Source organism: Rhizobium ruizarguesonis (assembly GCF_012349115.1).
GTDB classification, from domain to species: Bacteria; Pseudomonadota; Alphaproteobacteria; order Rhizobiales; family Rhizobiaceae; genus Rhizobium; species Rhizobium ruizarguesonis.
Map to the genome: position 1 here is coordinate 225,955 of NZ_PQIG01000100.1, position 42,959 is coordinate 268,913.

Below are 42,959 nucleotides of genomic sequence, written 5' to 3' on the forward strand. Positions count from 1 at the left end.
CGATCCTGGTGTGCTCGGCTGCTGACGGCCCGATGCCGCAGACGCGCGAACACATCCTGCTGGCCCGCCAGGTCGGCGTTCCGGCGATCGTTGTGTTCCTGAACAAGGTCGACCAGGTTGACGACGCCGAGCTTCTCGAACTGGTCGAGCTCGAAGTTCGCGAACTGCTGTCGTCCTACGACTTCCCGGGCGACGAAATCCCGATCGTCAAGGGTTCGGCGCTTGCTGCTCTTGAAGATTCCGACAAGAAGATCGGCGAAGATTCGATCCGCGAGCTGATGGCTGCTGTCGACGCCTACATCCCGACGCCTGAGCGTCCGATCAACCTGCCGTTCTTGCTGCCGATCGAAGACGTGTTCTCGATCTCGGGCCGCGGTACGGTTGTGACTGGCCGCGTCGAGCGTGGCATCGTCAAGGTTGGCGAAGAAGTCGAGATCGTCGGCATCCGCCCGACGACGAAGACGACGGTGACCGGCGTTGAAATGTTCCGCAAGCTGCTCGATCAGGGCCAGGCTGGCGACAACATCGGTGCGCTGATCCGCGGCGTCACCCGTGACGGCGTTGAGCGTGGCCAGATTCTGTGCAAGCCGGGTTCGGTCAAGCCGCACAAGAAGTTCATGGCAGAAGCCTACATCCTGACGAAGGAAGAGGGTGGCCGTCATACGCCGTTCTTCACCAACTACCGTCCGCAGTTCTATTTCCGCACGACCGACGTGACGGGCATTGTGACGCTGCCGGAAGGCACGGAGATGGTGATGCCAGGCGACAACGTCACGGTATCGGTCGAGCTGATCGTTCCGATCGCGATGGAAGAAAAGCTGCGCTTCGCTATCCGCGAAGGCGGCCGCACCGTCGGCGCCGGTATCGTCGCGAGCATCGTCGAGTAATTAGCGGCTGGGCCACCTGGCCCAAGGAAAGGATAGGGACGCCGATCTCGGTGTCCTTCTCGATCTTTGAAACCGGTGGCCCGCTAACGTAACTGAAGGTAAGTCGTGTCCCCAAGTGGTGACACGCGGATAACAGACACAAGGATAAAGTCGAATGAACGGCCAGAATATCCGCATCCGCCTGAAGGCGTTCGATCACCGGATTCTCGACGCCTCCACGCGTGAGATCGTATCGACGGCTAAGCGCACCGGTGCAAGCGTCCGGGGCCCCGTTCCGCTTCCGACCCGCATCGAGAAGTTTACGGTCAACCGGTCCCCGCACATCGACAAGAAGAGCCGCGAACAGTTCGAGATGCGCACGCATAAGCGCCTTCTCGATATCGTTGACCCGACCCCGCAGACGGTAGACGCGCTGATGAAGCTCGATCTCGCCGCCGGTGTCGATGTTGAGATCAAGCTCTGAGACCTCGGGTCTTCGGGCTGAGTGAGAAGGATTGAACCGATGCGTTCAGGTGTGATTGCACAGAAGGTGGGAATGACCCGCGTCTATAACGACGCCGGCGAGCATGTCCCGGTAACGGTACTGCGTATGGAAGGCTGCCAGGTCGTCGCTACGCGCACTGTCGAAAAGAATGGCTATACCGCAGTTCAGCTCGGTGCCGGCCAGGCGAAGGTAAAGAACACGTCGAAGGCGATGCGCGGCAACTTTGCCATCGCCAACGTCGAGCCGAAGGCCAAGCTCACTGAATTCCGCGTGTCGGAAGATCAGCTGCTCGAGATCGGCACTGAGATCAAGGCGGGTCACTTTGCAGCCGGTCAGCTCGTCGACGTGACGGGTACGACGATCGGTAAGGGCTTTGCCGGCGCCATGAAGCGCCACGGTTTCGGCGGTCTGCGTGCCACGCACGGTGTGTCGGTTTCGCACCGCTCGCACGGTTCGACCGGCTCGCGCCAGGATCCGGGCAAGGTTTTCAAGAACAAGAAGATGGCTGGTCACATGGGCCAGACGCGCGTCACGACGCAGAACCTTGAAGTGGTTTCGACCGACGAAGATCGTGGTCTGATCCTGATCAAGGGTGCTGTTCCTGGTTCCAAGGGTGCTTGGATCATCGTGCGCGACGCCGTCAAGTCGGCCGCGAAGTAAGGGAGCCAGATCAATGGAATTCAACGTCAAGACCCTCGAGGGAAAAGACGCCGGGAAGGTTTCCCTTTCGGACGCGATTTTCGGCCTCGAGCCCCGCGAAGACATTCTCGCCCGCGTCATCCGCTGGCAGCTTGCCAAGAAGCAGCAGGGCACTCACAAGGCAAAAGGCCGCGCTGAAATTTCGCGCACCGGCGCCAAGATGTACAAGCAGAAGGGTACGGGCCGCGCCCGCCACCATTCGGCTCGCGCTCCGCAGTTCCGCGGCGGCGGCAAGGCTCACGGCCCGGTCGTGCGCAGCCATGAGCATGACCTTCCCAAGAAGGTTCGCGCGCTCGGCCTTCGCCACGCCCTTTCGGCCAAGATCAAGGCCGATGACGTCATTGTCATCGACAACCTGGTTGCAGCTGAAGCCAAGACCAAGTCGCTCGCGTCCGTTTTCGAGACGCTCGGCCTGACCAACGCCCTCTTCATCGGCGGCGCAGAGCTTGACGGCAACTTCAAGCTCGCAGCTCAGAACATCCCCAACATCGATGTTCTGCCGATCCAGGGCATCAACGTTTACGACATCGTGCGCCGCGGCAAGCTCGTGCTTTCCAAGGCTGCGGTTGAAGCGCTAGAGGAGCGATTCAAGTGACCGATCTTCGCCACTACGATGTGATCGTCTCTCCGGCGATCACCGAAAAGTCCACGCTGGTATCCGAAAACAACCAGGTTGTTTTCAATGTCGCCAAGCAGGCGACGAAGCCGGAAATCAAGGCTGCGGTCGAGGCGCTGTTCGGCGTCAAGGTCACGGCTGTCAACACTCTGCTGCGCAAGGGCAAGACCAAGCGGTTCCGCGGTTTCGTCGGCAAGCAGAAGGACGTGAAGAAGGCTGTTGTGACGCTGGCTGAAGGCCAGACGATCGACGTCTCCACCGGTCTCTGAGGTATAAGAAAATGGCATTGAAAACATTCAATCCGATCACCCCGAGCCAGCGCCAGCTGGTCATCGTCGACCGTTCGGCCCTCTACAAGGGCAAGCCGGTCAAGGCGCTGACGGAAGGTCTGACCAAGAGCGGCGGTCGTAACAACCTCGGCCGCATCACTGCCCGCTTCATCGGCGGTGGTCACAAGCGCACCTATCGTCTGATCGACTTCAAGCGTCGCAAGTTCGACGTCGAAGGCACGGTCGAGCGTATCGAATACGATCCGAACCGCACGGCTTTCATCGCGCTGGTGAACTATGCCGACGGCGAAAAGGCTTATATCCTCGCTCCTCAGCGCCTCGCTGCCGGTGACAAGGTTATCGCTTCCGAGAAGGCTGTCGACGTCAAGCCCGGCAACACCATGCCGCTGCAGTTCATCCCGGTCGGCTCCATCATCCACAACGTGGAAATGAAGCCGGGCAAGGGTGGGCAGATCGCTCGCTCCGCCGGTGGCTACGCACAGCTCGTCGGCCGCGACCAGGGCATGGCGATCCTTCGCCTGAACTCCGGTGAACAGCGTCTCGTTCATGGCTCCTGCCTTGCTTCGATCGGCGCCGTCTCCAACCCTGACCACGCCAACATCAACGACGGCAAAGCCGGTCGTACCGTTTGGCGCGGCAAGCGTCCGCATAACCGCGGTGTTGTCATGAACCCGGTCGACCATCCGCACGGCGGTGGTGAAGGCCGCACCTCCGGTGGTCGCCATCCGGTGTCGCCGTGGGGCAAGCCGACCAAGGGCAAGCGCACCCGGTCGAACAAGTCGACCGACAAGATGATCATGCGCTCGCGTCATCAGCGTAAGAAGTAAGAGAGGAAGTCTCCAATGGCTCGTTCAGTATGGAAAGGTCCGTTCGTTGACGGCTATCTTCTCAAGAAGGCTGAGAAGGTTCGTGAAGGCGGTCGTAGTGAAGTGATCAAGATCTGGAGCCGTCGCTCCACGATCCTGCCGCAGTTCGTCGGTCTCACCTTCGGCGTCTACAACGGCAGCAAGCATATCCCGGTCAGCGTCAATGAAGACATGGTCGGTCACAAGTTCGGTGAATTCTCTCCGACCCGCACCTACTACGGTCACGGCGCGGACAAGAAGGCGAAGAGGAAGTAACAATGGGCAAGGCAAAAGCCGAACGCCGGCTGAAGGACAACGAGGCGCAAGCAGTCGCCCGCACGCTCCGCGTCAGCCCCCAGAAGCTCAACCTGGTTGCTGCGGCTATCCGCGGCAAGAAGGTCGAGCGCGCACTCGCTGAGCTGGAGTTCTCCCGCAAGCGCATCGCAGGCGCCGTCAAGAAGACGCTCGAATCTGCGATCGCCAACGCTGAGAACAACCACGATCTCGACGTCGACTCGCTGGTCGTCGCCGAGGCCTATGTCGGCAAGTCGATCGTCATGAAGCGTTTTCACGCTCGTGGCCGCGGTCGCGCGTCGCGCATTGAAAAGCCCTTCGCGCATTTGACGATCGTCGTTCGTGAAGTGCAGGCAGCAGAGGAGGCCGCATAATGGGTCAGAAAATCAATCCAATCGGTTTCCGCCTCGGCATCAACCGTACCTGGGATAGCCGCTGGTTTGCGGACAATGCCGAGTACGGCCAGCTGCTGCACGAAGACCTGAAGATGCGCAAGTTCGTCATGAGCGAACTGAAGCAGGCCGGGATCTCCAAGGTGGTCATCGAGCGTCCGCACAAGAAGTGCCGCGTCACGATCCACTCGGCACGTCCGGGCCTGATCATCGGCCGCAAGGGCGCAGACATCGACAAGCTCCGCAAGAAGCTGTCGGAGATGACGAATTCGGAAACGCACCTCAACATCGTCGAAGTGCGCAAGCCCGAAGTCGATGCGACGCTGGTCGCTCAGTCGATCGCCCAGCAGCTCGAGCGTCGCGTGGCTTTCCGCCGCGCCATGAAGCGCGCCGTCCAGTCTGCGATGCGTCTTGGCGCCGAAGGCATCAAGATCACCTGCGCTGGCCGTCTCGGCGGCGCTGAAATCGCCCGTACGGAATGGTACCGCGAAGGTCGTGTGCCGTTGCACACGCTGCGCGCCGACATCGACTACGGCACGGCTGAAGCAGAAACCGCGTTCGGCATCTGCGGCATCAAGGTCTGGATTTTCAAGGGCGAAATCCTTGAGCATGATCCGATGGCTTCCGAGCGCCGCGCGATGGAAGGTGACGCCCAGGGGCCGGCAAGCCGTGATCGTGACCGCGACAGAGACCGTCGCCGCGACAACGCTTGATAGCGCGCGTGGCAGAGAAGTTCGGAGAATAAGAAAATGTTGCAGCCAAAGCGTACCAAGTACCGCAAGCAGTTCAAGGGCCGCATCAAGGGCGTCGCCAAGGGCGGTTCTGACCTGGCATTCGGCGAATTCGGCCTGAAGGCACAGGAACCCAACCGCGTCAACGCGCGCGAGATCGAAGCGGCCCGCCGCGCGATCACGCGTTATATGAAGCGCGCCGGCCGTGTATGGATCCGCGTGTTCCCGGACGTTCCGGTAACCAAAAAGCCGACCGAAGTCCGTATGGGTAAGGGTAAGGGCTCCGTTGAATACTGGGCATGCAAGGTCAAGCCCGGCCGTATGATGTTCGAGATCGACGGTGTCAGCGAAGAAATCGCCCGTGAGGCGCTTCGCCTCGGCTCTGCCAAGCTCTCGGTCAAGACGCGCTTCGTTCAGCGCATTGCAGAGTAAGGGATTGAGCTCATGAAAGCCTCAGACGTTCGCGCGTTCACCGCCGACCAACTCAAGGACGAGCTTGCCAAGCTGAAGAAGGAGCAGTTCAACCTGCGCTTCCAGAAGGCGACCGGCCAGCTCGAAAAATCCTCGCGCATCAACGAAGTCCGCAAGGACATCGCCCGCGTGAAAACCATTGCCCGCCAGAAGGCGGCAGAAGTTAAGGCCTAAAGGAAGAAAAATATGCCGAAGCGCATCCTGCAGGGCGTCGTCGTTGGCGACAAGAACGAGAAGACGGTAGTGGTTCGTGTCGAGCGTCGTTTCGCTCACCCGCTGCTCCAGAAGACCGTTCGTCGTTCCAAGAAGTACAAGGCCCACGACGAGAACAACCAGTACAAGATTGGCGATACCGTATCCATCGAGGAATGCGCGCCGATCTCCAAGGACAAGCGCTGGACGGTGATTTCCGCCCAGGGCAAGTAACAGAATTTTGCGCGAGGCCTTGCGTCTCGCCGAAATATCTGTATGAAGCAGCGTCAGAACGCTCGAAAGCCGGGCGTTCTTTTGCTTTGAGCGCACGGAAGGTCCCGTTCGGGAAACCACCCTGGCACGATCGATCCCGCGCTATTCAGCTATTGCCGCGTCTGTGCTGCCGTCATGGCAGCTCGGCCGGCGAAAATTTTCATAAGCCGGAGTAGGGGGCTAGCCCAACCATTCCGGTAAACCAAGAAGGCGACCTGATATGATTCAGATGCAAACAAACCTCGACGTCGCGGATAATTCCGGCGCACGTCGTGTCATGTGCATCAAGGTGCTGGGCGGCTCGAAGCGCAAGTATGCCTCGATCGGCGACGTCATCGTCGTTTCGATCAAGGAAGCGATCCCGCGCGGCCGTGTGAAGAAGGGTGACGTGATGAAGGCGGTTGTCGTTCGCACCGCCAAGGACATCCGTCGTCCGGATGGCTCCGTCATCCGCTTCGACACCAACGCAGCAGTCCTCATCGACAACAAGAAAGAGCCGATCGGCACCCGTATCTTCGGACCGGTTCCGCGCGAACTTCGCGCCAAGAACCACATGAAGATCATCTCGCTGGCTCCCGAAGTACTGTAAGGAGCGAAGCGATGCAGAAGATTCGTAAGGGCGACAAGGTCGTCATGCTCGCTGGCAAGGACAAGGGCCGTACCGGCGAAGTTGTCCAGGTCATGCCGAAGGAAGATCGTGCCGTTGTTCGTGGCGTCAACGTCGTCAAGCGCCACCAGCGCCAGACGCAGACCCAGGAAGCCGGCATCATCAACAAGGAAGCCCCGGTTCACCTGTCCAACGTTGCAATCATCGACAAGGACGGCAAGCCGACCCGCGTCGGTTTCAAGGTTGTTGACGGTAAGAAGGTCCGTGTGGCCAAGCGTTCTGGAGAAGTGATCGATGGCTGAGGCAAAATATGAGCCGCGGCTCAAGAAGGAATATGTCGAGCGCATCCGCAAGGCGATGCAGGAGCAGTTCTCCTACGCCAACGAGATGATGATCCCGAAGCTCGACAAGATCGTGATCAACATGGGTGTCGGCGAAGCGACCGCTGACTCGAAGAAGCCGACGGTAGCTGCCGCCGACCTCGCAGCGATCGCCGGCCAGAAGCCGGTCATCACCCGCGCACGTAACTCTATCGCAGGCTTCAAGGTCCGCGAACAGATGCCGATCGGCGCGAAGGTCACCCTGCGCGGCGCCCGCATGTACGAGTTCATGGACCGTCTCGTGAACATCGCGCTCCCGCGCGTTCGCGACTTCCGCGGCCTGAACCCGAAGAGCTTTGACGGCCGTGGCAACTTCGCCATGGGCATCAAGGAGCACATTGTGTTCCCTGAGATCAACTACGACAAGGTTGATCAGATGTGGGGCATGGACATCATCGTTTGCACGACGGCGACGACCGACGACGAAGCACGGGCTCTTCTGAAAGAGTTCAGCTTCCCGTTCCGTCAATAACCGTAACGACGAGCGTAGAAAAGGAACCTGACATGGCGAAGACAAGCGCAGTTGAAAAGAACAAGCGCCGCCGTACTACGGTCGCCAACCAGGCCGCTAAGCGGGCTGGTTTGAAGGCGATCATCATGAACCAGGCTCTTCCGATCGAAGAGCGGTTCAAGGCCTCGATCAAGCTGGCATCCCTGCCGCGTGATGGATCGAAGACCCGTATTCGCAACCGTTGCGAAGTTTCGGGGCGTCCGCGCGCATATTACCGCAAACTGCGCATGTCGCGTATTGCGCTGCGTGAACTCGGCAATCTCGGCAAGGTGCCGGGTATCGTCAAGTCGAGCTGGTAAGGAGCAGGTTACATGACAATGACTGATCCGTTGGGCGATATGCTCACTCGCATCCGTAACGGCGCTTCCCGCCGCAAGTCGTCGGTCTCGACGCCTGCTTCGAAGCTCCGTGCACGTGTTCTCGATGTTCTGCAGTCCGAAGGCTACATCCGTGGCTATTCCCTTGTCGATTTCGGCAATGGCAAGTCGGAACTCAGCATCGAGCTGAAATATTATGAAGGCGCATCGGTGATCCGTGAGATCGGCCGTGTGTCCAAGCCGGGCCGCCGGGTCTATGTCTCGGTCAAGTCCATTCCGCAGGTTGCGAACGGTCTCGGCATCACCATCCTTTCGACTCCGAAGGGTGTGATGGCCGATCACCAGGCTCGCGAACAGAACGTTGGTGGCGAGGTTCTTTGCTCGGTCTTCTAAGATCGGGCATGGATCTCCATAGCGAACAGACAGGATTGAAACATGTCTCGTATCGGTAAAAAGCCCGTTCAGGTGCCTGCTGGGATCACGGCTACGGTCGATGGCCAGAAGGTGACTGCAAAGGGCCCGAAGGGCGAGCTGTTTTTCGTTGCTAACGACGAAATCAGCCTCAAGCTTGAAAATAACGCCGTCGTCGTGACGCCGGTGAACCAGACCAAGGATGCGCGCTCAAAGTGGGGCATGTCCCGCACGATGATCGAAGGCATCTTCAAGGGCGTCAAGGACGGTTTCGAGCGCAAGCTTGAAATCAACGGCGTCGGTTACCGCGCCGCCATGCAGGGCAAGAACCTGCAGCTGGCCCTCGGTTTCAGCCACGACGTGATCTACGAGCCGCCGGTCGGTATCTCGATCGTTGTTCCGAAGCCGACGGAAATCGTCGTCAGCGGCATCAACAAGCAGCAGGTCGGTCAGGTTGCCGCCGAAATCCGCGAATATCGCGGTCCCGAGCCCTACAAGGGCAAGGGCGTCAAGTACGCTGACGAGCGGATCGTCCGCAAAGAAGGCAAGAAGAAGTAAGGATCACGCGAAATGGCTAGCAGGAAAGAAGCACTTGCACGTCGTGCCAACCGCGTGCGCCGTCATCTCAAGTCGGTGGCCAATGGCCGTCCGCGCCTGTCGGTTCATCGCTCCTCGAAGAACATCTACGCCCAGGTCATCGATGATGTGGCCGGCAAGACGCTTGCGTCTGCCTCCACCCTCGAGAAGGATCTGCGCGGTTCTCTGAAGACCGGTGCCGATACCGCCGCCGCTACCGTTGTGGGCAAGCTCCTCGCAGAGCGCGCCTCCAAGGCCGGTGTTACGGAAGTCGTGTTCGACCGTGGCGCCTTCATCTATCACGGCCGCATCAAGGCTCTCGCCGAAGCGGCCCGCGAAGGCGGTCTCACCTTCTGATCAGTTTCCGGCCGGACGCCTCAGGCGCCGGCCGGATTTTCGCCGGACCGCAGGCGCTCTCCGAAAGGGGAGGCTGATGCGGTCCACATTTGTTTGCCGATTGCACCCGGAAAAGAAAAAGGAAGAGGACAATGGCACAGGAAAGAAGGCCGCAGCGGGACGACCGCCAGAGCCGCGAAGAGCGCGATAGCGAATTCGTCGACAAGCTTGTCGCGATCAACCGCGTCGCCAAGGTCGTCAAGGGCGGCCGTCGTTTCGGTTTCGCAGCACTCGTCGTCGTTGGCGACCAGAAGGGCCGCGTCGGCTTCGGCCATGGCAAGGCACGTGAAGTGCCGGAAGCCATCCGCAAGGCAACCGAAGCCGCCAAGCGCGAGTTGATCTTCGTACCACTGCGTGACGGCCGTACGCTGCATCACGACGTCCATGGCCGCCATGGCGCCGGCAAGGTTCTGCTGCGCTCGGCCAAGGTTGGTACCGGCATCATCGCCGGTGGTCCGATGCGCGCCGTATTCGAGACGCTCGGCATGCATGACGTCGTCGCCAAGTCGACCGGTTCGTCGAACCCCTATAACATGGTTCGCGCCACCTTCGACGCTCTGAAGCACCAGGTTCACCCGAAGGACATCGCAGCTCAGCGCGGCATCAAGTATGCAACGCTGCAGGCTCGTCGTGGCGCCTCCGGCAACGCCTCTGAAGAATAAGAGGAGTTTGACAGATGGCCAAGGCTACTAAGAAGGCTGAAGCGAAGACTGTCACGATCGAACAGATCGGCAGCCCGATCCGCCGTCCGGATGTCCAGCAGCGCACGCTGATCGGTCTCGGACTGAACAAGATGCACCGTCGCCGCACGCTGGAGGATACCCCTTCCGTTCGTGGCATGATCCGTGCTGTCCAGCATCTCGTTCGCGTCGTCGACGAGAAGTGAGACGGAGGAAACGCTCATGAAACTCAATGAAATCAAGGACAATGAAGGCTCGACCCACAGCCGCAAGCGCCTCGGCCGCGGTATCGGCTCGGGCTCGGGCAAGACTGGTGGTCGCGGCGTGAAGGGTCAGAAGTCCCGTTCGGGCGTCGCCATCAATGGCTTCGAAGGCGGCCAGATGCCGATCTATCGTCGCCTGCCGAAGCGCGGCTTCAACAACATTTTCGCTTCCGATTTTGTTGTCGTGTCGCTGGCCCGTATCCAGACGGCGATCGACGCCGGCAAGCTCGATGCCAAGACGACCGTTGACGCAGCTGCCCTCAAGGCTGCTGGTGTCATCCGCCGCGTCAAGGATGGTGTTCGCGTTCTCGCCGACGGCGAGATCAAGGCCAAGATCACCATCGTCGTTGCAGGCGCCTCCAAGCCTGCCGTCGAGAAGATCGAAAAGGCCGGCGGCACCGTGACGTTGCTTTCGGCTCCGGCTGCAGCCGAATAATAATCTGATGATATATCGCCCGGGGTGCTTCACACCGGGCGATTTTGCTCCCATATGTGGGCCTCACAAAAACTTGGCTGGCGCGCCCGCGTCATGCCGGTAAGACTCGAAAACAAGGGTGAGGCATGGGGTTGCGCCGCAATCCGTCCTGAGCCCGGTTTTGAATAATTTCATACTGATTCCGGGTCCGGTCTGTCCCCCAGAGACGCCGGAATTGGTAGCGCGGAGAAACGCATGGCTTCTGCAGCGGAACAATTGGCATCCAACCTCAATTTTTCGACCTTCGCCAAAGCCGAGGATTTGAAGAAGCGCTTGTGGTTCACACTGGCAGCTCTCCTCGTCTACCGACTTGGCACGCATATTCCGCTTCCGGGTCTCAATCCCGAAGCCTATGCCCAGGCTTTCCGCGGCCAGGCAGGCGGCATTCTCGGCCTTTTCAACATGTTCTCGGGCGGCGCTGTTCAGCGCATGGCGATCTTCGCGCTCGGCATCATGCCCTATATCTCCGCTTCGATCATCGTACAGCTCATGACCTCGGTCGTGCCGGCGCTCGAAAACCTCAAGAAGGAAGGCGAGCAGGGCCGTAAGATCATCAACCAGTATACCCGCTACGGTACCGTCATCCTCGGCGCGCTCCAGGCCTATGGTATTGCCGCCGGCCTTGAGAGTGGCCAGGGCCTCGTCGTCGAGCCGGGCTGGTTCTTCCGTGTTTCCACTGTTCTGACGCTGCTCGGCGGCACGATGTTCCTGATGTGGCTCGGCGAGCAGATCACCTCGCGCGGCATCGGCAACGGCATCTCGCTGATCATTTTCGCCGGCATCGCCGCCGGCCTTCCCACAGCTCTTGCCGGCACGCTCGAACTCGGCCGCACCGGTGCGCTGTCGACCTTCCTCATCCTGCTCGTCATCATCGTCGCGATCGCCGTCATCGGCATCATCGTCTTCGTCGAGCGCGCCCAGCGCCGGCTGCTGATTCAGTATCCGAAGCGTCAGGTTGGCAATCGGATGTTCCAGGGCGATACTTCGCACCTGCCGCTCAAGCTCAACACGTCAGGTGTCATTCCGGCGATCTTCGCATCGTCGCTGCTGCTGCTGCCGGCAACGGTCGCGGGTTTCGCCAACACCTCGGCAATGCCCTCCTGGGTGACATCGATTGTTGCGGCCCTTGGCCACGGTCAGCCGCTCTATATGGTGCTGTACGGTGCGCTGATCGCCTTCTTCGCCTTCTTCTATACCGCCATCGTCTTCAATCCGAAGGACACGGCCGACAATCTGAAGAAGCATGGCGGCTTCATTCCCGGCATCCGTCCGGGCGAGCGCACCGCCGAATATATCGACTACGTGCTGACCCGCATCACGGTGATCGGCGCAATCTATCTCGTCTTCGTCTGCATCCTTCCGGAGATCTTGGTGTCGCAAACCGGCATCCCATTATCCCTTGGTGGGACTTCGCTTTTGATCGTGGTTAGCGTAACTCTTGATACGGTTGCACAGATCCAGGGTCACCTGATCGCGCAGCAATACGAAGGCCTGATCAAGAAATCGAAGTTGCGTGGAGGAAAGAGGGGGCGATGAGACTTATCCTTTTGGGGCCGCCGGGCGCGGGTAAAGGAACCCAGGCCCAGCGGATCGTGGAAAAGCACGGCATTCCGCAGCTTTCCACGGGGGACATGCTGCGTGCAGCGGTCAACGCCGGCACGGATGTCGGCAAGCGCGCGAAGGCGGTCATGGACGCCGGCAAGCTCGTCTCGGATGAGATCGTCATTGCCATCGTTTCCGAGCGTATCGATCAACCCGATTGCGCCAACGGCTTCATTCTCGACGGCTTCCCCCGGACGCTCGTCCAGGCTGATGCTACCGAGGCGATGCTGAAGGCAAAGGGTCTCGGCCTCTCCGTCGTCATTGAATTCCGTGTCGATGATGATGAGTTGATCCGCCGTGTTGCCGGTCGCTACTCCTGTGCACAGTGTGGCAGCGTCTATCACGATACCGACAAGGTTCCGGCTGCTGAGGGTGTGTGCGACAAGTGCGGTTCGACGCACTTCAAGCGCCGTCCTGATGACACTCCGGAGACCATGACGGCTCGGCTGCAGGTCTACTACAAGGAAACCTCGCCGCTGATCGGCTATTACCATGCCCAGGGCAAACTCAAGTCCGTGGACGGCATGGCCGAGATCGATCAGGTGACGGCCGAGGTCGAAAGCATTCTTTCCAAGCTTTAAGGCTTTGAAAATAAACTTGGCGGAACGGTTGCTTTTCAGCAGTGATTCCGCTAAACACCGCGCCAACTCGCGACATTCCATGCGATCGGCGCGGATTTCCCAGGGAAGTCCGGGTGCGGTCGTTTTGACATGTTGCGGACGTAAATCTGAACGGGCGGTTCTCAAGAGCCGCATAACGAAGCCCACTTGCCGGATGGCAACTGGAATGCAAGGAGAACAGGCGTGGCACGTATCGCTGGCGTCAACATCCCGACTGCGAAGCGCGTTGTTATCGCGCTGACCTACATTCACGGGATTGGTCCGAAATTCGCACAGGAAATCGTCGAAAAGGTCGGTATCCCGGCCGAACGTCGTGTGCATCAGCTGACGGACGCAGAAGTCCTTCAGATCCGCGAAGCCATCGACCGCGACTATCAGGTCGAAGGCGATCTTCGTCGCGATACCGCGATGAACATCAAGCGCCTGATGGACCTCGGCTGCTACCGCGGCCTGCGTCATCGCCGCGGCCTTCCGGTCCGCGGTCAGCGCACGCACACCAATGCCCGTACCCGCAAGGGCCCGGCAAAGGCAATCGCTGGCAAGAAGAAGTAATTTCCGGGAAACCGGGGTAGGGAGGCTGGCGGTCTGCGCCGGCCTCTTTTGAGTTTGGAGCGGGACCATATAGGCGCCGTTCCGGTGTAGCCGCTGGCATTACGGCGGTGAAGAGATCAACGAAAGGAATACCATGGCTAAGGAAGCCGTCCGCGTTCGCCGTCGCGAGCGCAAGAATATCTCGTCGGGTGTCGCTCACGTCAACTCGACCTTCAACAACACGATGATCACCATCACTGATGCGCAGGGCAATGCAATTGCCTGGTCGTCGGCTGGCGCCAAGGGCTTCAAGGGCTCGCGCAAGTCGACCCCGTTCGCTGCCCAGATCGCTGCCGAAGACTGCGCCAAGAAGGCCCAGGAGCACGGCATGAAGTCGCTGGAAGTCGAAGTCTGCGGTCCGGGTTCGGGTCGTGAATCGGCTCTGCGCGCGCTCCAGGCTGCAGGTTTCATGATCACGTCCATCCGCGACGTGACCCCGATCCCGCACAATGGCTGCCGTCCGCGCAAGAAGCGCCGCGTCTGATCATCGCTCTCGTCACCGGTGAGCGCTTGCGCGCTCCCGGTGGTTTTCAAGCTCGGTTGCCACGATTGGATGGTGGCAACGAACGGAAGGCAAACTCATGATTCAGAAGAACTGGCAGGAACTGATCAAGCCGAACAAGGTGGAGTTCTCCTCGAGCTCGCGCACCAGGGCGACGCTTGTTGCCGAACCGCTGGAGCGCGGCTTCGGCCTCACCCTCGGCAACGCGCTTCGTCGCGTTCTGCTCTCCTCGCTGCGCGGTGCTGCCGTCACGGCGGTGCAGATCGATGGCGTGCTGCATGAATTCTCCTCGATTCCGGGCGTCCGCGAAGACGTCACGGACATCGTTCTCAACATCAAGGAAATCGCCATCAAGATGGATGGCGACGACGCGAAGCGCATGGTCGTGCGTAAGCAGGGCCCGGGCGTTGTCACGGCTGGCGACATTCAGACGGTCGGCGATATCGAAATCCTCAACCCCGAGCATGTCATCTGCACGCTCGACGAGGGTGCCGAGATCCGCATGGAATTCACCGTCAACAACGGCAAGGGCTACGTTCCGGCCGAACGCAATCGTGCGGAAGATGCTCCGATCGGTCTCATCCCGGTCGACAGCCTCTATTCGCCGGTCAAGAAGGTGTCCTACAAGGTTGAAAATACCCGCGAAGGACAGGTTCTCGACTACGACAAGCTGAACATGACCATCGAAACCGATGGCTCGATCACCGGCGAAGACGCCGTCGCTTTTGCGGCGCGCATCCTCCAGGATCAGCTTGGCGTCTTCGTCAACTTCGACGAGCCGCAGAAGGAAACCGAAGAGGAAGCAGTCACCGAACTCGCTTTCAACCCGGCTCTCCTGAAGAAGGTGGACGAACTCGAACTGTCGGTCCGTTCGGCAAACTGCCTGAAGAACGACAACATCGTCTACATCGGCGACCTCATTCAGAAGACCGAAGCAGAAATGCTCCGCACGCCGAATTTTGGTCGCAAGTCGCTGAACGAAATCAAGGAAGTTCTCGCTTCCATGGGCCTGCACCTCGGCATGGAAGTGCCGGCATGGCCGCCCGAGAACATCGAAGATCTCGCCAAGCGTTACGAAGATCAATACTGAGAAAGCAAAAGGCAGGCTCTTTCGGCTGCCTTTCCCCGTCAAACAGCAGGCCGATCGCCTGCATGTGCCAGGAAACGGCAGGCCCACTTAGCGTAAGGGCACCTGCATTAAAGGAGAATAGCAATGCGCCATGGTAAAGCCGGCCGCAAGCTGAATAGAACTGCAAGCCACCGCAAGGCGATGTTCGCCAACATGGCGGCTTCGCTGATTACCCACGAGCAGATCGTCACGACCCTGCCGAAGGCCAAGGAAATCCGTCCGATCGTCGAGAAGCTCGTCACGCTCGGCAAGCGCGGCGACCTGCACGCTCGCCGTCAGGCGATCTCGCAGATCCGCGATGCCGCTGTCGTCTCGAAGCTGTTCGACACGATCGCAACGCGCTACGCCACCCGCAACGGCGGCTACCTGCGCATCATGAAGGCCGGCTTCCGCCAGGGCGACAATGCCGCCATGGCTGTGATCGAATTCGTTGACCGCGATGCCTATGCCAAGGGCGCAGCCGACAAGGCCCGCGTCGCTGCTGAAGAGCAGGCCGTCGCCGCTTAAGTCTTCCGCTTCGGCGGAAACAGAACAGCCGGGCTGCAAAGCCCGGCTGTTTTTGTTTCTGATATGGTGACGGGACCGGCTCCATTGCGCAAAATCATTCAGGCTCGCTCTCCGCAGTTCCTTCGTCTTGCCGCCCTGTTTCTCGTCATCGTTCTCGGGCTGGTGCTCCGCCGGTTTGGCTATGCAGCCGATCTGCCCTTCATCGTCGTCAAATATGGTGGATCGGGGGGGGCGATGGTATATCTGCTCGTGGCGCTCTTTATCGCAAGGTCACGGCCGGCAGCAATCGCCGTCACGGCGCTGTTCATAGCGATCTCAGTGGAATTGTTCCGGCTCTATCACACGCCCTGGCTCGACGCGTTTCGACTGACCACGGCAGGCGCCCTGCTGCTTGGGCGCGTGTTTTCGCTTTGGAACATGCTGGCTTATGCCATCGGCATAGCTGCGGCCTGCGCCTTCGTTCCGGCCCGCCGGATTGCGTTGCGTCCTCGCCACTAAACCTGCCGTCTCACGAGGCCGACGCCATTGCGCGATTGCGCGTCCGCCCTTTGCCCTTCTGCCAGTTGCGTGCGATCGGCCGGTAGGAGCGATAGAGGATGAGCGCGATGATCAGCCCCACATAGATATATTGCTCGAGGTCGAGGATCTTGGTCGAGAGCGCGAAGTGCAACGCCCCGCAGGCGGCGATGATGTAGACGAGGCGGTGCAGCCAGATCCAGTTCTTGCCGAGGCGGCGGATCGAGAAATTGTTGGATGTCACCGCCAGCGGAATGAGCATCGCAAGGGCTGCCATGCCGAACATGATGAAGGGACGCTTCAGCACGTCGTTGATGACGGCGGCAATATCCATCGCCTGGTCGAGCACCATGTAGACGGTGAAATGCATCAGCGCGTAATAAAAGGTCAGCAGGCCAAGCGCGCGGCGATAGCGCAGATAGTTCCAGCCGAAGAGCTCTCGGGCAGGGGAAACGGCAAGCGTCAGGATCAGAAAACGGATCGTCCAGAGCCCAAGGAAAAGCTCGAAGGTCTTGACCGGATCGGCGCCGAGCTGATCGGTCGCGCCGAGATAGAACGTCCAGGCCGCAGGCAAGAGCCCGACGACATAAAGCAGCCAGACCGAGGCGGGTTGCCAGCGCTTCGGGATGGCGAGCGACAGTTCCGCCATCAGAAATTCGCCTTCAGGTCCATGCCGGCATAAAGGCTTGCAACCTCGTCGGCATAGCCGTTGAAGGGCAGGGTGGGATGGCGGCTCGCGCCGAAGAAGCCGCTCTCGCCGATACGCCGTTCGCTGGCCTGGCTCCAGCGCGGATGGTCGACCTCAGGGTTGACGTTGGCGTAGAAGCCATACTCCTGCGCGTTGGTGACCTGCCAGGTATTCTTCGGCTGCTGATCGGTGAGCGTGATCCTGACGATCGACTTGATGCCCTTGAAGCCGTATTTCCACGGCACGACGAGGCGGATCGGCGCACCGTTCTGGTTCGGCAGCGTTTCGCCATAGAGCCCGACGGCCAGCAGCGTCAGCGGATGGCGCGCCTCATCCAGGCGCAGACCCTCGACATAGGGCCAGTCGAGTGACTGGAAGAAACCCTTCTGCCCAGGCATCTCCTCCGGCCGCACCACGGTTTCGAAGGCGACGTATTTGGCGCTGCCGAGCGGCTCGACCTTGTCGAGCAGCGACGCCAGCGGAAAGCCGTCCCAGGGGATGACCATCGACCAGGCCTCGACGCAGCGCATGCGATAGGTGCGCTCCTCGATCGGGAATTCCTTCATCAGCGCCTCGAGGTCGAAGGTGCCTGGCTTGTTGACCATGCCGTCGACCTTGATCGTCCAGGGCAGCGGCTTGAAATCGCCGGAAAGAGCTGCGGGATCGCCCTTGTCGAGGCCGAACTCATAGAAATTATTGTAGGTCGTGACGTCCTTGATCGGCGTCGCCTTCTCGTCGACCTTGTATTTGCTCTCAACGGCGGAGAGGGCCGCAGCGCTTGCCTTGCCGGCGCTGTAGAGGGCCATGGCGCCAAGCGCTGCCGCGCCCAGGAATTCACGACGGCGCACATAGATCTGGCGCGGCGTGATCTCTGATGACGCGATCTTCGGTGGGCGATAGGTTGGCATGTCGAAACCTCCTCGGCGGATATCCTGAAATATAGCCCTTAAACGAACCGCCGGCATGTTGAGATTAGTGTCTAAGCCTTGAATATTGCCGACGGGAAGCCAATTTTTTGTGTTCGGCCGTGATGGAATAGGCTGTAACAAAACGTCGCGTCGAACCGTATATGATCGATGGCCCTCATGGCGCTTCTCCCCGGCGTACCGGATTTGGGTTTCCCGGTAGTGACAGCCCCCGTCGATTGGATTAGGACAATTCCAAAAAGCAGCGTTTGCCCGGCCCGCAGGCTCCATGCCGCCCGGCTTCGCCTGATAATTCCGACACGTTGAGGAAGACACCGATGCCAGTTTACCGTTCCAGAACCACGACCCATGGCCGCAACATGGCGGGCGCCCGCGGCCTTTGGCGCGCCACGGGCATGAAGGATTCGGATTTCGGCAAGCCGATCATCGCGGTGGTGAATTCCTTCACCCAGTTCGTGCCTGGCCACGTGCACCTGAAGGACCTTGGCCAGCTCGTTGCCCGCGAGATCGAGGCGGCCGGCGGTGTCGCCAAGGAATTCAACACGATCGCCGTCGATGACGGCATCGCCATGGGCCATGACGGCATGCTGTATTCGCTGCCCTCGCGTGAGCTGATCGCCGACAGCGTCGAATATATGGTCAATGCCCATTGCGCCGACGCCATGGTCTGCATCTCCAACTGCGACAAGATCACCCCCGGCATGCTGATGGCGTCGCTGCGCCTCAATATCCCGACCGTCTTCGTCTCGGGTGGTCCGATGGAAGCCGGCAAGGTTGTGCTGCACGGCAAGACGCATGCGCTCGACCTCGTCGATGCCATGGTCGCCGCAGCCGATGACAAGATCAGCGACGAGGACGTGCAGACCATCGAACGCTCTGCCTGTCCGACCTGCGGCTCCTGTTCCGGCATGTTCACCGCCAATTCGATGAACTGCCTAACGGAAGCGCTCGGCCTGTCGCTGCCCGGCAACGGCTCGACGCTCGCCACCCATCTCGACCGCAAGCGCCTCTTCGTCGAGGCCGGTCATCTGATCGTCGATCTCGCCCGCCGTTATTACGAGCAGGACGACGTCAAGGCGCTGCCGCGCACCATCGCCTCCAAGCAGGCCTTTGAGAATGCCATGACGCTCGATATCGCCATGGGCGGCTCGACCAATACGGTTTTGCACATCCTTGCCGCTGCACATGAAGGCGAGATCGATTTCACCATGGCCGATATCGACGCGCTCTCGCGTCGCGTGCCGTGCCTGTCGAAGGTCGCGCCCGCCAAAAGCGACGTGCATATGGAAGACGTCCACCGCGCCGGCGGCATCATGTCGATCCTCGGCGAACTCGACAAGGGTGGCCTGCTGAACCGCGATTGCCCGACCGTCCATGCCGAGACGCTCGGCGATGCGATCGACCGCTGGGATATCACCCGCACCAACAGCGAGACCGTCCGCAACTTCTATCGCGCCGCTCCCGGCGGCATCCCGACCCAGGTCGCCTTCAGCCAGGAAGCGCGTTGGGATGACCTCGACACCGACCGTGAGAACGGCGTCATCCGCTCGGTCGAGCATCCCTTCTCCAAGGATGGTGGTCTTGCCGTGCTCAAGGGCAACCTTGCGATCGACGGCTGCATCGTCAAGACGGCCGGCGTCGATGAATCGATCTTGAAATTCTCCGGCCCAGCTCGCGTCTTCGAAAGCCAGGACTCCTCAGTCAAGGCCATTCTCGCAAATGAGGTCAAGGCCGGCGACGTCGTCGTCATCCGCTACGAAGGCCCGAAGGGCGGTCCCGGCATGCAGGAAATGCTCTATCCGACGAGCTATCTGAAGTCGAAGGGCCTCGGCAAGGCCTGCGCGCTGATCACCGATGGCCGCTTCTCCGGCGGCACCTCCGGGCTTTCGATCGGCCACGCCTCGCCGGAAGCGGCAAATGGCGGCACGATCGGCCTGGTGCGCGAAGGCGACATGATCGATATCGACATCCCCAACCGCACGATCAGCCTGCGTGTCAGCGAAACCGAACTTGCCGCCCGCCGCGCCGAGCAGGACGCCAAGGGCTGGTACCCGGTCGAAGTCCGCAAGCGCAACGTCACGACCGCGCTGAAGGCCTACGCCGCCTTCGCAACGAGTGCCGATCGCGGCGCCGTGCGGGATCTGAACGCCCGCTGAGTCGCTCGAACCGAAGACCCCAGAGTCAGCTGCTTTTCCAACCGGTCGCTTTCAAAGCGGCCGGTTGATGTTTTTATAGGTCTCGCCGAGCTGCTTCAGCCGCTCGTCATAGGTAGCCTTGATACAGGCCGCATCCGCTCCGCATTCCTGTCGCTTCTTCAGCCATGCCGTCTGCTCGTCCTGCAAGGTTCCGCGCGAGCCCATCGCCAGCAGGCCGGAGAGCAGCTCGAAGGTCGTCACCATCTTCACGTCGGCATCGTTGAGCGCGCGGTTGTCGCAGATCGCTTTTTCATCCGGCTTCAATTCTTTCGCATCGCAATCGAAGCTTGCTGCCTGTGCCAGGTTCGATGCAATGAGCAGGATCGCAAAGCCGAGGGCCGCTGTCGTCGTTCTTGTCGTGATCATTCCTATGTTCCTGTTGCCGCCGGTCAGGCGAGCTTGCGCAGTGCCAGAGCCAGGAAGATGATGCAGATGAGCCAGACGGCAAGGATGAAGATCAGTCCGACCCGGCTGGAGGGACGCTCAATGCGCCTTGTCGCCTCCGTACGAAGCTCGTTCATCACCTCTACTGGCACGAGCCGGATCGCCAGCATGATACCGAGCGGCACGATGAGAAGATCGTCGAGATAGCCGAGCATGGGGATGAAATCGGGGATGAGATCGACAGGCGACAGTGCGTAGGCAGCAACCGCACCGGCCACCGCTTTCGCATGCCACGGCACACGGGCGTCACGGGCGGCAAGCCACAATGCTACGATGTCACACTTCAGTGACTTCGCCCAGACTTTGGCTTTTGATATCAGCTGCATGGCCGTACTTCCTGAATCAAATTCGCAATCGCTTCAAGTGGTACTTCCGCGACGTTTCGTTGCCTTATTCTTCCATGCTTCCGCCCTCTTTCCTTTCTAGCGTCGGGCGCTACAACGTTCCTCAAGAGGATTCAAAAGGAATACCCATGCAAGGCTTTTTTAAGCGCGCCTCCGTCTCGCTGTTCGCTCTGATGCTCGTCCTGCCGGCTGTCGCCCATGCGCAGACGGCAAAGACAGTGCCCGAAAGCCAGATGCAGATGCAGCTCTCCTTCGCGCCGCTCGTCAAACAGACGTCGGGCGCCGTCGTCAACGTTTATGCGGAAAAGATCGTCCAGCGGCAGTCGCCCTTTGCCGGCGATCCTTTCTTCGAGCAGTTTTTCGGCCAGCAGATGCCGAACCGTTCGGAGAAGCAGTCCTCGCTCGGTTCCGGCGTCATCGTCGAGGCGAACGGCACTGTCGTGACCAACAATCACGTCGTCGAAGGCGCCGATGACATCAAGATAGCGCTGTCGGATGGCCGCGAATTCCCCTGCAAGGTGGTGCTGCGCGACGACCGTGTCGATCTCGCCGTGCTGAAGATCGACACCAAGGAGAGCTTTCCGACATTGCCGATCGGCAATTCCGACGCGGTCGAGGTCGGGGATCTCGTGCTGGCGATCGGCAACCCCTTCGGCGTCGGCCAGACGGTGACGAGCGGGATCGTCTCAGCGCTTGCCCGCAACCAGGTGGTCAGAAACGAATTCGGCTTCTTCATCCAGACCGATGCCTCGATCAATCCCGGTAATTCCGGCGGCGCCTTGATGAACATGAAGGGCGAGCTGATCGGCATCAACACGGCGATCTTCTCGCGCGGCGGCGGCTCGAACGGTATCGGTTTCGCCATTCCTGCCAATCTGGTCAAGGTCTTCCTCACTTCCGCCGATGCCGGCGTCAAATCCTTCGAACGGCCCTATGTCGGCGCGAGCTTCGATGCCGTGACCTCGGAAGTGGCCGAGGCGCTGGGGCTGAACAAGGCCCGCGGCGCGCTCGTCGTCAAGGTCTCGGAAGGTGGGCCGGCGGCCAAGGCCGGGCTGAAGGCCGGCGAAATCGTCACCGCTGTCGACGGAATTTCCGTCGAACATCCCGATGCGCTGCTCTACCGGCTGACCACGGCCGGTCTCGGCAATTCGGTCAAGCTCACCGTCATCGAGAACGGCCGCGAGGAGCAACTGCCGCTGACGCTCGCCCGCGCCCCGGAAACCTCGCCGCGCGACCAGCGCACCATCGGCGGACGCACGCCGTTTAGCGGTGCCGTCGTCGAGAACCTGTCGCCGCGGGTCGCCGACGAGCTGCGCATGCCGCCGGAATCGGCGGGCGTCGTCGTATCCGAGGTGAAGGAGGATTCGCCTGCCGCCCGGCTCGGTTTCGAACCGAAGGATATCATCGTCTCGATCAACGGCACGGATGTGAAGTCGACCAGCGAACTGTCCGAGATCGCCGATAGCGACCCCGGCCTCTGGCGGGTCGAGATAGAGCGCGACGGCCAGCGCATCCGGCAATTCTTCCGATGAGCAACGATCTCTTCGCGCCGCGTGTTCCGGAGGAGGTTGCCGCCAGACGGCCGCTTGCCGACCGGCTGCGGCCGAAAACGCTTGCCGATGTCACCGGTCAGGAACACCTGACCGGTGAGGACGGCGTGCTGAAGAGGATGATCGAAAGCGGCTCGCTTGGCTCGATGATCTTCTGGGGTCCGCCCGGCACCGGCAAGACGACGGTGGCACGGCTGCTTTCGGGCGAGGCGGGGCTGGCCTTCGAGCAGATATCGGCGATCTTCTCCGGCGTCGCCGATCTGAAGAAGGTGTTCGAGACAGCCCGCCTGCGGCGTATGGACGGCCGTCAGACGCTGCTCTTCGTCGATGAGATCCATCGTTTCAACCGCGCCCAGCAGGACAGTTTCCTGCCCGTCATGGAGGATGGCACCGTCATCCTCGTCGGCGCCACCACCGAGAACCCTTCCTTCGAGCTTAACGCCGCTCTGCTGTCGCGTGCCCGTGTGCTCACCTTCACGTCGCATGACGAAGAGAGCCTCGAGGAACTGCTGAAGCGTGCCGAGGCGATCGAGCAGAAGCCGCTGCCGCTGACGGAGGATGCCCGCGTCAGCCTGATCCGCATGGCCGACGGCGACGGCCGCGCGGTGCTGACGCTCGCCGAAGAAGTCTGGCGCGCGGCGCGCGAAGGCGAGAGCTTCGACACAGAAGGCCTGACGCGCATCGTCCAGCGCCGTGCCCCGGTCTACGACAAGGCGCAGGATGGCCACTACAATCTGATCTCGGCACTGCATAAATCCGTACGCGGCTCGGATCCCGATGCCGCGCTCTACTATCTCGCCCGTATGTTCGATGCCGGCGAGGACCCGCTCTATCTCGGCCGGCGGCTGGTGCGCATGGCGGTGGAGGATATCGGCCTTGCCGATCCGCAGGCGCTGGTGATCTGCAATGCCGCCAAGGATGCCTATGAGTATCTTGGCTCGCCGGAAGGCGAACTGGCGCTGGCGCAGGCCTGCGTCTATCTCGCCACCGCCCCGAAATCGAATGCCGTCTACACCGCCTTCAAGGCGGCAAGCCAGGCGGCAAAGCAGAACGGCTCATTGCTGCCGCCGAAGCACATCCTCAACGCGCCGACCAAGCTGATGAAGGGCGAGGGGTACGGCGACGGCTATCGCTACGATCACGACGAGCCGGATGCCTTTTCCGGCCAGGATTATTTCCCGGAGAAGATGGGACGCCAGATCTTCTACGATCCGCCGGAACGCGGCTTCGAGCGCGATATTCGCAAGCGGCTGGAATGGTGGGCAAAACTTCGCAAGGAGCGTAATCCGCGCTGAAGCCTGGCGAATCTCAGGAAGCGCGCGGCGTCTTCTGATTTGCCGGCGCGGCGATCACCTTGACGGACGATTCCGCTAGCCCGTGATGACCTTCCATATCGACGATGACATGCCAGTGACCGCTTTCCGGAACGGCGATCTTGATCGGCGATTTGCGCGCCACGCCGCCGATATATTTGAAATCGAGAACCTCGGTGAATCGCTGGAAATTCGGCGCCGTCATCAGGCGGACATTGTTCACCGCATTCAACGACACCTCGATAATCGTTCCGGCGCGTTGTTCCTTGAGATCGTAATGGGTGAAGCGGAAATTCGGTTTCATCGGTCTCGCGGCGTCTGAAGTCTCTGCGACGCGATTTTACCAGTATGTCGGTTAAGGAAAAGTTGGAACTCGGCCTTTCAGTTCACGTCTTCGCGCTCCGCCTCAGAGCACGCCGAGAACGACATAGAGTTCGACGCAGGCGAGCACTACGCCAAAAACGATCAGCGCCTGGGCGGTGCGCTTCTCGCGCATCTGCTTACTGCCGCGGGTGATCCTGTGTGGGCGAGGGAACTGAAAACCGGAGGATATGACATTTCGCATGGCATTTGACCTTTGCAGCGATGGCGAAAGTCTACTGCTGCGGGCGATAGAAAATCCATTCGGAGCGGGGCACGGAAATATAGGAATGGCATAAAGGCCGATGCGAGAAATTTCGAAGCGTGATGTCGGAAAGACATGAGCGCCGCCGTCCTTGCGGTATCGATGCAAACACGGAGCAAGGACATGTCGAAGATGACGCTGATTTCGATGATCGCAACGGCTGCCGCATTCCTGGCCGCGCCCGATATATCAGGCGCCGGAGGTGGCGCGCCGGCGATCGAGGAGAAGAAGGCTGCGGCGCCGATCGTCAGGAAGGGAAGCGTGCCGGTCAACGGCATTGATTATTATTACGAGATCCGCGGCGAGGGCGAACCGCTGCTGCTGCTTCACGGCGGCCTCGGGCAGATCGAGATGTTCGCGCCGGTCATGCCTGTTTTCACCGACCACCGGCAGGTGATCGCCGTCGATCTGCAGGGCCATGGCCGCACGCCCCTCGGCCAGCGGCCGATCGAGCTTCCAGCCATCGGCGCCGATCTCGCGATCCTGGTGAAGCAACTCGGTTACGACAGGGTCGATGTCTTCGGTTATTCCTTCGGCGGCGGGGTGGCGCTGAACATGGCGGCGAACGCGCCCGACCAAGTGCGCCGGCTGGTGATACTCTCGGCACCCTATGCGCAGAACGGCTTCTTCCCGGAGATGCTGCCGCAGCAGGCGGCCGTCGGCGCCGGTATGGCCGACATGATGAAGGACACGCCGATGTTCCTCTCCTATAAGGCGGTGGCGCCTGACGTTTCCGAATTTCCGAAGCTGCTCGACGCCATGGGCGCGCTGATGCGCCAACCTATCGACTATAGCGATGCCGTCGCCAAGCTCACCATGCCGGTCATGCTGATCTATGGCGATGCCGACATGATCCGGCCCGAGCATATGATCGACTTCTACCACAAGCTCGGCGGCGGTCTGCGCGATGCGGGCTGGATGCGGGAGAACATGTCGAAGAACCGGCTGGCGATCCTGCCTGATCTCACCCATTACGAGACTTTCGCCTCGCCCCTTATGGCGAATATGGCAATGACCTTTCTCGATGGCGGCGGCAAGGCGCCGAACTGGGCCGAGCAGGTCGGAAAGTAAGGGAAGGCGGCCGGGCTTTCCCTGCCGCCTTCCCTCTGCGGTCAGCTGCCGCGCTGGTTTTCCCGATCCAATTGCGTCACCAGCGCCAGGATCGTTTCCGAAACCGGCGTCGGCACGGCAATCAGACGTCCAAGCGCCACCACCATGCCGACCAGCGGCGTGATTTCGAGCGCCTTGCCACCGATCAGATCCTGCAGCATCGACGTGCGCACGGCACCGATATGGCGCGATTGTTCGAGCCGCTGCTCGACGGTCATGCTGAAACGCGCGCCCAAGGCCTCGCCGACGGCGCGGACCTCGTTCATCACTTTGCCGACTGTGGTCGAAAGTGATGGATCTGCCATGATGTCAGTCATCAGCGCCCTGGTCAGCGCACTGATCGGGTTGAAGGCGGTATTGCCCATCAGCTTGCTCCAGATCTCGTCGCGGATAACAGGCGTCGTCGTGATGTTGAGGCCGGCGTCGGTCAGCACCGCGGCGATCGCCTCGAGATCGGGCGAGATCTCGCCCGAGGGCTCGCCGAGCACGAAGCGGCCGTTGTTGGCAAGCTGGATCTCGCCGGGATTGATCACCTCTGCGCCTTGATAAGCGACGCAGCCGATGACGCGTTCCGGCCCGATCAGCCGCCAGAGCCTGCCGCCGGGATCGAGTTCGTCGAACTGCAGTTCGGCATGCCGGCTTTGGGTATCGCGGTGAAAATACCACCACGGAATGCCGTTAAGGATCATGACGACGCGGGTGCCCTCCTTGAGGAGGCCTGCAATGCCTTCGGCGGCAGGCGCCAGCTGATGCCCCTTGAGGCCGGTGATGACGAGATCCTGTGGCGGCAATGTGCTGGGATCGTCGGTCGCAGTCAGGCGGACGTTGATTGGCCTATCCGCATCGGCTTCGCGCAGGCTGAGACCGTTGTCGCGGATGGCGTCGAGATGGGCTCCACGCGCGACGACGGAGATGGTGGCGTCGTTTCTGGCTTGGCTCGCAAGCTTGGCGGCGATAGCGCCGCCGAGTGCCCCGGCGCCATAGATGCAGATGGACTTGATGGACATACTCGCCTCTCCATGGTGGTGATCGAACCTAGATCTAGGTCATTCCAGGCGTGAGGCGAATGCTAATTTGCCGCATGATGCGCTTTCCTGCGGTCACAGCGGCGCTGCCCGCCGCATCCCCGAGATCTGGGATGCGGCGGACAATGCCCGGTCTTCAGGCCGAGGTCGTTGCATCGCTCGGAAAATCCGTGGACAGCGCGAGCTGGCGCCAGGCGGCAAGTTCCTTTTCGACGCTGGCATGCTGCTGCTCGATGACGGCCACCGTGTCGCTGCCGAACGGCATCCGCAGCGGCGGATTGGCCGAGTTGACCATCGTCATGATGCCGGTGGCGAGCCTCGCGGGATTGCCGGGCTGGGCATGGTTGGCGTCGGCGGCGAAACTGCGCATGTTACCGGCCGGCGTGCCTTCGTAATCGGCGATGGAGGCCGGGCTGATCGCCAGCGACGCGCCGGCGAGGAAGTCGGTGCGGAAGAAGCCGGGCTCGACGATCGTCACCTTGATGCCGAAAGGTTCGAGTTCGGCGGCCATCGATTCGGACAAGCCTTCGACAGCGAACTTCGTCGAGCCGTAGACGCCCCAGCCGGGATAGCCGAAGTAACCGCCGATCGAGGAAAAGTTCAGGATGTGGCCGGAGCGCTGGCGGCGCATATAGGGTAGCACGGCGCGCGTCACCTTCAGGAGCCCGAAGACGTTCGTGGCATAGAGCCTTTCGATCTCTGCAGCAGTGGCTTCCTCGACAGCGCCGAGCAGGCCGTAGCCGGCATTGTTGGCGAGAACATCGATGCGCCCAAAGCGGGCGATGCCGGCAGCCACAGCCTCTTTCGCCTGCGTCTCGTTGGTGACGTCGAGGGCGACGGCAAGCAGGTTCGGATGATCACCGAACTGCTCGGCCACGGTCTTCGGGTTGCGGGCGGTGGCGATGACGGCATCGCCTGATGCAAGGGCTTCCTTGGTCATCAGCGCGCCGAAGCCGCGGGATGCACCGGTGATGAACCAGACTTTCATGACGAATTCCTTTCGAACTGTTCGGTTGGCGTCGCATCTCTTGCTGACGGGTTGAATTTGACCGAAAATCTGTTGCTGTATAAGATTTGTTATTTTTGAAACTATGATGAGTGTAGTTCAGCAATGCGAGCCACCGAACTGTCCGAACTTGCGGCCTTCGCGGCTGTCGCGCGGCATAAGAGCTTTCGCAAGGCGGGTGAGGAGCGGGGCGTCACCGCTTCCGCAATCAGTCATGCCGTGCTCAATCTCGAAGACCGGATCGGTATTCGGCTGCTCAACCGTACGACGCGCAGCGTTTCGCTGACCGAGGCCGGCGAACTCTTGATCTCGCATCTCGATCCGGCCTTCGGCGAGATGGCAGCAGCGCTCGATGCTCTGAACCGCTACCGCGACACGCCGTTCGGCAAGGTGAGGATCAATGTGCCGAACTCGATCGGCCCCTTCGTCATCGGCCGCATCATCGGCCCGTTGCTCAAAAGCAATCCCCATTTGCAGCTTGAGATCAACGCGACCGACAGGCTGGTCGATATCGTCGAGGAGGGCTTCGATGCCGGCATCCGCTTCGGCGAGCGCGTCACCGAGGGCATGATCGCACTGCGCATCAAGCCGCGCATCCGCTTGGTCGTCGTCGGTTCGCCCGCCTATTTCGAGACCCGGCCGAAGCCGGCGACACCCCACGAACTCAAGCGCCATCTTTGCATCCAGAACATGTTTCCGTCAGGTGCGCGCTATGCCTGGGAATTCGAGAAGGATGGCCAGACGGTGAGCTTTCAGCCGACCGGACCGCTGTCGCTCGACGACCACGAGCTGATGATGCAGGCAGCACTCGGCGGCGTCGGCCTTGCCTATATCTGGGAGCCGCGCGTGGAGAAGGCGATCGCCAGCGGCGAGCTGATTAAGGTGCTAGACGACTGGTGCCAGCCGGAGGAGCCGCTCTATCTCTACTATCCGAGCCGTCGCCACATGTCGGCGGGTTTCAGGGCGGTCATCGACGCGATGAGAGCCGAGTAAAAAGGTCGGGATTCGTATCCGTCACCCTTTTGACTCCGACGCCTGAACTGGCCAAAGATGCTGGCATGGCCGTCATGGCCCGCATCATCGGGAGAGGTTGATGAACTGTCAGATTTTGCCAACTGCCAATCGAAGGGGACCAAAGCGGCCCAGCGGTCTATTTCCCGCATTGGCTGCGCTGTTGCTGCTCGCCTCGGCGGCGGTCGGGCAGGACATCGGACCGCAAAGCCAAATCTCGCGCCAGCAGGTCGAAAAATTCATCGGCCTGTGGAAAGATCACTTTGCCGGTGCCGATAGCCTGCAGCAGCGGCGGACAGCCTTCAGGACGCTGATGGAGACGATGCCGGGGCCGACGCGCATCCAGGTTCGGCAGGTCGATGCCGACGGCGTCGATGCCGAGCTGATGTGGCCCGCTCGTCTTCATCACCCGATCGGCCAAAGGGTGATCCTCTATATTCATGGCGGCGGCTTTTCCAGCGGCTCGATCCGCACGCACAGCCTGCTCGCGGGATCTCTCGCCAAGGCCGCGTCCAGCGACGTTCTTCTCGTCGAATATCGGCTGATGCCCGAATATGCTTATCCCGCGCAGATCAACGACGCGCTGACGGCCTATCGTTGGCTTCTCGACAACGGCTATCGCGACGAGAACATCATCGTCGCCGGAGATGGCGCCGGCGGCAATATCGCGATCGAGACGGTGCTGCGGCAGATGCAGGCGGCGAAACCGCTGCCGGCGGCCGTAATTGCCCTGAGCCCCATCACCGATCTTGCCGCGACGGGCGGCTCGATGACATCAAATGCCGGAAACGACCCACTGCTCGGCAAGGCTGAGATCGAGACGCTGCGCAAGACTTATCTCCGCAGCCGGTCTCCGACCGATCCCCAGGCATCACCGCTCTATGCCGACATGACCGGCTTTCCGCCGCTGCTGCTGCAGGTCGGCTCCGGTGAGGTCCTGCTGGACGACGCGCTACGGCTTGCCGACAAGGCGCGCCAGGCGGGGGTGGATGTTACCACCGAGGTCTGGCCGGGCATGCCCCATCAGTGGCAGCTGTTTCCCTCGCTGCTCGACGATGCCGATCGGTCGAGCCAGAATATCGCCGAGTTTGCGATCCGGCATTTTGCGGACAAACCGCAGGAATAGGGGCCGCAGGACCAGGCGTCCTGGCGCCTCCGTCATCGCATCATTGCGCGCGAGACGGTGACGGCGCCAGAGGACGCTCGACCTCTCGGCCGACGCTGAGCGTCTTTCGCACATTCGGCTCCAGCCGCTCGATATAGGCATGGTCGGGTGCAGCACCCAGCGCATCCAGCATTTTCGAGAAGAAACACCGGGCCGCTGCCGCCGCCGTGACGTCGAAGACATCGGCATCGCTCAGCCCGTGTTTTTTCAGCCCATCTATATCCTGCTGCGTGACCGATGTCGCATCGCGCGCCACCTTGGCGGCAAAGGCCATGATAGCACGCTCGCCGGCATCGATAGGCGCCTTTTCCGTCTCGTTGACGACAGCCGTCAGCCCGTCGCTGGTGAAACCCTCGCGCAGCAGCACCGAGCCGTGCGCCAGCATGCAATACGAGGATTTGAGCTCCTTGGCCGCCGCCAGCGTCACCAGTTCGTAGCGCCGCAAGCTCATATGGCCGCGAATGCTCGAAAGCAGCGCCGCCCAGCTCTCCATCACCTCCGGCCGATGGCCGAAGGCCCGGTACATGTTCGGCAGATAACCATAATTCGCCTCGGCCGACGCATACATCGACGTCGTCTTCTCGCTGGCGGATGCATTGGGGGTGTGAATGAAAGCCATGGCATGATCCTCCTCTATTGTGAGAAGGATAGGGTAGATATGCAGGACAGCAATCCTGAAATATCAGGCAGCATCACTGCTCGCAGAAGCGTTACCACTTCTCTTGATGGGAAGGGTTACGGTAAACGTCGATCCGCATCCTCTTGCGCTTCGAACCTCTATCGAGCCGCTATGTAGTTCAACGATCTGCTTCACCAGGTTGAGGCCGATACCCGTTCCGGCAATCCCGGTCGACGTCCGGGCACGAAAGTAGCGCTGGAACAGCCGGGGCACGTCTTCGGCATCGATCCCCACTCCATCATCGCTGATCGAAACTTTGACGTTTCCCGTCTCTGTCCATGCCGTAACGCGAATTTCGGAGGTTCCGGGCGCGTACTTGACGGCATTGGAAAGCAGGTTGGTAAAGACCTGTGCCAAAGTGCGGGGATCGCCATCGATGAACTCCGGCAGCTCATCGATATTCAAGACGAAGCTGTGCGACTTTGCGATCGTCGACTGCCGCTCGCAACAGGTTTTTATCAATGATCTCAATGTGCAGGCGTCGTAGCTGATATCGATCTTGCCGGTATCGAGGCGTCCGGCTGACAGGATGCTCTCCATGAGATCGACGATCCGGTTCACCGATGCGCGGATTTGATCGACCTTGTCGCTGAGAAATTCGGGCTCTAACGCCCCCCTCTTTCGCAGCAGCCGCTGGGCTGCAGCGTCGATGATTGCAAGCGGCGTCCTGAATTCATGCGATGCCATCGCCACGAATTGCCGCTGCAATTCGTTGATGTTCCGCTCCTGCGCCAGCATTCGCTCGAGTTCCAGCGCCTGCCGCTCGACTTCCGCCGTGCGGCTCTTAACCGTCGCTTCGAGCTGATCGTGATGCCGGCGCAGCTCTTCCGCCAGCCGGACGGTCTTGGTGACGTCCTCATGGGTGGCCACGTATCCACCGTTTTGCATCGGATTGTGAGTGATCTTGATAACGCGCCCATCGGCCAGGACGATGTTCTGGCTGGCCGGCGCACCACGGACTGTCGCTTCAAAGACCACGTCAAAATAGGTCGTGGTATCGGCGGGGCCATTTCCCTCCCGGCTGCGATAGGCCAGGATATCCACAAGCGGCGTTCCCGGTTGCGTCAGAAGGTCCGGCAGATTGTACATCCGCGCGTAGGAGGCGTTGCACAATATCAGGTTCTTGGTCGAATCGAACATGCACAGCCCATGTGGCATGTTGCTGAGGGCTGCGTCGAACCGGCGATGTTGTTCGGTCAGGCTGTCTTCGACCCGAATGAGGGTCGAGATGTCTTCGTAACTGAGGATCCAGCCTCCATCCCTCGATGGGGCGCAGGTCAATGAGACCATCCCTCCGTCGGAAAGGGCAAACTGAGACGTGGGCTGTCCACCGGCCATCGCCCGCCGGGATGCCACTGCACGGCAGTCTGCGGTGCCCGGCAATCCGTCGATATTCATGCCTTTGCGGATGGCTCCTTGCGGAAGGCCGAGAATGTCCAGCGTGCGGGAATTGAAAGCCGTCACCGTACCGGCAGGATCAAGCAGAACGATGCCCTGAGGCAGGCTCTCCAGAATGGATTCAAACGAGTGTGGCATCATCCGGCCCTGCTTCAGATCTGGCGCGTTGCACGTATCCGTAGCATTCGTCAGAAACGATAAAGTTTCGCTAATGTCTATTGCCGGGACTTCCTCGACGGAAACCTGGAGCACACGCCTGGTCCGGAATTCTTCTGTCGTTTGCGATAGGCGAACCAGCGTTCAAGCGGAAGCTGCTTTGCTTTTGCCGGCAGGCTGCTGCGAGCCGTATGTCGACTTCAGATGGAATGCCAGGCTGAGCAGCAGATAGTCGTCCTTGTTGTCGATGTCCTTGCCCATCAACAGCTGCGCCCGCTGGAGCCTTTGATAGAGGGTGTTGGTGTGTATGCCGAGGGAGGCCGCTGCCTTGGACGCCGATTTTCCGCTCTCGATGTAGATTTCCAGGGTCCTCAGAAGGGCGTCGCCATTCGCCTCCTTCTCGAATGGAGCAAGTATCTGATCTGCAAATTCGAGGATATCGGCAGCGGATTGCTTGCGCAGCAGTCTGTCGATGCCGGTCTCGCTATGCACAAGAATGCCCGCCCGATGCCTCATGCTCATGAGATGGGCGGCCTCGACTGCCTGGCTGGCTGCTTCGGGATAACGATGGGGTGCGCTTTGCATCAGGCTTGCCCCGCAACGCCATCCCTCCGCAACTGCCTTGTCTCCGATGGGTTCCAGATTCTTCCGCAGGGCCTCCTCGGTGGCAGCGCAGAACAACAGGAAGACGCCTTCGTCCGTATAGAACGACAACTGATTCTGGATCGTCGCTGCCTTCAATGTCTGCTGAAGCGTTCTCTGCAGGAACAGGCTCTGGTTCTGGGCGCTCTCCTGCTCATGCCTGACAAAGATGATCTGGCAATATTTCTTGATCTGAAAGCCGAACCGGACGGCTCCACCCGAGGTGATGAGATCATCCCTTCCCAAGGCCTCGAAGTGCTTCCGTCTCTTGCTGTTGAGGATGTCGTCCTGTGACGCGCTGCGGACAATTTCGAGCGCTACGAAAGCGGACACCACGCCCAGGATCGCAGCAGAATAGCTTGCATTGTCACCGCGCTCGAAATGAAAGCTTCCGACGACGTCGTCGGCGACACGGACGGGCTGCACGGATAGGTCCTCTCTCTGTGATAGGCTACCGTCGAAGAGCCCGACCGGCATGTCCTCCGTGGCCTTCGGCTCTTTCCATGCCCTGGACACGAACGTCGTTCCAAAAATATCGGCGTAGTGGAAGTCGATGCCGTAATGCGTCGCGATCTCCTCGAGATGTTCGCCAAGTGGCCGGTGGCGCGTAAAGATGGAGAGGATGTCGTCGTGGGCCGAAAGCGAGCGCGCTAGCTCCGCGTTGCGCCTTTCGATCTCCAGCCGCATCCGGTTGATACTTTCATTCGACCGGACGGCCAGCTCGTAGGCCTGCGACTTCCTATAGGCGATGGCGAGCTGCGTCGCCACGGCTTCAAGCAGGCTGACACTGAATTCACCATAGGCGGACCCCGGCCGAAACGACATGACCGTCAGCGTTCCCAGCGTCGTCGTGTCCGTCTTGATGGGAACGCAGATAAGGCTATGTGAGATACCCTGTTCGGACAGGAAGCGAACGTTTGGCGCACGCAAGTTTGCATGAGCATCTCTGATATCTTCTGGCGAGTTCAGCAGGACGGGTGTTCCGGTCGAGAACACGCTGCCGGCGATCGATTCTTGAGGCGTGACGCGATAATTGTAATAATCGTCGTCGAAACCGACCTGCGATACCGGAATGAGCAGACCCGACGCCTCGTCGTAAAGTCTGAGTACGCCCGCGTCGCTCTCGGCTATCACACTCAGCGTCTGTTCGATCGCGTTGACGTTGATCTCGTTCGGATCGAGAGAATCGAGGACATTGCGATTGATGGCATTCATGGCCCGAACCGCGCGGTTCTGAAAGCGGATGACTGCGCTAAGCACGATCTTCTGTAGGCGGGCGAAGACGGTTTCATAGTGGGCGCCGGGAATCCGCACCTCGCAGACGGCGCCTGCAAAATAGGAAATATCGGCGGTCAATATGGCATCGTCCTCGTCGCGGTCGTGGCTGAAGGTGATCGTAGGTTCCGACGCGTCGGTGTCCGGAATCGTCGGTCGACCCGAAGCTCGCCGCCAGCTTACGAGCGGTCGGCTCGACAAAAGCAAAAGCGAACTCTCGATTTCGTCCATGATCGTCATGTGGCAACCCTGTGTCTTTTCACACAAATAAACTGAATATGATGTGTGTTTCAACATCCAAAAACGGCTGCTCACATATTAAGCATGTTTTATAAACGCTCAAAAGGGGAGCATTCCATGCTTAGTCAAATCAAGCGCAGGCACATCATTGTCGCGATGCTGTTCATCTGCTGGGTCGTCGGCTTCCTCGACAAGACCGCGATCAACATCGCCATCATTCCGATCGTCGACGAGTTCCACCTGACCTCCGAACAGTCCGGGATGATCATCAGCGCATTCTTTCTCGCTTACTCTCTGACGCAGCTCGTCGGCGGATATCTTGTCGATCGGCTGGGAACCCGCTCGGTCTTGACCTCGGCAGTCGGCATCTGGTCGCTCGGCACGATCGCATGCGGCGCGGTCGGCTCCGCCATGGGGCTGGCCGTGTCACGCGCTCTGGTCGGCATGGGCGAGGCTGTCTTCCCGGCGGGAAGCTCCGTCGCCATAACCGACAACTTCGAAAAAGAGAGCATGGCGAGACCGAAATCGGTCATTCAGTCGGGAGCGTCCGTGGGCTTTGCCGTGGGCTCGATCGTCACCACGGCGTTGATCGCCTACTTCAACTGGCGTGTCATGTTCGTCACCCTCGGCCTGATCGGACTGGTTCTTTCAATCCTGCTTTATCTGGTCATGAAACCAATGGTCCGCACTGCTCCAGTATCCGCCGGCCCGAAGACGGGAAAGTCGGAAAAAGCCCGGATCACGGCTCTGCTCAAGAACGCACTGACCTGGAAGATCGCTCTCTGCTACTTCTTCACCAACATCGTGTTTTGGGGTCTCCAGTCCTGGCTCCCGTCCTATTGGGTGAAGGTCAAGGGCATGAGCATGATGTCGATGGGCGCATATTCGGCGATCCCGCCGACGCTCGGCTTCCTGTCCTTCCTGTTTTGCGGCTGGCTGCTCGACCGCTATTTCCACAAGAAGGAGAAGTACCTCATCTGCATCGGCGCCCTGGTGTCGGCGGTGTTCATCTATCTGATGGCCAACGCCACATCCATCCCGCTGGCCTTCTTCTATCTGACGGTTTCAAACGTCTTCCTGAATGCGATCTCGATCAGCGTGTTCGTGACGATCATGAAGCACTACCCCAGTCACTCAGTGGGGACCGCCACGGGCCTGATCAATTCCCTAGCTCAGATCGGATCCTTCGCCTCGCCGACAGCGATCGGAGCCATCCTGCACGCCACAGACCAGAACTATCAGACAGCCTTCCTGGCGATCATCGGCTGCGCTGTGGTGACCTTCGCCGTGGCGGCGACGCTTCCGACCGGAAGCAAGGACGAACTGGTCGCCGATCAACCAATTCCAGGATTGGTGAAATGACATATATCGACATCATCGAACGCGTGGTCACCGACAAGGCGGAAGGGCTGCAGTCGGCAGCCAATGAAATCTGGTCCTTCGCCGAAATCCGATATGAAGAGTACAAGTCGGCCGCACTGCTCGCCGACGTTCTCGAAGCGGAGGGGTTCGCCGTCGAGCGCCGAGCCGGCGGCATCGAGACGGCTTTCGTCGCAAGCTATGGCGAGGGACAACCCGTCGTGGCGATCCTGGGCGAGTTCGATGCGCTTCCCAATCTCAGCCAGGAGGGCGACGTTGTTGGATACAAGCCCGTCGTCCCCGGCGGTAACGGTCATGGATGCGGACATAATCTGTTGGGTGTCGGTTCCTTGGCCGCCGCCATGGCGCTTAAAGCCTGCAAGGACGAGCTCGGGCTTGCCGGTACGGTCCGCTTCTACGGCTGTCCTGCCGAAGAAGGCGGCGGCGGAAAGGCCTTCATGGCCCGAGAGGGATTGTTCGATGGCGTCGACGTCGCCTTCACATGGCACCCGTGGGATGAGAACCTCGCCTACCATGCAAGAATGCTGGCGACGAACCAGGTCTACTTCACTTTCCGTGGCGTGAGCGCACATGCGGGCTTCGAGCCACATCTCGGGCGAAGCGCGCTCGATGCAGTCGAGCTGATGAATGTCGGGGCAAATTTCCTGCGCGAGCACATCGTCCAGGACGGCAGAATTCACTATGCGATAACGAATACCGGCGGAAAGGCGCCCAATGTCGTGCAGTCGCAGGCCGAAGTACTCTACAAAGTCCGCGCGCCGCTGATGTATCAGGTGCGGGACATCACCGAACGGGTCAAGGACGTGGCTCGCGGAGCGGCTCTGATGACGGGAACGGAGGTCGAAATCACCTTCGATGCAGCCTCTGCCGACCTCATACCGAACGCCACGCTGGCGGATGTGCTTCACCAGGAGCTCGGCAAGATCGGCGGAGTGTCGTTTTCGAACAGCGAGAAGGAGTTCGCAGCGGAGATCCAGAGGACTTTTCCGAGGGACGTTCAAGCCCGCATCGAGAAGCGCGGGACGATCCTCTCCGAACATGTCAACGAACTCGTGGAAAAGCCAACCTTTCTGCACGGGTCGACCGACGTCGGCGACGTCAGCTGGATCGTTCCCACCGGACAGGTCTATATGGCGACATCAGCCTACGGAACGCCTCCACATAGCTGGCAGATGGTTGCGCAGGGCAAGACCTCCTACGCTCATAAGGGAATGCTCCAGGCCGGCAAGGTGATGGCCGCCGCCGCCGCCAGGTGTCTCCAGAACAGCGAGTTGATCGGCCGGGCGAAGCAGGAGCACGTCAGGGAACTCGGCGGCGCTACTTACAAGCCTCTCATTCCGCTGGAGACGAAACCGATGAAGGTCCGCTAGGCAATGCGGACGGTTATGTGAGCCATGGAATAGTTACGGCGAGGAACGGCGAGCGGCGAGGGGACTTCAGCCGAGTTTGGCCAATTGCTCGTCTAGAAGGTCAAGGCTGTCCTCTTCGACTTCGTTGACGTCACTTGGCATGGGCTCGCCGGTCTCCTGGTAAACAAGCCAGGCGACGTACATGGTTGCTGTCGTCACCGCGTTCCAGCCGTCTTCGCTGGGCTTTCCCACGACCTCAGAGAGCCGGCGGAGCGTCCCGCGCTCATCGTCGCTGTAGATAAGATCGGAGAAGTCTCGGCCAGCCAGGCGCCCGCCTTCACCCCAGTTGCGGATTGCCGCCAAGGCGGCTTCGGCTTCGGGCGCATGAGGTTCGGTGCGCTCGATTTGTGCGACCAAAGACGCGGCGACGGCTGCCAAGCGCCGTGCTTGTTCGCGTGGCGGCAGAACGCTCAGCTCGGCGCGCAGTTTCATGTCTCAATGGTCTCCACTGGGCTTGTCGCAACGTCTATTAACACAGACTAGAAGCCCTTCCTGCTTTTGCCGGAAGGTCCGCCGATTGCGCCGCATTGATCGCTTCGACGGAAATACCGGGCGAGCCTGAATCTTCCACATTTTTGCTGCCAACGCATCGGTCGGTCGTGCGCCGCGCACGACTTTGCAGGTCGAAAAATATCGACAGATGCCTCTCAGTCATGATCATCTTTTAGATCGTTCCAATTTCCCAGATGAGATTCAGGCAGTCGAGGAGGTGGAAATTTGCCGCAGATGCTCCTAATGGATAACAGTAGGTATAAATTTCACTTGACAGAATTGGAACGTTCCAAATATTTAAGGCGATCATTCGACGTTGGCGTCGGGAGGAAGACGTGACAAAGGCGCGGGTAACCGTCATCGACATTGCGAAAGCCGCCGGCGTCTCGAAATCGACGGTTTCGCTGGTGCTTCAGGGCTCCTCCCTGGTCAATGAGGGGACGCGTTCCAAGGTCAATGCCGTGATGCGCGAGCTGGGCTACGTCTACAATCGCGGCGCAGCCAATCTTCGCCAAGCCAGTGCCAAATCGCGGATCGTCGGGGTCGTCGTCAACGACCTGACGAACAGCTTCTTTGCGGAACTGGCGGTCGGCGTCGATATGGTCGTCCAGTCGGCCGGGTTCGTGCAATTCCTGTCGAACACCAGCGAGAGCATCGACAGGCAGCGCGAGGTTGTCGCATCGATGCGGGAACACGGCATTTCGGGGCTCATCGTGTCGCCGGCGCGCGCCACCGATGCCGCAGACTTCAAGCCGCTTGTCGCCGCAGGGATTCCGGTGGTGGTCGTCGTCAGAAACCTGCCTGGTGCCAAGGTCTCGTCCGTCGTCTCCGACAACCGGGCCGGCATGATGTCCGCGGTCAAGCACCTGTCGGAGCTCGGTCACAAGCGCATCGCTTTTCTCGGCGGCTTTCCCGACACCGCTGTCTTCGACGACCGCCTTGCCGGTTACCGAAGCGGCATGGAGGCAGCCGGGCTCGACTATCACCAAGAACTTGTCATCTCGTCGGCGCCTTCGCGAGCCGGCGGGGTGGAGGCGATCGGAAAAGCAATCGTTCTTGCTGACAAACCCTCAGCAGCCGTCTGCTTCAACGATGCCGTAGCCTTCGGTGTTTGCGACGGATTGCGTGCGCGCCGACTGGAACCCGGCTCCGACTTCGCGGTCGTGGGATTCGACGACGTCATCGAGGCTCAGGCGGCGGTTCCGGCGCTCACGACGGTCTCGGTCGATCCGCAGGGCATCGGGCGCCGCGGCGCCCAACTGCTTCTCAAGCAGATCAATGCGGGCAAGGCCGAGCCGGAGACGGTGATAACAGCGGTTCGGCTGGTTGTTCGCGAGAGCTGCGGAGCCCGCAAGAGCGTAAAAATTGAAACAGGACTCTGAGTAAGGCCCATGAAGAAGCATCTCACCCCGACCGAAGCAGCCGCGCTGATCCCGGATGGCGCTGTTGTAACGGTATCGTCCTCGAGCGGTCTCGGTTGCCCGGACCTCATGCTGAAGGCGATTGGCGAACGTTTCGATGCGACCGGCCATCCCCGTGATATCACGACCCTTCATCCCATCGCCGCCGGCGACATGAGCGGCATCAAGGGCGTCGACCATATCGCCAAGAAGGGGCTGCTCAAGCGCATCATCGGTGGCTCTTATCCGTCCGGCCCGTCGTCATCAGAGCCGCCGCTGATCTGGCAAATGATCACCAACAACGAGATCCCGGCCTACAATATTCCCTCGGGTATTCTCTTCGATATTCATCGGGAGGCTGCCGCGAAGCGGCCGGGTGTCCTGACCAAGATCGGCATCGATACATTCGTCGATCCAGAGCGGCAGGGTTGCGCGATGAACGGCCTGGCTTCGGAGCATCCGGTGGTCAAGCGCGTGAGCTTCGAGGGCGACGACTGGTTGTTCTTTCCCTCGATCGTGCCTGATGTCGCCATCATCCGCGCCACCACCGCCGACGAGCGCGGCAACCTGACATATGAACATGAAGGCGCCTATCTCGGCGGCCTCGATCAGGCGCTCGCCGCACGCAACAACGGCGGCATCGTCATCGCGCAGGTCAAGCGGATCACCAAGGAAGGTTCGCTGAAGCCCCATGAAGTCCGGGTGCCTGGAATGCTGGTCGATTATGTGATCGTCGATCCGGAACAGAAGCAGACGACGCAGACGCAATACGATCCGGCAATTTCCGGGGAGATCTTCCGTCCGCTCGATAGTTTCAGCGTTCCGGAATTCAATGTTCAGAAAGTCATCGCGCGCCGCGTCGCGCAGGAACTTCAGGCGGGAAGCTGCGTCAATCTCGGTTTCGGTATATCGGCCAACGTGCCGCGAATTCTGCTGGAGGAAGGGCTCCACGGCGCGGTCACCTGGGTCATCGAGCAAGGCGCGGTCGGCGGCGTGCCGCTGCTCGACTTCGCCTTTGGCTGCGCGTCGAACGCGGACGCCTACATGCCGTCTCCCTATCAGTTCACCTATTTTCAGGGTGCAGGTTTCGATGCATCGCTGCTGTCCTTCCTCGAGATCGGCAAAGACGGCTCGGTCAACGTTTCCAAGCTCTCCTTCCGGCCGCATGTGACGGCTGGCGCCGGAGGCTTCGTCGACATCACGGCGCGGGCGAAGAAGATCGTCTTCTCCGGCATGTTCAACGCCGGAGCGAAGCTTTCGGTCGCCGATGGAGCTCTTCTCATCGACAAGGAAGGCAAGTTGAAGAAACTCGTGAACGAGGTCGAACACGTCACCTTCAGCGGCAGGCGCGCGATCGAGCAGGGGCAGGAGATCACCTATGTCACCGAGCGGTGCGTGATGAAACTGACGCCCGATGGCGTCGTCCTCACCGAGATTGCGCCCGGCGTCGATCTCCAGGCCCACATCCTCGATCAGTCGGAGTTTCCGCTGGTCGTAGCGCCCGACCTGAAGGTCATGGACGCGGCGCTCTTCGCGGAGGCAAACATCGGCCTGTCGCTTCCAGAAAAAGAGGCACGGACGCTGGAGGGCAGCTTCGATGGCTAGCGGAACAGTCAGAATTGACGTCGATGGACATGTTGCGACGCTGACGATTTCTCGTCCGGAGAAGCTGAACGCGCTCGATCTCGACATGCTGAAAGCGCTGGCTGACGCGGCCGACGAGGTGGAGGCCAACGCCAATGTGCGCGCTGCCATTCTGACAGGCGAAGGAAAGGGCTTTTCCGCCGGCGGCGATATCAAGGCCTGGGGCGGAATGTTGCCTCAGGAGTTCGGTCATCTCTGGGTTCGCCACGGCCATCGCATCTTCGAAAGACTGGCGACGCTCCGGATGCCGCTGGTCGCGGCTCTGAATGGCCATGCCCTCGGAGGAGGGCTTGAACTTGCAGGCGTCGCGGACATTCGCCTCGCCGAACAGCACATCAAGATCGGCCTGCCGGAAACCGGTCTTGGAATGGTGCCGGGCTGGTCCGGGACGCAGCGTCTTGTGCGCCGGTTCGGGGCGCAGGCGGTCCGGCGTATGGCCCTGGGTAGCGAAATATTCACTGCCGAAGAGGCGCGTACGCTCGGGATCGTGGACGCAGTCGTTCCGACGGGGAACGCGCTCGCCGCCGCCAGGGAATATGCTGGGCGGATTGCCACAAGGGGGCCGGCTGCGACCGAGATCGCGAAGTTGATGATCGCATCGGCAAACGGCGAAGACAATGGAACCGCGGTCGAAGCCCTGGGCTCGATCCTCGCCGCGAAGACCGGCGATCTGAAGGAGGGCGTCGCATCATTCAGCGAGAAGCGCCCGGCAACGTTCAAGGGAGAATGGTAATGACGGTTCTCGTCAACCCCACCGCGCTCAGCGACCACAAAGCGCGTGATTTCAAGATGCTCATCGATGGCAAATGGGAGGCTGGTGCCTCCGATCCGATCGAGCGTGTCGCGCCGAGCCATGGTGTCGTGGTCAGCCGGTTTCCGACCGGCAGCAAGAAGGACGCCGAGCGTGCGATCGCTGCGGCACGCAAGGCCTTCGACCTCGGGCCGTGGCCTCGGATGACCGCTGCCGAACGTTCCGCCATTCTGCTCAAGGCTGCCGATTTGATCGAAGCGCGCGCAGAGGAGTTGGCATTTCTCGATGCGATCGAGGCGGGAAAGCCGATCACGCAGGTGCGGGGAGAAATTGCAGGCTCCGTTGACATATGGCGCTACGCGGCGGCTCTTGCCCGCGACCTCCACGGTGAAAGCTATAACACGCTCGGCGATGGCACGCTCGGCGTCGTCTTGCGCGAAGCAATCGGCGTGGTGTCGATCATCACGCCCTGGAACTTTCCGTTCCTGATCGTCGGCCAGAAGCTGCCATTCGCCCTGGCCGCTGGCTGTACGACCGTCGTCAAGCCCTCGGAACTGACCTCAGGATCGACGCTGGTGCTGGGAGAGATCCTGCAGGAGGCAGGCATTCCGGATGGCGTCGTGAACATTGTCACCGGTACGGGACCAGAGGTCGGCGCGGTCATGACGTCGCATCCCGACGTCGACATGGTGTCCTTCACCGGCTCGACCGGCGTCGGCAAGCTGACGATGTCGAATGCCGCACAGACGCTGAAGAAGGTCTCGCTGGAACTGGGCGGGAAGAACCCGCAGATCGTATTTCCGGATGCCGATCTCGATGCCTTCATCGATGCCGCGGTCTTCGGCGCATACTTCAATGCCGGCGAGTGCTGCAATGCCGGCTCGCGGCTAATCCTTCACAAATCAATCGCTTCCGATGTCGTCAAGCGGATTGCCGAGCTGTCGAAGGCGGTGAAGGTCGGCGACCCGCTCAATCCTTCGACGCAGGTCGGCGCCATCATCACGCCGCAGCATTTGGAGAAGATATCAGGATACGTCGCCGGCGCGAGGGGCAGCGGTGCCCGGGTCGCGCATGGCGGCGAGACGCTCGATCTCGGCATGGGGCAGTTCATGTCGCCGACGATCCTCGAAGAGGTCACCCCCGATATGGCCGTGGCGCGCGAGGAGGTCTTTGGTCCGGTGCTTTCGGTCCTGACATTCGAGACATCGGCCGAAGCGATCAGGATTGCGAATTCCATCGACTACGGCCTGTCGGCCGGTGTCTGGAGCCGCGATTTCGACACGTGCTTGACGATCGGCCGCTCAGTGCGGGCAGGGACGGTCTGGATGAACACCTTCATGGACGGCGCCTCGGAACTTCCCTTTGGCGGTTACAAGCAAAGCGGCCTCGGCCGTGAACTCGGCCGCCATGCGGTCGAAGATTACACGGAGACGAAGACGCTCAACATGCATATCGGCAAACGCACCAGCTGGTGGATGCCGCAGACGGAAAAGCTGGCTTAGCCGGCAGCCGAACTACGCTCGAGGAGGGCGGGTGATTGGTGCGGGAATGGGTCCCGCATCTTCCAATGTAAGACTGGGAGGTCTTTCGATGAACAGGTTTTTGACCACGACTGCAACGATCGCATTGGCTCTGGCCGGCGCCAGCGTCTCCGCACGCGCCGCCGACGTGAAGGAAGTGCAGATGCTGCACTGGTGGACGTCAGGCGGCGAGGCTGCGGCGCTGAACGTCTTGAAGCAGGATCTTTCGAAGGAAGGTTTTGCCTGGAAGGACGTGCCTGTTGCCGGCGGTGGCGGCGATGCGGCGATGACGGCGCTGAAGGCGATGGTTGCGG

At 60.6% G+C, this 42,959-nt stretch carries 52 protein-coding genes and 1 pseudogene (1 of these 53 running past the window's edge); 42 read left to right on the top strand and 11 right to left on the bottom strand.

All coding sequences use genetic code 11. The annotated features are described in order from the left end of the window. The 29 genes from tuf to C3Y91_RS27275 all read left to right on the top strand — a co-directional run. A protein-coding gene (tuf, locus tag C3Y91_RS27135) for an elongation factor Tu (RefSeq protein ID WP_024320555.1) crosses the window boundary here: on the top strand, nt 1–887 show its 3' portion. It extends 289 nt beyond the left edge of the window; only the last 887 of its 1,176 coding nucleotides appear in the window; its start codon lies beyond the left edge, outside the window; it ends in the stop codon at nt 885–887. 154 nt (nt 888–1,041) lie between these two features. Continuing rightward, the gene (gene rpsJ / locus C3Y91_RS27140) at nt 1,042–1,350 is read left to right on the top strand and encodes a 30S ribosomal protein S10 (protein WP_003547547.1); all 309 of its coding nucleotides are present in this window, start codon (nt 1,042–1,044) and stop codon (nt 1,348–1,350) included. Nucleotides 1,351–1,389: 39 nt separating this feature from the next. Further along, the gene (rplC, locus tag C3Y91_RS27145; protein ID WP_018067989.1) at nt 1,390–2,031 is read left to right on the top strand and encodes a 50S ribosomal protein L3; all 642 of its coding nucleotides are present in this window, start codon (nt 1,390–1,392) and stop codon (nt 2,029–2,031) included. 13 nt (nt 2,032–2,044) lie between these two features. Beyond that, the gene (gene rplD / locus C3Y91_RS27150) at nt 2,045–2,665 is read left to right on the top strand and encodes a 50S ribosomal protein L4 (protein ID WP_012757020.1); all 621 of its coding nucleotides are present in this window, start codon (nt 2,045–2,047) and stop codon (nt 2,663–2,665) included. After that, entirely contained in the window at nt 2,662–2,955 is a 294-nt protein-coding gene (locus C3Y91_RS27155) for a 50S ribosomal protein L23 (RefSeq protein WP_003547550.1), read from the top strand. The genes rplD and C3Y91_RS27155 overlap by 4 nt, the downstream gene beginning before the upstream one ends. Before the next feature lie 11 nt (nt 2,956–2,966). Then, a complete protein-coding gene (rplB, locus tag C3Y91_RS27160) occupies nt 2,967–3,803 on the top strand; it encodes a 50S ribosomal protein L2 (RefSeq protein ID WP_018067988.1) in 837 nt (278 codons plus the stop codon). A gap of 15 nt (nt 3,804–3,818) precedes the next feature. Then, nucleotides 3,819–4,097, top strand: coding sequence for a 30S ribosomal protein S19 (rpsS, locus tag C3Y91_RS27165; RefSeq protein WP_003547552.1), 279 nt, complete (start codon nt 3,819–3,821; stop codon nt 4,095–4,097). A gap of 2 nt (nt 4,098–4,099) precedes the next feature. Then, complete coding sequence (gene rplV / locus C3Y91_RS27170; RefSeq protein ID WP_003547553.1) at nt 4,100–4,489, top strand: 50S ribosomal protein L22; 390 nt, start codon at nt 4,100–4,102, stop codon at nt 4,487–4,489. Beyond that, a complete protein-coding gene (gene rpsC, locus C3Y91_RS27175) occupies nt 4,489–5,220 on the top strand; it encodes a 30S ribosomal protein S3 (protein ID WP_003547554.1) in 732 nt (243 codons plus the stop codon). The genes rplV and rpsC overlap by 1 nt, the downstream gene beginning before the upstream one ends. Before the next feature lie 36 nt (nt 5,221–5,256). After that, on the top strand, nt 5,257–5,670 hold the full coding sequence (gene rplP / locus C3Y91_RS27180; RefSeq protein ID WP_003547555.1) for a 50S ribosomal protein L16: 414 nt from the start codon (nt 5,257–5,259) through the stop codon (nt 5,668–5,670). 12 nt (nt 5,671–5,682) lie between these two features. Next, on the top strand, nt 5,683–5,883 hold the full coding sequence (gene rpmC / locus C3Y91_RS27185) for a 50S ribosomal protein L29 (protein WP_003558545.1): 201 nt from the start codon (nt 5,683–5,685) through the stop codon (nt 5,881–5,883). A gap of 12 nt (nt 5,884–5,895) precedes the next feature. Then, nucleotides 5,896–6,135, top strand: coding sequence for a 30S ribosomal protein S17 (gene rpsQ, locus C3Y91_RS27190; protein ID WP_003547557.1), 240 nt, complete (start codon nt 5,896–5,898; stop codon nt 6,133–6,135). 259 nt (nt 6,136–6,394) lie between these two features. Next, the gene (gene rplN / locus C3Y91_RS27195) at nt 6,395–6,763 is read left to right on the top strand and encodes a 50S ribosomal protein L14 (protein WP_003573790.1); all 369 of its coding nucleotides are present in this window, start codon (nt 6,395–6,397) and stop codon (nt 6,761–6,763) included. Between the two features lie 11 nt (nt 6,764–6,774). After that, complete coding sequence (gene rplX, locus C3Y91_RS27200) at nt 6,775–7,083, top strand: 50S ribosomal protein L24 (protein WP_003547559.1); 309 nt, start codon at nt 6,775–6,777, stop codon at nt 7,081–7,083. Next, the gene (gene rplE / locus C3Y91_RS27205) at nt 7,076–7,633 is read left to right on the top strand and encodes a 50S ribosomal protein L5 (protein WP_018067987.1); all 558 of its coding nucleotides are present in this window, start codon (nt 7,076–7,078) and stop codon (nt 7,631–7,633) included. Before rplX ends, rplE begins: the two co-directional genes overlap by 8 nt. A gap of 32 nt (nt 7,634–7,665) precedes the next feature. Then, entirely contained in the window at nt 7,666–7,971 is a 306-nt protein-coding gene (gene rpsN, locus C3Y91_RS27210; protein ID WP_003547561.1) for a 30S ribosomal protein S14, read from the top strand. A gap of 12 nt (nt 7,972–7,983) precedes the next feature. Then, nucleotides 7,984–8,382 carry a 30S ribosomal protein S8 gene (gene rpsH / locus C3Y91_RS27215; RefSeq protein WP_018067986.1) on the top strand — a complete coding sequence of 133 codons (399 nt, stop codon included), beginning with the start codon at nt 7,984–7,986 and terminating at the stop codon, nt 8,380–8,382. 42 nt (nt 8,383–8,424) lie between these two features. Next, a complete protein-coding gene (gene rplF / locus C3Y91_RS27220) occupies nt 8,425–8,958 on the top strand; it encodes a 50S ribosomal protein L6 (protein ID WP_003547563.1) in 534 nt (177 codons plus the stop codon). Between the two features lie 12 nt (nt 8,959–8,970). Beyond that, the gene (gene rplR, locus C3Y91_RS27225; protein ID WP_003547564.1) at nt 8,971–9,333 is read left to right on the top strand and encodes a 50S ribosomal protein L18; all 363 of its coding nucleotides are present in this window, start codon (nt 8,971–8,973) and stop codon (nt 9,331–9,333) included. A gap of 131 nt (nt 9,334–9,464) precedes the next feature. Then, complete coding sequence (gene rpsE, locus C3Y91_RS27230; protein WP_017963908.1) at nt 9,465–10,034, top strand: 30S ribosomal protein S5; 570 nt, start codon at nt 9,465–9,467, stop codon at nt 10,032–10,034. 14 nt (nt 10,035–10,048) lie between these two features. Further along, nucleotides 10,049–10,258 (top strand): 50S ribosomal protein L30, encoded by a 210-nt coding sequence (rpmD, locus tag C3Y91_RS27235; RefSeq protein WP_003547566.1) that lies wholly within the window; start codon nt 10,049–10,051, stop codon nt 10,256–10,258. A gap of 16 nt (nt 10,259–10,274) precedes the next feature. Further along, the gene (rplO, locus tag C3Y91_RS27240; protein WP_003547567.1) at nt 10,275–10,751 is read left to right on the top strand and encodes a 50S ribosomal protein L15; all 477 of its coding nucleotides are present in this window, start codon (nt 10,275–10,277) and stop codon (nt 10,749–10,751) included. Between the two features lie 234 nt (nt 10,752–10,985). Further along, nucleotides 10,986–12,326, top strand: coding sequence for a preprotein translocase subunit SecY (gene secY, locus C3Y91_RS27245; RefSeq protein ID WP_018067985.1), 1,341 nt, complete (start codon nt 10,986–10,988; stop codon nt 12,324–12,326). After that, nucleotides 12,323–12,973 (top strand): adenylate kinase, encoded by a 651-nt coding sequence (locus C3Y91_RS27250; RefSeq protein WP_018067984.1) that lies wholly within the window; start codon nt 12,323–12,325, stop codon nt 12,971–12,973. The genes secY and C3Y91_RS27250 overlap by 4 nt, the downstream gene beginning before the upstream one ends. Nucleotides 12,974–13,195: 222 nt before the next feature. Next, nucleotides 13,196–13,564, top strand: a complete 369-nt coding sequence (gene rpsM, locus C3Y91_RS27255) for a 30S ribosomal protein S13 (protein ID WP_003573772.1) — start codon at nt 13,196–13,198, stop codon at nt 13,562–13,564. Between the two features lie 133 nt (nt 13,565–13,697). After that, nucleotides 13,698–14,087, top strand: a complete 390-nt coding sequence (gene rpsK / locus C3Y91_RS27260) for a 30S ribosomal protein S11 (protein ID WP_003547577.1) — start codon at nt 13,698–13,700, stop codon at nt 14,085–14,087. A gap of 97 nt (nt 14,088–14,184) precedes the next feature. Beyond that, on the top strand, nt 14,185–15,195 hold the full coding sequence (locus C3Y91_RS27265) for a DNA-directed RNA polymerase subunit alpha (RefSeq protein ID WP_003547579.1): 1,011 nt from the start codon (nt 14,185–14,187) through the stop codon (nt 15,193–15,195). A 123-nt stretch (nt 15,196–15,318) separates the two neighbouring features. Next, entirely contained in the window at nt 15,319–15,741 is a 423-nt protein-coding gene (gene rplQ / locus C3Y91_RS27270; protein WP_003558556.1) for a 50S ribosomal protein L17, read from the top strand. A gap of 84 nt (nt 15,742–15,825) precedes the next feature. Continuing rightward, nucleotides 15,826–16,239 carry a ribosomal maturation YjgA family protein gene (locus tag C3Y91_RS27275; RefSeq protein ID WP_168576036.1) on the top strand — a complete coding sequence of 138 codons (414 nt, stop codon included), beginning with the start codon at nt 15,826–15,828 and terminating at the stop codon, nt 16,237–16,239. A 10-nt stretch (nt 16,240–16,249) separates the two neighbouring features. Here the strand turns inward: C3Y91_RS27275 and msrQ are convergent, their stop codons facing one another. Then, nucleotides 16,250–16,906: a protein-methionine-sulfoxide reductase heme-binding subunit MsrQ gene (gene msrQ, locus C3Y91_RS27280; protein ID WP_130681515.1), complete on the bottom strand. Its 657-nt coding sequence runs from the start codon at nt 16,904–16,906 to the stop codon at nt 16,250–16,252. Next, nucleotides 16,906–17,853: a protein-methionine-sulfoxide reductase catalytic subunit MsrP gene (gene msrP, locus C3Y91_RS27285; protein WP_024320558.1), complete on the bottom strand. Its 948-nt coding sequence runs from the start codon at nt 17,851–17,853 to the stop codon at nt 16,906–16,908. Before msrP ends, msrQ begins: the two co-directional genes overlap by 1 nt. A gap of 335 nt (nt 17,854–18,188) precedes the next feature. Here msrP and ilvD point away from each other — a divergent pair, with 335 nt between their 5' ends. Next, nucleotides 18,189–20,027 (top strand): dihydroxy-acid dehydratase, encoded by a 1,839-nt coding sequence (ilvD, locus tag C3Y91_RS27290; RefSeq protein WP_018072627.1) that lies wholly within the window; start codon nt 18,189–18,191, stop codon nt 20,025–20,027. Nucleotides 20,028–20,078: 51 nt separating this feature from the next. Here ilvD and C3Y91_RS27295 read toward each other — a convergent pair whose 3' ends face one another. Together C3Y91_RS27295 and C3Y91_RS27300 are read right to left on the bottom strand one after the other, a co-directional pair. Further along, nucleotides 20,079–20,432: a lysozyme inhibitor LprI family protein gene (locus C3Y91_RS27295; RefSeq protein ID WP_018072628.1), complete on the bottom strand. Its 354-nt coding sequence runs from the start codon at nt 20,430–20,432 to the stop codon at nt 20,079–20,081. A gap of 23 nt (nt 20,433–20,455) precedes the next feature. Next, on the bottom strand, nt 20,456–20,836 hold the full coding sequence (locus tag C3Y91_RS27300; protein ID WP_168576037.1) for a YkvA family protein: 381 nt from the start codon (nt 20,834–20,836) through the stop codon (nt 20,456–20,458). A 146-nt stretch (nt 20,837–20,982) separates the two neighbouring features. Here C3Y91_RS27300 and C3Y91_RS27305 point away from each other — a divergent pair, with 146 nt between their 5' ends. Both C3Y91_RS27305 and C3Y91_RS27310 read left to right on the top strand, forming a co-directional pair. Continuing rightward, nucleotides 20,983–22,386, top strand: a complete 1,404-nt coding sequence (locus C3Y91_RS27305) for a DegQ family serine endoprotease (protein ID WP_018072630.1) — start codon at nt 20,983–20,985, stop codon at nt 22,384–22,386. Beyond that, a complete protein-coding gene (locus tag C3Y91_RS27310; protein WP_130691002.1) occupies nt 22,383–23,699 on the top strand; it encodes a replication-associated recombination protein A in 1,317 nt (438 codons plus the stop codon). The genes C3Y91_RS27305 and C3Y91_RS27310 overlap by 4 nt, the downstream gene beginning before the upstream one ends. Nucleotides 23,700–23,712: 13 nt before the next feature. Here the strand turns inward: C3Y91_RS27310 and C3Y91_RS27315 are convergent, their stop codons facing one another. Further along, complete coding sequence (locus C3Y91_RS27315; protein ID WP_017963919.1) at nt 23,713–24,021, bottom strand: DUF1883 domain-containing protein; 309 nt, start codon at nt 24,019–24,021, stop codon at nt 23,713–23,715. Nucleotides 24,022–24,417: 396 nt separating this feature from the next. Here C3Y91_RS27315 and C3Y91_RS27320 point away from each other — a divergent pair, with 396 nt between their 5' ends. Then, complete coding sequence (locus tag C3Y91_RS27320) at nt 24,418–25,413, top strand: alpha/beta fold hydrolase (protein WP_174827140.1); 996 nt, start codon at nt 24,418–24,420, stop codon at nt 25,411–25,413. Between the two features lie 41 nt (nt 25,414–25,454). On the opposite strand, the gene C3Y91_RS27325 is transcribed toward C3Y91_RS27320, so the two are convergent. After that, nucleotides 25,455–26,459: a ketopantoate reductase family protein gene (locus C3Y91_RS27325; RefSeq protein WP_018072633.1), complete on the bottom strand. Its 1,005-nt coding sequence runs from the start codon at nt 26,457–26,459 to the stop codon at nt 25,455–25,457. A 154-nt stretch (nt 26,460–26,613) separates the two neighbouring features. Then, nucleotides 26,614–27,465, bottom strand: a complete 852-nt coding sequence (locus C3Y91_RS27330) for an oxidoreductase (RefSeq protein ID WP_130760672.1) — start codon at nt 27,463–27,465, stop codon at nt 26,614–26,616. A gap of 123 nt (nt 27,466–27,588) precedes the next feature. Between C3Y91_RS27330 and C3Y91_RS27335 the strand changes: the two genes are divergently transcribed. Together C3Y91_RS27335 and C3Y91_RS27340 are read left to right on the top strand one after the other, a co-directional pair. Further along, entirely contained in the window at nt 27,589–28,476 is an 888-nt protein-coding gene (locus tag C3Y91_RS27335; protein ID WP_018072635.1) for a LysR family transcriptional regulator, read from the top strand. A gap of 169 nt (nt 28,477–28,645) precedes the next feature. Then, a complete protein-coding gene (locus tag C3Y91_RS27340; protein ID WP_018072636.1) occupies nt 28,646–29,620 on the top strand; it encodes an alpha/beta hydrolase in 975 nt (324 codons plus the stop codon). Between the two features lie 40 nt (nt 29,621–29,660). Here C3Y91_RS27340 and C3Y91_RS27345 read toward each other — a convergent pair whose 3' ends face one another. From C3Y91_RS27345 to C3Y91_RS27355, 3 genes are all read right to left on the bottom strand, one after another. Continuing rightward, nucleotides 29,661–30,278 (bottom strand): carboxymuconolactone decarboxylase family protein, encoded by a 618-nt coding sequence (locus C3Y91_RS27345; RefSeq protein WP_018072637.1) that lies wholly within the window; start codon nt 30,276–30,278, stop codon nt 29,661–29,663. A 63-nt stretch (nt 30,279–30,341) separates the two neighbouring features. Beyond that, a complete protein-coding gene (locus C3Y91_RS27350) occupies nt 30,342–31,877 on the bottom strand; it encodes a sensor histidine kinase (protein WP_018072638.1) in 1,536 nt (511 codons plus the stop codon). A 159-nt stretch (nt 31,878–32,036) separates the two neighbouring features. Continuing rightward, a complete protein-coding gene (locus C3Y91_RS27355) occupies nt 32,037–34,049 on the bottom strand; it encodes a helix-turn-helix domain-containing protein (protein WP_168576038.1) in 2,013 nt (670 codons plus the stop codon). Nucleotides 34,050–34,166: 117 nt separating this feature from the next. Here C3Y91_RS27355 and C3Y91_RS27360 point away from each other — a divergent pair, with 117 nt between their 5' ends. After that, nucleotides 34,167–35,411 carry an MFS transporter gene (locus tag C3Y91_RS27360; RefSeq protein WP_130776178.1) on the top strand — a complete coding sequence of 415 codons (1,245 nt, stop codon included), beginning with the start codon at nt 34,167–34,169 and terminating at the stop codon, nt 35,409–35,411. Continuing rightward, nucleotides 35,408–36,799 (top strand): amidohydrolase, encoded by a 1,392-nt coding sequence (locus C3Y91_RS27365; RefSeq protein WP_168576039.1) that lies wholly within the window; start codon nt 35,408–35,410, stop codon nt 36,797–36,799. The genes C3Y91_RS27360 and C3Y91_RS27365 overlap by 4 nt, the downstream gene beginning before the upstream one ends. A gap of 66 nt (nt 36,800–36,865) precedes the next feature. On the opposite strand, the gene C3Y91_RS27370 is transcribed toward C3Y91_RS27365, so the two are convergent. Next, complete coding sequence (locus C3Y91_RS27370) at nt 36,866–37,270, bottom strand: Imm6 family immunity protein (RefSeq protein ID WP_130760676.1); 405 nt, start codon at nt 37,268–37,270, stop codon at nt 36,866–36,868. Between the two features lie 395 nt (nt 37,271–37,665). Between C3Y91_RS27370 and C3Y91_RS27375 the strand changes: the two genes are divergently transcribed. From C3Y91_RS27375 to C3Y91_RS27395, 5 genes and pseudogenes are all read left to right on the top strand, one after another. After that, nucleotides 37,666–38,712: a LacI family DNA-binding transcriptional regulator gene (locus tag C3Y91_RS27375; protein ID WP_130760678.1), complete on the top strand. Its 1,047-nt coding sequence runs from the start codon at nt 37,666–37,668 to the stop codon at nt 38,710–38,712. A gap of 9 nt (nt 38,713–38,721) precedes the next feature. Further along, nucleotides 38,722–40,335 (top strand): acyl CoA:acetate/3-ketoacid CoA transferase, encoded by a 1,614-nt coding sequence (locus C3Y91_RS27380; protein ID WP_130760679.1) that lies wholly within the window; start codon nt 38,722–38,724, stop codon nt 40,333–40,335. Next, complete coding sequence (locus C3Y91_RS27385; RefSeq protein ID WP_075224166.1) at nt 40,328–41,107, top strand: enoyl-CoA hydratase/isomerase family protein; 780 nt, start codon at nt 40,328–40,330, stop codon at nt 41,105–41,107. Before C3Y91_RS27380 ends, C3Y91_RS27385 begins: the two co-directional genes overlap by 8 nt. Continuing rightward, a complete protein-coding gene (locus C3Y91_RS27390; RefSeq protein ID WP_075224165.1) occupies nt 41,107–42,627 on the top strand; it encodes an aldehyde dehydrogenase family protein in 1,521 nt (506 codons plus the stop codon). The genes C3Y91_RS27385 and C3Y91_RS27390 overlap by 1 nt, the downstream gene beginning before the upstream one ends. 88 nt (nt 42,628–42,715) lie before the next feature. Continuing rightward, a pseudogene (locus C3Y91_RS27395) lies at nt 42,716–42,959 on the top strand (sugar ABC transporter substrate-binding protein); the annotation flags it as partial.

Coding starts and splice junctions, on each gene's coding strand:
- rpsN (WP_003547561.1), top strand. CDS start 7,666: ATGGCGAAGACAAGCGCAGTTGAAAAGAACAAGCGCCGCCGTACTACG.
- C3Y91_RS27390 (WP_075224165.1), top strand. CDS start 41,107: ATGACGGTTCTCGTCAACCCCACCGCGCTCAGCGACCACAAAGCGCGT.
- C3Y91_RS27320 (WP_174827140.1), top strand. CDS start 24,418: ATGAGCGCCGCCGTCCTTGCGGTATCGATGCAAACACGGAGCAAGGAC.
- C3Y91_RS27325 (WP_018072633.1), bottom strand. CDS start 26,459: ATGTCCATCAAGTCCATCTGCATCTATGGCGCCGGGGCACTCGGCGGC.
- C3Y91_RS27330 (WP_130760672.1), bottom strand. CDS start 27,465: ATGAAAGTCTGGTTCATCACCGGTGCATCCCGCGGCTTCGGCGCGCTG.
- rpmD (WP_003547566.1), top strand. CDS start 10,049: ATGGCCAAGGCTACTAAGAAGGCTGAAGCGAAGACTGTCACGATCGAA.
- C3Y91_RS27355 (WP_168576038.1), bottom strand. CDS start 34,049: ATGACGATCATGGACGAAATCGAGAGTTCGCTTTTGCTTTTGTCGAGC.
- ilvD (WP_018072627.1), top strand. CDS start 18,189: ATGCCAGTTTACCGTTCCAGAACCACGACCCATGGCCGCAACATGGCG.
- rpsS (WP_003547552.1), top strand. CDS start 3,819: ATGGCTCGTTCAGTATGGAAAGGTCCGTTCGTTGACGGCTATCTTCTC.
- C3Y91_RS27385 (WP_075224166.1), top strand. CDS start 40,328: ATGGCTAGCGGAACAGTCAGAATTGACGTCGATGGACATGTTGCGACG.
- rpsQ (WP_003547557.1), top strand. CDS start 5,896: ATGCCGAAGCGCATCCTGCAGGGCGTCGTCGTTGGCGACAAGAACGAG.
- rpsC (WP_003547554.1), top strand. CDS start 4,489: ATGGGTCAGAAAATCAATCCAATCGGTTTCCGCCTCGGCATCAACCGT.
- rplQ (WP_003558556.1), top strand. CDS start 15,319: ATGCGCCATGGTAAAGCCGGCCGCAAGCTGAATAGAACTGCAAGCCAC.
- rpmC (WP_003558545.1), top strand. CDS start 5,683: ATGAAAGCCTCAGACGTTCGCGCGTTCACCGCCGACCAACTCAAGGAC.
- rplO (WP_003547567.1), top strand. CDS start 10,275: ATGAAACTCAATGAAATCAAGGACAATGAAGGCTCGACCCACAGCCGC.
- C3Y91_RS27315 (WP_017963919.1), bottom strand. CDS start 24,021: ATGAAACCGAATTTCCGCTTCACCCATTACGATCTCAAGGAACAACGC.
- C3Y91_RS27295 (WP_018072628.1), bottom strand. CDS start 20,432: ATGATCACGACAAGAACGACGACAGCGGCCCTCGGCTTTGCGATCCTG.
- rpsK (WP_003547577.1), top strand. CDS start 13,698: ATGGCTAAGGAAGCCGTCCGCGTTCGCCGTCGCGAGCGCAAGAATATC.
- C3Y91_RS27365 (WP_168576039.1), top strand. CDS start 35,408: ATGACATATATCGACATCATCGAACGCGTGGTCACCGACAAGGCGGAA.
- secY (WP_018067985.1), top strand. CDS start 10,986: ATGGCTTCTGCAGCGGAACAATTGGCATCCAACCTCAATTTTTCGACC.
- C3Y91_RS27310 (WP_130691002.1), top strand. CDS start 22,383: ATGAGCAACGATCTCTTCGCGCCGCGTGTTCCGGAGGAGGTTGCCGCC.
- rpsE (WP_017963908.1), top strand. CDS start 9,465: ATGGCACAGGAAAGAAGGCCGCAGCGGGACGACCGCCAGAGCCGCGAA.
- rplV (WP_003547553.1), top strand. CDS start 4,100: ATGGGCAAGGCAAAAGCCGAACGCCGGCTGAAGGACAACGAGGCGCAA.
- rpsH (WP_018067986.1), top strand. CDS start 7,984: ATGACAATGACTGATCCGTTGGGCGATATGCTCACTCGCATCCGTAAC.
- rplD (WP_012757020.1), top strand. CDS start 2,045: ATGGAATTCAACGTCAAGACCCTCGAGGGAAAAGACGCCGGGAAGGTT.
- rplX (WP_003547559.1), top strand. CDS start 6,775: ATGCAGAAGATTCGTAAGGGCGACAAGGTCGTCATGCTCGCTGGCAAG.
- msrQ (WP_130681515.1), bottom strand. CDS start 16,906: ATGGCGGAACTGTCGCTCGCCATCCCGAAGCGCTGGCAACCCGCCTCG.
- rplE (WP_018067987.1), top strand. CDS start 7,076: ATGGCTGAGGCAAAATATGAGCCGCGGCTCAAGAAGGAATATGTCGAG.
- C3Y91_RS27305 (WP_018072630.1), top strand. CDS start 20,983: ATGCAAGGCTTTTTTAAGCGCGCCTCCGTCTCGCTGTTCGCTCTGATG.
- rplB (WP_018067988.1), top strand. CDS start 2,967: ATGGCATTGAAAACATTCAATCCGATCACCCCGAGCCAGCGCCAGCTG.
- rplF (WP_003547563.1), top strand. CDS start 8,425: ATGTCTCGTATCGGTAAAAAGCCCGTTCAGGTGCCTGCTGGGATCACG.
- C3Y91_RS27265 (WP_003547579.1), top strand. CDS start 14,185: ATGATTCAGAAGAACTGGCAGGAACTGATCAAGCCGAACAAGGTGGAG.
- C3Y91_RS27345 (WP_018072637.1), bottom strand. CDS start 30,278: ATGGCTTTCATTCACACCCCCAATGCATCCGCCAGCGAGAAGACGACG.
- C3Y91_RS27360 (WP_130776178.1), top strand. CDS start 34,167: ATGCTTAGTCAAATCAAGCGCAGGCACATCATTGTCGCGATGCTGTTC.
- C3Y91_RS27380 (WP_130760679.1), top strand. CDS start 38,722: ATGAAGAAGCATCTCACCCCGACCGAAGCAGCCGCGCTGATCCCGGAT.
- rplN (WP_003573790.1), top strand. CDS start 6,395: ATGATTCAGATGCAAACAAACCTCGACGTCGCGGATAATTCCGGCGCA.
- C3Y91_RS27335 (WP_018072635.1), top strand. CDS start 27,589: ATGCGAGCCACCGAACTGTCCGAACTTGCGGCCTTCGCGGCTGTCGCG.
- rplR (WP_003547564.1), top strand. CDS start 8,971: ATGGCTAGCAGGAAAGAAGCACTTGCACGTCGTGCCAACCGCGTGCGC.
- C3Y91_RS27300 (WP_168576037.1), bottom strand. CDS start 20,836: ATGCAGCTGATATCAAAAGCCAAAGTCTGGGCGAAGTCACTGAAGTGT.
- msrP (WP_024320558.1), bottom strand. CDS start 17,853: ATGCCAACCTATCGCCCACCGAAGATCGCGTCATCAGAGATCACGCCG.
- rplC (WP_018067989.1), top strand. CDS start 1,390: ATGCGTTCAGGTGTGATTGCACAGAAGGTGGGAATGACCCGCGTCTAT.
- C3Y91_RS27370 (WP_130760676.1), bottom strand. CDS start 37,270: ATGAAACTGCGCGCCGAGCTGAGCGTTCTGCCGCCACGCGAACAAGCA.
- C3Y91_RS27350 (WP_018072638.1), bottom strand. CDS start 31,877: ATGATGCCACACTCGTTTGAATCCATTCTGGAGAGCCTGCCTCAGGGC.
- rpsJ (WP_003547547.1), top strand. CDS start 1,042: ATGAACGGCCAGAATATCCGCATCCGCCTGAAGGCGTTCGATCACCGG.
- C3Y91_RS27250 (WP_018067984.1), top strand. CDS start 12,323: ATGAGACTTATCCTTTTGGGGCCGCCGGGCGCGGGTAAAGGAACCCAG.
- rplP (WP_003547555.1), top strand. CDS start 5,257: ATGTTGCAGCCAAAGCGTACCAAGTACCGCAAGCAGTTCAAGGGCCGC.